The organism is Rhizobium phaseoli, assembly GCF_010668805.1.
Taxonomy (GTDB): Bacteria; Pseudomonadota; Alphaproteobacteria; order Rhizobiales; family Rhizobiaceae; genus Rhizobium; species Rhizobium phaseoli_A.
Genome location: NZ_WUFT01000018.1, coordinates 57672 through 113628 on the forward strand (window position 1 = coordinate 57672; position 55957 = coordinate 113628).

Annotated in this window: 59 protein-coding genes (2 of these 59 only partly in view); 25 read left to right on the forward strand and 34 right to left on the reverse strand. The window is 61.3% G+C overall.

Going from position 1 to position 55957, the window contains the following annotated elements:
- From rpsD to GR197_RS24515, 5 genes are all read left to right on the forward strand, one after another.
- Positions 1 to 524, forward strand: the 3' portion of a protein-coding gene (gene rpsD / locus GR197_RS24495; RefSeq protein ID WP_164014229.1) for a 30S ribosomal protein S4. Its footprint begins 94 nt before the window's first position; the window shows 524 of its 618 coding nt (coding positions 95-618); its start codon lies off the left edge, out of view; it ends in the stop codon at positions 522 to 524.
- Between the two features lie 71 nt (positions 525 to 595).
- Entirely contained in the window at positions 596 to 1525 is a 930-nt protein-coding gene (locus tag GR197_RS24500) for a glutaminase (protein ID WP_164014231.1), read from the forward strand.
- A gap of 57 nt (positions 1526 to 1582) precedes the next feature.
- A complete protein-coding gene (gene ttcA, locus GR197_RS24505) occupies positions 1583 to 2452 on the forward strand; it encodes a tRNA 2-thiocytidine(32) synthetase TtcA (RefSeq protein WP_164014233.1) in 870 nt (289 codons plus the stop codon).
- A gap of 46 nt (positions 2453 to 2498) precedes the next feature.
- The gene (locus tag GR197_RS24510; protein WP_164014235.1) at positions 2499 to 3326 is read left to right on the forward strand and encodes an inositol monophosphatase family protein; all 828 of its coding nucleotides are present in this window, start codon (positions 2499 to 2501) and stop codon (positions 3324 to 3326) included.
- Between the two features lie 41 nt (positions 3327 to 3367).
- Positions 3368 to 4192, forward strand: coding sequence for an inositol monophosphatase family protein (locus tag GR197_RS24515; protein WP_164014237.1), 825 nt, complete (start codon positions 3368 to 3370; stop codon positions 4190 to 4192).
- Positions 4193 to 4237: 45 nt separating this feature from the next.
- Here GR197_RS24515 and GR197_RS24520 read toward each other — a convergent pair whose 3' ends face one another.
- From GR197_RS24520 to GR197_RS24550, 7 genes are all read right to left on the reverse strand, one after another.
- Entirely contained in the window at positions 4238 to 4711 is a 474-nt protein-coding gene (locus GR197_RS24520; RefSeq protein ID WP_164014239.1) for a GNAT family N-acetyltransferase, read from the reverse strand.
- Between the two features lie 27 nt (positions 4712 to 4738).
- Positions 4739 to 5578 (reverse strand): acyl-CoA thioester hydrolase/BAAT C-terminal domain-containing protein, encoded by an 840-nt coding sequence (locus GR197_RS24525; protein ID WP_164014240.1) that lies wholly within the window; start codon positions 5576 to 5578, stop codon positions 4739 to 4741.
- A gap of 20 nt (positions 5579 to 5598) precedes the next feature.
- Entirely contained in the window at positions 5599 to 6879 is a 1281-nt protein-coding gene (locus GR197_RS24530; protein WP_164014242.1) for a multidrug effflux MFS transporter, read from the reverse strand.
- A 34-nt stretch (positions 6880 to 6913) separates the two neighbouring features.
- The gene (locus tag GR197_RS24535) at positions 6914 to 8119 is read right to left on the reverse strand and encodes a multidrug effflux MFS transporter (protein ID WP_164014244.1); all 1206 of its coding nucleotides are present in this window, start codon (positions 8117 to 8119) and stop codon (positions 6914 to 6916) included.
- A gap of 138 nt (positions 8120 to 8257) precedes the next feature.
- A complete protein-coding gene (gene grxD / locus GR197_RS24540; RefSeq protein WP_164014246.1) occupies positions 8258 to 8593 on the reverse strand; it encodes a Grx4 family monothiol glutaredoxin in 336 nt (111 codons plus the stop codon).
- Positions 8594 to 8736: 143 nt separating this feature from the next.
- A complete protein-coding gene (locus GR197_RS24545) occupies positions 8737 to 9558 on the reverse strand; it encodes a c-type cytochrome (protein WP_164014248.1) in 822 nt (273 codons plus the stop codon).
- A 167-nt stretch (positions 9559 to 9725) separates the two neighbouring features.
- Positions 9726 to 9977: a hypothetical protein gene (locus tag GR197_RS24550; protein ID WP_164014250.1), complete on the reverse strand. Its 252-nt coding sequence runs from the start codon at positions 9975 to 9977 to the stop codon at positions 9726 to 9728.
- Positions 9978 to 10140: 163 nt separating this feature from the next.
- Between GR197_RS24550 and GR197_RS24555 the strand changes: the two genes are divergently transcribed.
- Entirely contained in the window at positions 10141 to 11376 is a 1236-nt protein-coding gene (locus tag GR197_RS24555) for a hypothetical protein (protein WP_164014252.1), read from the forward strand.
- A 32-nt stretch (positions 11377 to 11408) separates the two neighbouring features.
- On the opposite strand, the gene GR197_RS24560 is transcribed toward GR197_RS24555, so the two are convergent.
- The 4 genes from GR197_RS24560 to GR197_RS24575 form a co-directional block, all read right to left on the reverse strand.
- A complete protein-coding gene (locus tag GR197_RS24560) occupies positions 11409 to 11642 on the reverse strand; it encodes a BolA/IbaG family iron-sulfur metabolism protein (RefSeq protein ID WP_164014253.1) in 234 nt (77 codons plus the stop codon).
- 19 nt (positions 11643 to 11661) lie between these two features.
- A complete protein-coding gene (gene purL, locus GR197_RS24565) occupies positions 11662 to 13893 on the reverse strand; it encodes a phosphoribosylformylglycinamidine synthase subunit PurL (RefSeq protein WP_164014255.1) in 2232 nt (743 codons plus the stop codon).
- A gap of 169 nt (positions 13894 to 14062) precedes the next feature.
- Positions 14063 to 14641, reverse strand: coding sequence for an acyloxyacyl hydrolase (locus tag GR197_RS24570; protein WP_164014257.1), 579 nt, complete (start codon positions 14639 to 14641; stop codon positions 14063 to 14065).
- A 122-nt stretch (positions 14642 to 14763) separates the two neighbouring features.
- A complete protein-coding gene (locus tag GR197_RS24575) occupies positions 14764 to 16182 on the reverse strand; it encodes a PLP-dependent aminotransferase family protein (protein ID WP_164014259.1) in 1419 nt (472 codons plus the stop codon).
- A gap of 81 nt (positions 16183 to 16263) precedes the next feature.
- On the opposite strand from GR197_RS24575, the gene GR197_RS24580 reads away from it, so the two are divergent.
- The gene (locus GR197_RS24580; protein WP_164014261.1) at positions 16264 to 16521 is read left to right on the forward strand and encodes a DUF1127 domain-containing protein; all 258 of its coding nucleotides are present in this window, start codon (positions 16264 to 16266) and stop codon (positions 16519 to 16521) included.
- Between the two features lie 26 nt (positions 16522 to 16547).
- Here GR197_RS24580 and GR197_RS24585 read toward each other — a convergent pair whose 3' ends face one another.
- From GR197_RS24585 to GR197_RS24615, 7 genes are all read right to left on the reverse strand, one after another.
- Positions 16548 to 16946 carry a hypothetical protein gene (locus GR197_RS24585; protein WP_164014263.1) on the reverse strand — a complete coding sequence of 133 codons (399 nt, stop codon included), beginning with the start codon at positions 16944 to 16946 and terminating at the stop codon, positions 16548 to 16550.
- Positions 16947 to 17037: 91 nt separating this feature from the next.
- On the reverse strand, positions 17038 to 17709 hold the full coding sequence (purQ, locus tag GR197_RS24590; RefSeq protein WP_164014265.1) for a phosphoribosylformylglycinamidine synthase subunit PurQ: 672 nt from the start codon (positions 17707 to 17709) through the stop codon (positions 17038 to 17040).
- The gene (locus GR197_RS24595) at positions 17706 to 18260 is read right to left on the reverse strand and encodes an RNA 2'-phosphotransferase (protein WP_164014266.1); all 555 of its coding nucleotides are present in this window, start codon (positions 18258 to 18260) and stop codon (positions 17706 to 17708) included. Before GR197_RS24595 ends, purQ begins: the two co-directional genes overlap by 4 nt.
- A 44-nt stretch (positions 18261 to 18304) precedes the next feature.
- Entirely contained in the window at positions 18305 to 18547 is a 243-nt protein-coding gene (gene purS / locus GR197_RS24600) for a phosphoribosylformylglycinamidine synthase subunit PurS (RefSeq protein ID WP_164014268.1), read from the reverse strand.
- A 15-nt stretch (positions 18548 to 18562) separates the two neighbouring features.
- Complete coding sequence (gene purC / locus GR197_RS24605) at positions 18563 to 19327, reverse strand: phosphoribosylaminoimidazolesuccinocarboxamide synthase (protein WP_164014372.1); 765 nt, start codon at positions 19325 to 19327, stop codon at positions 18563 to 18565.
- A gap of 272 nt (positions 19328 to 19599) precedes the next feature.
- Positions 19600 to 21897, reverse strand: coding sequence for a putative bifunctional diguanylate cyclase/phosphodiesterase (locus GR197_RS24610; RefSeq protein WP_164014270.1), 2298 nt, complete (start codon positions 21895 to 21897; stop codon positions 19600 to 19602).
- A gap of 96 nt (positions 21898 to 21993) precedes the next feature.
- Positions 21994 to 22548 (reverse strand): RBBP9/YdeN family alpha/beta hydrolase, encoded by a 555-nt coding sequence (locus tag GR197_RS24615; protein ID WP_164014272.1) that lies wholly within the window; start codon positions 22546 to 22548, stop codon positions 21994 to 21996.
- Positions 22549 to 22725: 177 nt separating this feature from the next.
- Here GR197_RS24615 and GR197_RS24620 point away from each other — a divergent pair, with 177 nt between their 5' ends.
- The 3 genes from GR197_RS24620 to GR197_RS24630 all read left to right on the forward strand — a co-directional run bounded on the left by GR197_RS24620 (position 22726) and on the right by GR197_RS24630 (position 24661).
- Positions 22726 to 23529 carry a DUF2189 domain-containing protein gene (locus tag GR197_RS24620; protein WP_164014274.1) on the forward strand — a complete coding sequence of 268 codons (804 nt, stop codon included), beginning with the start codon at positions 22726 to 22728 and terminating at the stop codon, positions 23527 to 23529.
- A gap of 128 nt (positions 23530 to 23657) precedes the next feature.
- Entirely contained in the window at positions 23658 to 24137 is a 480-nt protein-coding gene (locus GR197_RS24625) for a low affinity iron permease family protein (RefSeq protein WP_164014276.1), read from the forward strand.
- Between the two features lie 110 nt (positions 24138 to 24247).
- The gene (locus tag GR197_RS24630) at positions 24248 to 24661 is read left to right on the forward strand and encodes a hypothetical protein (protein ID WP_164014278.1); all 414 of its coding nucleotides are present in this window, start codon (positions 24248 to 24250) and stop codon (positions 24659 to 24661) included.
- Positions 24662 to 24913: 252 nt separating this feature from the next.
- Here the strand turns inward: GR197_RS24630 and purB are convergent, their stop codons facing one another.
- The 5 genes from purB to GR197_RS24655 all read right to left on the reverse strand — a co-directional run bounded on the left by purB (position 24914) and on the right by GR197_RS24655 (position 29430).
- Positions 24914 to 26221, reverse strand: a complete 1308-nt coding sequence (gene purB, locus GR197_RS24635; RefSeq protein ID WP_164014280.1) for an adenylosuccinate lyase — start codon at positions 26219 to 26221, stop codon at positions 24914 to 24916.
- Positions 26222 to 26344: 123 nt separating this feature from the next.
- Positions 26345 to 26875 (reverse strand): hypothetical protein, encoded by a 531-nt coding sequence (locus GR197_RS24640; RefSeq protein ID WP_164014282.1) that lies wholly within the window; start codon positions 26873 to 26875, stop codon positions 26345 to 26347.
- Between the two features lie 17 nt (positions 26876 to 26892).
- On the reverse strand, positions 26893 to 27606 hold the full coding sequence (locus GR197_RS24645) for a DUF2259 domain-containing protein (RefSeq protein ID WP_164014284.1): 714 nt from the start codon (positions 27604 to 27606) through the stop codon (positions 26893 to 26895).
- Positions 27603 to 28280 (reverse strand): ribulose-phosphate 3-epimerase, encoded by a 678-nt coding sequence (gene rpe / locus GR197_RS24650; RefSeq protein ID WP_164014286.1) that lies wholly within the window; start codon positions 28278 to 28280, stop codon positions 27603 to 27605. Before rpe ends, GR197_RS24645 begins: the two co-directional genes overlap by 4 nt.
- 67 nt (positions 28281 to 28347) lie before the next feature.
- Positions 28348 to 29430 (reverse strand): ABC transporter substrate-binding protein, encoded by a 1083-nt coding sequence (locus tag GR197_RS24655; RefSeq protein WP_164014288.1) that lies wholly within the window; start codon positions 29428 to 29430, stop codon positions 28348 to 28350.
- Positions 29431 to 29609: 179 nt separating this feature from the next.
- Here GR197_RS24655 and GR197_RS24660 point away from each other — a divergent pair, with 179 nt between their 5' ends.
- Both GR197_RS24660 and GR197_RS24665 read left to right on the forward strand, forming a co-directional pair.
- A complete protein-coding gene (locus tag GR197_RS24660; RefSeq protein ID WP_164014290.1) occupies positions 29610 to 30104 on the forward strand; it encodes a flavin reductase in 495 nt (164 codons plus the stop codon).
- Positions 30105 to 30137: 33 nt separating this feature from the next.
- Complete coding sequence (locus GR197_RS24665; protein WP_164014291.1) at positions 30138 to 30458, forward strand: TfoX/Sxy family protein; 321 nt, start codon at positions 30138 to 30140, stop codon at positions 30456 to 30458.
- On the opposite strand, the gene GR197_RS24670 is transcribed toward GR197_RS24665, so the two are convergent.
- From GR197_RS24670 to GR197_RS24690, 5 genes are all read right to left on the reverse strand, one after another.
- Positions 30428 to 30877: an NUDIX domain-containing protein gene (locus GR197_RS24670; protein WP_164014293.1), complete on the reverse strand. Its 450-nt coding sequence runs from the start codon at positions 30875 to 30877 to the stop codon at positions 30428 to 30430. The genes GR197_RS24665 and GR197_RS24670 overlap by 31 nt on opposite strands.
- Before the next feature lie 7 nt (positions 30878 to 30884).
- Positions 30885 to 32402 (reverse strand): DEAD/DEAH box helicase, encoded by a 1518-nt coding sequence (locus tag GR197_RS24675; protein WP_164014295.1) that lies wholly within the window; start codon positions 32400 to 32402, stop codon positions 30885 to 30887.
- Positions 32403 to 32559: 157 nt separating this feature from the next.
- Positions 32560 to 33879 carry a peptidoglycan DD-metalloendopeptidase family protein gene (locus GR197_RS24680; protein WP_164014297.1) on the reverse strand — a complete coding sequence of 440 codons (1320 nt, stop codon included), beginning with the start codon at positions 33877 to 33879 and terminating at the stop codon, positions 32560 to 32562.
- Between the two features lie 106 nt (positions 33880 to 33985).
- Positions 33986 to 34813, reverse strand: a complete 828-nt coding sequence (locus GR197_RS24685) for a DUF455 family protein (protein WP_164014299.1) — start codon at positions 34811 to 34813, stop codon at positions 33986 to 33988.
- Entirely contained in the window at positions 34810 to 35283 is a 474-nt protein-coding gene (locus GR197_RS24690) for a peroxiredoxin (RefSeq protein ID WP_164014301.1), read from the reverse strand. Before GR197_RS24690 ends, GR197_RS24685 begins: the two co-directional genes overlap by 4 nt.
- 124 nt (positions 35284 to 35407) lie before the next feature.
- On the opposite strand from GR197_RS24690, the gene GR197_RS24695 reads away from it, so the two are divergent.
- Positions 35408 to 38809, forward strand: a complete 3402-nt coding sequence (locus GR197_RS24695) for a DUF3971 domain-containing protein (RefSeq protein ID WP_164014303.1) — start codon at positions 35408 to 35410, stop codon at positions 38807 to 38809.
- Between the two features lie 15 nt (positions 38810 to 38824).
- On the opposite strand, the gene GR197_RS24700 is transcribed toward GR197_RS24695, so the two are convergent.
- The gene (locus tag GR197_RS24700) at positions 38825 to 40486 is read right to left on the reverse strand and encodes an alpha-amylase family protein (RefSeq protein ID WP_164014305.1); all 1662 of its coding nucleotides are present in this window, start codon (positions 40484 to 40486) and stop codon (positions 38825 to 38827) included.
- A gap of 200 nt (positions 40487 to 40686) precedes the next feature.
- Between GR197_RS24700 and GR197_RS24705 the strand changes: the two genes are divergently transcribed.
- Positions 40687 to 40971: a hypothetical protein gene (locus tag GR197_RS24705; RefSeq protein WP_164014307.1), complete on the forward strand. Its 285-nt coding sequence runs from the start codon at positions 40687 to 40689 to the stop codon at positions 40969 to 40971.
- An 83-nt stretch (positions 40972 to 41054) separates the two neighbouring features.
- On the opposite strand, the gene tyrS is transcribed toward GR197_RS24705, so the two are convergent.
- Positions 41055 to 42311: a tyrosine--tRNA ligase gene (gene tyrS, locus GR197_RS24710; RefSeq protein WP_164014309.1), complete on the reverse strand. Its 1257-nt coding sequence runs from the start codon at positions 42309 to 42311 to the stop codon at positions 41055 to 41057.
- Positions 42312 to 42442: 131 nt separating this feature from the next.
- Between tyrS and GR197_RS24715 the strand changes: the two genes are divergently transcribed.
- A complete protein-coding gene (locus tag GR197_RS24715; protein ID WP_164014311.1) occupies positions 42443 to 43561 on the forward strand; it encodes an anhydro-N-acetylmuramic acid kinase in 1119 nt (372 codons plus the stop codon).
- Positions 43558 to 44082: a GNAT family N-acetyltransferase gene (locus GR197_RS24720; protein WP_164014313.1), complete on the forward strand. Its 525-nt coding sequence runs from the start codon at positions 43558 to 43560 to the stop codon at positions 44080 to 44082. The genes GR197_RS24715 and GR197_RS24720 overlap by 4 nt, the downstream gene beginning before the upstream one ends.
- Here the strand turns inward: GR197_RS24720 and GR197_RS24725 are convergent.
- Together GR197_RS24725 and GR197_RS24730 are read right to left on the reverse strand one after the other, a co-directional pair.
- A complete protein-coding gene (locus GR197_RS24725) occupies positions 44079 to 45254 on the reverse strand; it encodes an acyltransferase family protein (protein WP_164014315.1) in 1176 nt (391 codons plus the stop codon). The two genes, GR197_RS24720 and GR197_RS24725, sit on opposite strands and share 4 nt — an antisense overlap.
- 146 nt (positions 45255 to 45400) lie before the next feature.
- Positions 45401 to 46078, reverse strand: a complete 678-nt coding sequence (locus tag GR197_RS24730) for an alpha/beta hydrolase (protein ID WP_007629230.1) — start codon at positions 46076 to 46078, stop codon at positions 45401 to 45403.
- Between the two features lie 216 nt (positions 46079 to 46294).
- Here GR197_RS24730 and GR197_RS24735 point away from each other — a divergent pair, with 216 nt between their 5' ends.
- The 8 genes from GR197_RS24735 to sufA all read left to right on the forward strand — a co-directional run bounded on the left by GR197_RS24735 (position 46295) and on the right by sufA (position 53837).
- On the forward strand, positions 46295 to 47461 hold the full coding sequence (locus tag GR197_RS24735) for a cysteine desulfurase family protein (RefSeq protein WP_164014317.1): 1167 nt from the start codon (positions 46295 to 46297) through the stop codon (positions 47459 to 47461).
- 214 nt (positions 47462 to 47675) lie between these two features.
- Positions 47676 to 49145, forward strand: coding sequence for a Fe-S cluster assembly protein SufB (gene sufB, locus GR197_RS24740; protein WP_164014319.1), 1470 nt, complete (start codon positions 47676 to 47678; stop codon positions 49143 to 49145).
- 231 nt (positions 49146 to 49376) lie between these two features.
- Positions 49377 to 49544, forward strand: a complete 168-nt coding sequence (locus GR197_RS32500) for an endonuclease (RefSeq protein ID WP_246724679.1) — start codon at positions 49377 to 49379, stop codon at positions 49542 to 49544.
- A gap of 101 nt (positions 49545 to 49645) precedes the next feature.
- Positions 49646 to 50401, forward strand: a complete 756-nt coding sequence (sufC, locus tag GR197_RS24750) for a Fe-S cluster assembly ATPase SufC (protein ID WP_164014321.1) — start codon at positions 49646 to 49648, stop codon at positions 50399 to 50401.
- A 24-nt stretch (positions 50402 to 50425) separates the two neighbouring features.
- Positions 50426 to 51700, forward strand: coding sequence for a Fe-S cluster assembly protein SufD (gene sufD / locus GR197_RS24755; RefSeq protein ID WP_164014323.1), 1275 nt, complete (start codon positions 50426 to 50428; stop codon positions 51698 to 51700).
- A gap of 13 nt (positions 51701 to 51713) precedes the next feature.
- Positions 51714 to 52955, forward strand: coding sequence for a cysteine desulfurase (locus tag GR197_RS24760; protein WP_164014325.1), 1242 nt, complete (start codon positions 51714 to 51716; stop codon positions 52953 to 52955).
- Positions 52956 to 52967: 12 nt separating this feature from the next.
- Positions 52968 to 53348, forward strand: coding sequence for an SUF system Fe-S cluster assembly protein (locus GR197_RS24765; protein WP_164014327.1), 381 nt, complete (start codon positions 52968 to 52970; stop codon positions 53346 to 53348).
- A gap of 96 nt (positions 53349 to 53444) precedes the next feature.
- On the forward strand, positions 53445 to 53837 hold the full coding sequence (gene sufA, locus GR197_RS24770) for a Fe-S cluster assembly scaffold SufA (RefSeq protein ID WP_164014329.1): 393 nt from the start codon (positions 53445 to 53447) through the stop codon (positions 53835 to 53837).
- A gap of 13 nt (positions 53838 to 53850) precedes the next feature.
- Here sufA and GR197_RS24775 read toward each other — a convergent pair whose 3' ends face one another.
- A complete protein-coding gene (locus tag GR197_RS24775; protein WP_246724680.1) occupies positions 53851 to 54495 on the reverse strand; it encodes an alpha/beta hydrolase in 645 nt (214 codons plus the stop codon).
- Positions 54496 to 54563: 68 nt separating this feature from the next.
- Positions 54564 to 54869, reverse strand: coding sequence for a flagellar basal body rod protein FlgC (locus GR197_RS24780; protein WP_164014331.1), 306 nt, complete (start codon positions 54867 to 54869; stop codon positions 54564 to 54566).
- Between the two features lie 270 nt (positions 54870 to 55139).
- Between GR197_RS24780 and GR197_RS24785 the strand changes: the two genes are divergently transcribed.
- A protein-coding gene (locus GR197_RS24785; RefSeq protein ID WP_164014333.1) for an FdhF/YdeP family oxidoreductase crosses the window boundary here: on the forward strand, positions 55140 to 55957 show its beginning. 1468 nt of this gene lie beyond the right edge of the window; 818 of the gene's 2286 nt are visible here — the first part of the coding sequence; its start codon is at positions 55140 to 55142; its stop codon lies off the right edge, out of view.

The following is a 55957-nucleotide window of genomic DNA, read 5'->3' on the forward strand; positions in this document are numbered from 1 at the left end:
ACGGCCCCGGCCAGCACGGCCAGCGCCGCAAGGGCAAGCTTTCGGACTTCGGTGTGCAGCTGCGCGCCAAGCAGAAGCTCAAGGGCTATTACGGTGACCTGCGCGAAAAGCAATTCCGCGCGATCTTCGCCGAAGCCGACCGCCGCAAGGGCGACACCTCTGAAAACCTGATCGGCCTGTTGGAATCGCGTCTCGACGCAATCGTCTATCGCGCCAAGTTCGTTCCGACGGTCTTTGCTGCCCGTCAGTTCGTCAACCACGGCCACGTCACCGTCAACGGTGTGCGCGTCAACATCGGTTCCTACCGCTGCAAGGCCGGCGACGTCATCGAAGTTCGCGAAAAGTCGAAGCAGCTGGTGACCGTTCTGGAAGCCGTGAGCCTCGCCGAGCGCGACGTTCCGGACTATATCGAAGCCGATCACCACAAGATGGTTGCTACCTTCGGCCGCGTCCCGACGCTCAGCGACGTTCCGTTCCCGGTCGTCATGGAACCGCAACTGGTCGTCGAATTTTATTCGCGTTAATAAAACCAGGCGTTTTCGCATATGGAAAAGCCGCTCTTTCGGGCGGCTTTTTTGTTATCCGGAGAGAAGCGATGGCGGATTTGCAGGCGACCCTCGATAGTATCTACAGCGATATCCTGCCGCGCATCGGCGAGGGTAAGGTCGCAGACTATATTCCCGAGCTTGCCAAGGTCGATCCGAAGCAGTTCGGCATGGCGATCGTCACCGTCGACGGCAAGGTCTATCGCGTCGGCGATGCCGATATCGCCTTTTCGATCCAGAGCATATCGAAGGTCTTCATGTTGACGTTGGCGCTCGGCAAAGTCGGCGAGGGACTCTGGAAGCGCGTCGGGCGCGAACCTTCCGGATCGGCTTTCAATTCGATCGTCCAGCTCGAGCACGAGGGCGGCATCCCCCGCAATCCCTTCATCAATGCCGGCGCGATCGCCGTCAGCGACGTCGTCATGGCCGGCCATGCGCCGCGCGAGGCAATCGGCGAGCTGCTGCGCTTCGTGCGCTATCTCGCCGATGACGAGTCGATCAGCATCGATGACAGGGTGGCGCGCTCGGAGACGCAGACGGGATATCGCAATGTCGCGCTTGCCAACTTCATGCGCGCCTACCGCAATCTCGACCATCCTGTCGACCATGTGCTCGGCGTCTATTTCCATCAATGCGCCCTGTCGATGAGCTGCGAGCAGCTGGCCCGCGCCGGCCTGTTCCTGGCGGCGCGCGGCAGCAATCCGATGACCGGCCATTCGGTGGTCTCGCCGAAGCGGGCGCGGCGCATCAATGCGCTGATGTTGACCTGCGGCCATTACGATGGCTCGGGCGACTTTGCCTATCATGTCGGCCTGCCCGGAAAGAGCGGCGTCGGCGGCGGCATCTTCGCGGTGGCGCCGGGCATTGCCTCTATCGCGGTCTGGTCGCCGGGGCTGAACAAAGTCGGCAACTCGCAGCTCGGTGCCGTGGCGCTGGAGATGCTGGCGGCACGCACCGGCTGGTCAGTTTTCGGCGATTGACGCTGTGTTACCGAACTCGTTTCTGCTAAGGCAGATAGATCTCGATAGGACGACGCAATGAATATCGCAGCCAATATCGCCGACGAGTTGGAGAGTGGCGAGGCCGACATTGGCGGCCATGCGCCTTTTGCCGATGCGCCGCGCTCGGTCTCCTTCAACAAGCTGCGCAAGCGGCTGCTCAGGCAGGTGCGCCAGGCCTTCGACGATTTCGACATGCTGAAAGGGCAGAGACGCTGGCTGGTCGGTCTTTCCGGAGGCAAGGACTCTTATGGGCTGTTGGCGCTGCTGCTCGATCTCAAATGGCGCGGGCTGCTGCCGGTCGAGCTCATTGCCTGCAATCTCGACCAGGGGCAGCCGAATTTTCCCAAACATGTGCTGCCGGATTATCTGACGAAGATCGGCGTCCGGCACCGGATCGAATATCGCGACACCTATTCGATCGTGAAGGAGAAGGTGCCGGAAGGGGCGACCTATTGCTCGCTCTGTTCGCGGCTGCGCCGCGGCAATCTTTACCGCGTCGCCCGCGAAGAGGGCTGCGACGCTTTGGTGCTCGGCCACCACCGCGAGGACATTCTCGAAACCTTCTTCATGAACTTTTTCCACGGTGGACGGCTTGCCTCGATGCCGGCGAAGCTTCTGAATGACGAGGGCGACCTGATGGTGCTGCGGCCGCTCGCCTATGCCGCCGAGGACGACCTGGCGAAATTTGCCGCCGCCATGCAGTTTCCGATCATTCCCTGCGATCTCTGCGGCTCGCAGGACGGGCTGCAGCGCAATGCAATGAAAGATATGCTCGCCGATATCGAGCGGCGCATGCCAGGCCGTAAGGATACGATGCTGCGGGCGCTTTCACATGTGAACCCATCGCATCTGCTCGATCCAAAAATTTTCGACTTTTCCGCCCTTGGTGTCACCGATCCTTCATAAAAGTCCGGCTAAGCAGCTGGCTATTATATGAAGAGCAGGATTTCGCATGAGCATTTCAGATCAGGATATTCTCTTTCTCGGCGATTGCCTCAAGGAGGCAGCGCGCGCTGAAATCATGCCGCGTTTCCGCAATCTCGGCACTGCCGATGTTTCGGAGAAGACCTCGGCAATCGATCTGGTGACGCAGGCGGACCTGCTTGCCGAACACAGGATTACCGCGACGCTGAAAGAGCGCTTTCCCGCGGCGCTTATCGTCGGTGAGGAAGCCTATGACGCCGACCGGTCCGTCGTGCCGGCACTTGCCGATGCCGAACTTGCCTTCGTTATCGACCCTGTCGACGGCACCTTCAATTTCGCCGCCGGGCTTCCTGTCTTCGGGACGATCCTTGCGGTGACAGTCAGGGGTGAAACCGTCGCCGGCATCATTCACGATCCCGTTCTCGGCGATACCGTGACAGCGATCAAGGGCGCGGGCGCCTTTCTGACGCGGCAGGATGGGCAGTCGACAAAGTTGAAGGTGGCGGAACCTGCTTCCTTGAACCAGATGGTCGGCGGCATCTCGTGGGGGCATATGGATGATCCGGATCGTTCGCGCATCTCGGCCAACATGGCAAAGATCAAAATGACCTTTGCTTTCAACTGCTCGGCCTATGAATATTGGATGGTCGCCTCCGGCAAGCTGCATTTCATCGGCCATGCCAAGCTGATGCCCTGGGATCACCTGGCCGGCGTGCTCGCGCATCAGGAGGCCGGCGGCCATACGGCGAAATTCGACGGCACGCCCTATCGCCCCGGCGAGACCGCGGGCGGCATCATTTCTGCGCCCGATAAGGAAAGTTGGCAGTTGATCCGGCGCGAGATCATCGGCAACTGATGTAAGGCCTTTCCCAAAAGGCCGGACCGAAAGGATTTGACATGACTGCGATTGTCGACGTGGCCGTTCTTGCCGACCTGCTGCGCCGCGCGGCGAAAGCGGAGATCCTGCCGCGCTTCCGTCGGCTCCGCCAGGATGAGGTGCGCGCCAAGAGCGAGGCGACCGATCTCGTCACCGAGGCCGACGAGCAGGCCGAGCGGATGATCAAGACGGAAGCCGCACAGCTCTGGCCAGGCGCGCTGTTCGTCGGCGAGGAATCGGTCGCGGCCGACCCGGCGCTGCTCGGCAGGCTTGCCGATGCCGATCTGGCGATCGTCGTCGATCCGGTCGACGGCACGTTCAATTTCGCCTCAGGCATCCCGGCGTTCGGCGTCATGGCCGCGGTCATATCAGGCGGCGAGACCATTGCCGGCATCATCTACGATCCGATGGGCGACGACTGGGTGATGGCGGAAAAGGGCGGCGGCGCCTGGCTGCGCCGGCCGGATGGCGAGGCGCAGCGGCTGCGCGTGGCCGAGCCTGTCGCGCTCGAGCAGATGGTCGGCATGGCCTCGACCGGCTACCTGCCGCAGGAGAAGCGGGCCGAGGTGCTCGGCAATCTCGCCAAAGTGCGCTTCCTCACCAATTACCGCTGCGCCGCTCACGAATACCGCACCTTTGCCGGCGGCCATGTGCATTACCTGATGTACAACAAGCTGATGCCCTGGGATCACCTGGCCGGCACGCTGATTTCGCAGGAGGCAGGCGCCCATGCGGCGCGCGTCGACGGTTCGCCCTACCTGCCGCATCATCTCGATGGCGGGCTGCTGATTGCCCCCGACAAGGCCTCGTGGGACGTGCTGCGGCGTGAGGTCTTCACGGTCTGAAGGCATGAAAGGCCCGCTGCGGCATTTGTTCCACTTTGCCGAAAATTATCCGCAGAGCTTCTCCATGAGGAAGTTCTCCAGGCTCTGCCCGCGTTTCTCGACGATCTGCTTCGTAACCACCCGGAAGCCTTTGCGCTCGAAGAACGGTCGGGCCGTTCGGCTGGCTTCCGTATAGATTCGGCCAAAGCCGAGCGTCAGCGCTTCATCCTCGACCCTGCGCAACAGACGGCTTGCGATGCCGAGCCCTTGAAACTCGGGGTGCACGAACATCATGTCCAGGCAGCCGTCGCCAGTCAGATCCGAAAATCCTGCGGGCTTTCCGTCAAATTCCGCCATCCAGGCAGGCCTGCTGATCCTTCGCTCCGCCCATCTGTTCCGATCCTCGACATTTGCCCAGGCATCGATCTCAGTCGCTGAATAGTCCTTCGACGAGATTTCTCGGATGGCCCGCAGGAAAATGTCAATCGTTGCGCCCACGTCGCCTGGCGCGTAGGCCCTGATCAGAATTCTGTCGTTCATCGAGAATGCCTTTCACGCACACTTACGCTACAGGATCGCGAGAATTTGTTCCCACGCTTGCCGCCCTAATTCGGCATCGGCTTCATCACTTCCACCGTGAGCACGCAACGACGATCGGGGCGTGGTTTCGCCTGGTAGCAGAATGCGGTGGCCCGCATTTTTTCCGAGGACAAGCTCCGTAGCTAGGCCTGAGTCCGCGCGCCTTTGTACAATCGATGCGGCAAATCTGTCCGACGGCCAAAGGGCGTCATCGGATCCCGCTACAAGCAGAATTCGAGCATTGGTTCTCTCCAAGGGAATAGCCGCTGCCTCGATCTCGGATTGGTGCACATGGAGACATCGTTCAAACAGGCCGCGATAGGCGACGAGCCCGTCCCTGTATTCGCGCACCCAATCAGGGTCGGACGGTACGAAGGGAAGCGGCCTGCCTTGCAAAGTCCAGGACGAGCGTTCCGGCCAGTTGACGCCATCAGGACCCGGACCGATATTTCCCCATACGACTGAAGACGGGCTCATTGCGACGACTGCGCTGATGCGTGGATCGTGGACCGCCGCAAGCAGCGCGGCTTCGGCGCCTTTCGAGGTTCCGAGCAGGACGATGCGTTTGCAGCCGAGTTCCACGAGATAGTCGATGGCTGAGAAGAAGGTTTCCAGCGGCACCTCGCAAATGCCCGGCACCTGACCTTCGCCGCCGAACCAGCGAAGGGCAATTGCCGTTACGCCTCGGCTGGCAAACAACCTGGCGCGGGCCGTATCGACCCGGCCGCTGGAGCCGGCAAGCACTACGACGCCGGTGCCATTGTCCGGTTCGGAATGAAAGACCTCGCCCTGCAGTTCCGGAGGGAGACGGTGATGTTCTGTATCCAAAACCAAGCCCTCCGCTTAGGTCAGAAGTGGGCGGCACCCGGATCGAGCTGCGGGCTGTCGCCGGGATGGGTGAAGAGCTTGCCGTTCTCCGCCCAGAGTGTGGCCGCGATCGTCACCGCGCCAAAGAGCGCGAAGCCGCCGAAGAGCGGCTGCACCGTGCCGTTGAACATCTGGCCGACCAGGCCGCCGAGGATGGCGCCTGCTGTCGTCGAGACGAAGCCGGTGATGGCGGTGGCGGTGCCGGCGAGATTGCCCATCGGCTCGAGGCTGATGGCGGTGAAATTGGTGGCGATCACGGCAAACATCATCAGCACGATGGTAAAGATGCCATAGGCGATGGCGAAATCCGGCTTGCCGGCCAGCGAATAGAAGAAGCCTGCGGCCGACAGCGCCGTGAAGATCAGCAAAGCGGCGTGCGAGATGCGGCGCATGCCGAATTTGCGGACGAAGAAGCCGTTGGCGAAATTGGCCACAGCGATGCCGCCGGCGGTCGCCGCAAAGGCGATCGGTAGCCAGTCTCCAAGGCCATAGACCTCGCCGAACACCTGCTGCACCGAGATCACGTAAGCGCTGATGACGCCGGTAAACATGGTAAGACCGATCATGTAGCCGCAGGTGATGCGGTTGGTAAGCACGGTCTTGAAGCCGTCGACGACAGAGCCGACCGACAGCGGCAGCCGCTCTTCCGGCGGCAGCGATTCTTTCAGCCGCAGAAAAGCCCAGACGAAGAGGATCATGGCGATGATGCCGAGCAGGATGAAGATCCAGTGCCAGTTGGCATAGAGGATGATGAGTTGGCCGACGGAAGGGGCAACGATCGGTACGATCATGAAGACAATCATCACATAGGACATGACACGGGCCATCTCGCGGCCGCCGAAGCAGTCGCGCACCATGGCCATGGTTGTGATGCGCACGGCCGCACCCCCGATACCCTGGACGAAACGCATGATGAGCAGCATTTCGAAGCTGCCGGTCGCTGCGGCGGCCAGCATTCCAAAGACGTAGCAGGCCAGGCCGCCGAGCAGGATGTTTCGGCGGCCGAACGTATCCGAAAGGCTGCCGAAGAATATCTGCGAGACGCCGAAGCCCAGGAAGAACACGCCGATAATCAGCTGCGCGTCGTTGGGATTGGTGACGCCGAGGGAATGGCCGATATTGGGCAATGCCGGCAGCATGCTGTCGATCGCCATGGCGACGCTGGCAGTCATGAGGGCGATGGTGACGACGAATTCGCCAAAGCCCATGCCGATGCGGCGAGAGCCCTGGTTTTCCTGGTGCGGCTTATGCGGCGGCGTCATGTGGTGAAATCCCGGATGCGGAGGAGGCCGGCCGTCAGACGGCCGGGTTCTGCGGTTGGAAGAGGCGGCCCTTCTCGGCGATGAGCACGAAGACGAGGCCGATGATCGACACAAAGAAATAACCGGCGACCATCGGCAATGCGGTGCCGTCGAAGGCCTGGCCGATGCCGGCACCGATCAGGGCGCCGCCGACCGTGCTCATGAAGCCGAGCACGGAGGAGGCGGTGCCGGCGACGTGGCCGAGCGGCTCCATGGCGAGCGAATTGAAGTTCGAGCCGATCCAGCCGAACTGGAACATGGCAAGGCCGAAGAAGGAGATGAACAGAGCAAACGGCATCGGCTCGGAGCTCGCCATCTGGACGATCAGCCAGATCGTGTTGATGGCGATGAAGCCGAGGAGCGAGCCGTGCGACAGGCGGCGCATGCCGAGCTTGCCGACGAAGCGCGAATTGAAGAAGGACGACAGCGACATGAAGATCGCCACGCCGGCGAAGGCGAAGGGGAAATAGACGCCGAGATCGTAAATGCCGACATAGACCTGTTGGGCCGAATTGATGAAGCCAAACAGTGCGCCGAAGATAAAGGTGCTGGCAATAGTGTAGCAGAGCGCCGTGCGATTGGTCAGCACCAGCTTGAAGGCGCCGAAGATCGAGCGGGCGGTGAAGGGGCGGACATTGGCGGGGTGCAGGGTTTCCGGCAGGCGGAGATAGGCCCAGATGGCGATAGCCGTCGCCATGGCGGCGATGAAAAGGAAGATCAGGTGCCAGTTGCCGAAGAACATAACGATCTGGCCGGTGCCCGGCGCAATCACCGGCACGATCATAAAGACCATCATGATCAGCGACATGACTTCGGCCATCTGCCGGCCGCCATAGATATCGCGGACAATGGAGACGGTGATGACGCGGGTTGCCGCCGAACCGACGCCCTGGACGAAGCGCAGGGCGAGCAGCCCGGCGAAGGTAGGGACGAAGACGATGCTGATGGCGGAGAGAATGTATATGACGAGACCGATCAAAAGCGGCGTGCGGCGGCCGAAACGGTCAGACAGCGGCCCGTAAAACAGCTGGGCACAGCCGAAGCCGAGCAGATAGGTCGAGACGACGAACTGGCGATGGTTCTCGCTCTCGACACCGAGGCTCGCGCCGATCTGCTGCAAGGCCGGCAGCATGATATCGATCGCCAGAGAGTTGACGGCCATCAGGAAGGCGGCGAGCGCGATAAATTCTCGCTTGCCCATGGGCAGACGGCCCGCGGACACGGCTTGTGATGAATCTGTCACAATGAAATTCCCATAAACAGGCTAAGGCGCTGCTAGCCGCAGCGCCTCGGTCTCAAGATTACAGATTTGGAAACCGGGCGGACGCCCGGTGACCGATCAGGCGGCGCCGCGCACGGTGATGCCGTTTTCCTGGAGGTGCTGCTGCAGCTCACCGGCCTGGAACATTTCCCGCACGATGTCACAGCCGCCGACAAACTCACCCTTGATGTAAAGCTGCGGGATTGTCGGCCAGTTGGAATATTCCTTGATCGCTTGGCGGATTTCCGAATCGGCGAGCACGTTGACGCCTTTATAGTCGACGCCGATGTAATCGAGAATCTGCACGACCTGACCGGAGAAACCGCACTGCGGAAACTGCGGCGTGCCCTTCATGAAGAGGACGACGTCGTTGCTCTTGATTTCGTTGGCGATGAATTCGTTAATGCCGCTCATAGATCCAAATCCTTTCAACAGGCGGGTTAAAGGCCCGCCGTTTCAATCGTTGTCTTTAGATAGCATGCGGCAGCAGGAATTCCAGCCGCCGAAACCAAAAAAAGACCAATTATCGCAGGCCTCTCCGGGCTTGTGCCGGCACGTTACGGCTGGTGGATGAGATAAGCCTGAATCTGTTCGATTTCAGTATCGGTGAAATATTTGAAATCCCACTGCGAAACCTGCGTCATCACGCCGAGATCGCGGCCTCCGACACCCTTGCCGGTGCGCAACAGCGTCTTGAAATCGGCAGCCGAATAGGATTGCGCCAGAGGCTTCAGCGCCGGGGCGAGAAAGGCTTCGGACTGTTTCGCCGTATCGAGATTGTGGCAGTGGCTGCAATCGGTCCTGAAGGCATATTCACCGATATCGGCCGGGCGCGCGGCGGCGGGGGTGATGACGGCGGGCACCAGATCGGCCTCGAAGGGGATCTTGTCGAGCGCCAGGCCCACTCGGCCGAGCGGTCCCCATTGCGTTCCTCCCGCCACGGCGTCGGGAAGCTGCTTCAGGGTGCGAAGCCAGGCGATGAGTGCCGCCATGTCGTCATCGGTGATATCGGCGAAATTACCGGCCGGCATGATGAAGACGCCGGTGCCGTCCTTCTTGACGCCGTGGCGAATGAGACGCACGAGCTCGGCGTCGCTGTACATCGGCACGAAGCGGGTCAGGTTCGGTGCGACGATGCGGCCGACGCCGGGCTCGTCGAGCAGCACGTTGCCGGCATCGTGATGGCAGCCGCCGCACATCAGTGTGCGGCCGCGGCGTTCGGCCTCTTCCGGGGACAGCGTCGTCTTGACGGCAAAATCGGCCGCCGCGATGTCGTAAGTCCGGGAAAGGCGCCTCTCCGACAGGGCGTAGACGCCGGCAACGGCGATGAGACAGATCGCGACGACGGCCGCAAGGACAATTTTCAAAATACGTTTCATCGGCTCGGCCCCCCAATGGCCTTCTGGAGACGGACGCGCCGCGCTCCATCGTCACAATCCGTTTGAAATCGGCAGAGGTTAGCGCCGGCTTTTGCGTTGCCGCGCTTATCGAGCCGGCGCGGATATTGGAAATCTGCAAGATCGACGCCCGGCGTGGGCACCACGCATTAGCTGCGGCGCTGGCGGCTGCGGCCGGCGGCGGTGCGGCGCTTGCTCACCTGTTTGCGGGCGGGCTTGCGTGTGGTTGCGGTGGTTTTGCGGGCGGTCGAGGTTGGCTTGCGCGTTGCAGCCGTCGTCGCCGGGCTGCGCGTTTTGCGCTTCTTGCGCTTCGTCGTAACGCGGCCGGTGGTTTTCTTTAGGATTTCCTTCAGCACGCTGTCGACGACGCCTGATATCAATTCTTTGACGAGATCGGCCACAAAACCCCTCCGTTCGTGGTGGAAACGACATGGGTGCTATTGAATTCCGGAAGAGTTCGGTTAGCAAGACGGCTTCGAGACCAAAGCTGCTTTTTTGCCGATATTAGTGGCAGAGCCCGGATTGCAAGCAACATGCCGGCCATTCGCCCGGCCGGAAGGTGGAATGAAACTGATCGAAAAGCGGGTCGTTATACACTTTGCCGGCTTCGAGCCGCTTGACGGCGCTGCCCACAGGGCGCGCTACGAACGTTCTGCCAAGCAAAGCGCTGCCGTCTGGGGCTATTCGATTGAGGTGGGCGCGCCGGCAGCAGCAAGCGATGCCCTCAGTTTCGAGGTCACGGCGGGCGGCGGGGTAACTGCTGACGCGGCGCCCGAGGCAGCCGCTGACGCGGCGCCCGGGGCAGCCGGCACGGCGCCCGAGGCAGGCACCGTTTCTCCTGGCTGGCAGACGAAGAGCCGGATCCACATGGTCGATCACGACGCGCTGGTAAGCCGGCTGCGCGGCGGCAATACGCTAAGCCAGATCATTGCGGGCTTCCGCAGTTGCGGGCAGATCATATTGGAAGGCGGCATGCGGGGATATTTCCGCCATGCGTGGCGTTTCGGCCTGTTCTTCCTCTTTCCGTTCCTGCTGACGGCGCTGGCAATTGCGCTGACGGCGCAAATCACTGTGCTGCCCTATAGCCTCGGCTTTTCCCTTTGGCACATGCTGTGGAGCGGGCCGCTGGCGCTCTGCTTCTTCATCTTCGCCTTCCTGCCGTTTTCCGAACGCTTCCATACACTGCATCTGTTTGCCGATTGGAAAATGGCGGTGGCGCTCGGCCGCATGGACCAGGCCGATTTCAACGCCTGGCTGGAAGACCGGGCCGTGGCCGTGCGCAAGGCGCTGGCGGAGGAGGCGGACGAATATGTGATCTCCTCGCACAGCATGGGGTCGAACGTCGCCGCCCATGTCATCGGCATGTTGCTGGAAAGGGAGCCGGAGATCTTCAAGGGCAAGCGCGTGGCGTTTGCCACCCTCGGCAGCGCCATCCTGCAATGCGCGCTGCTGTCATCGGCAACGCAGCTGCGTGCCCGCGTCGGCTTGATCGCCCGTTGCCCCGAGATTTCCTGGCTCGACGTGCAGTGCCTGACGGATTCAATCAATTTCTACAAGGTGCCGGTCGTCGCCGTTGCCGGCCATGCGGATGCACCTGCGGCAAAGATGATCCTGATCCGCGTCAAGCAGATGCTGACGCGCGAGCGCTACCGCCGGATCCGCAAGGACCAGCTACGCGTTCACCGGCAATATGTGCTAGGCCCCGATCTTAAGGCGCCCTTCGATTTCACGCTGATGACGTCGGGTCCGATGCCGGCCTTGGTGTTTGCCAGCCTCGACGCTGAGAGGATACCCGGCTGAACGCCGGGCATCGTCTTTGAGACAGGCCAGCTTTATTCCGGCGCCGAGGTCTGCAGCGCCAGCGCGTGCAACACGCCGCCCATATTGCCTTTCAGCGCCTCGTAGACCATCTGGTGCTGCTGCACACGGCTCTTGCCGCGGAAAACTTCGGCGACGACTTCGGCGGCGTAGTGGTCGCCATCGCCCGCCAGATCGCGGATCGTTACCCTGGCACCGGGAATCCCAGCCTTGATCATGTCTTCGATATCGCCGGGTTTCATGGCCATGATCGTTACTCCTTGCGCATTATTCCGCGGCGAGTTCGCCGCGGCCTTCCATGAAATCAGGGAACCATGATTCATGGGCATCGCGCAATTGCTGAATCGGCAGCGAGATGAGATCGCCGACGACGAGTGCCGTCCCGCCGACCGTGCCGAGACGGCGGAAAGGAACACCGGCGCCTTCTGCATTGGCGCAGACGAAATTTGCCACGTCGGCAGGCACTGTCAAGATGTAGCGAGCCTGGTCTTCGCCGAAGAGCAGCGCATGCGGCGCGCCCTTGCCTTCGCCGAGATCGATCGTCAGGCCCTTGTTCGATGCCATGGCCATTTCGGCGAGCGCGACGGCAAGGCCGCCCGACGAAATATCGTGGCAGGCGGTCGCCTGGTCGTTGCGGATGACGGAGCGAACGAAATCGCCGTTGCGCCGCTCGGCAAACAGATCCACTTCGGGGGCGGGGCCTTCGCTGCTGGCGAGCACATCGCGGAGATAGACCGACTGGCCGAGATGGCTGCCATCGACGCCGATCATGATCACCTTGTCGCCGTCACTGGCGCTGCCGATGCGGGCCATCTTGCGCCAATCCGGCAGCAGGCCGACGCCTGCGATCGTCGGGGTCGGCAGGATGGCGACGCCGTTGGTCTCATTGTAGAGCGAGACGTTGCCCGAGACGATCGGGAAGTCGAGCGCGCGGCAGGCTTCGCCAATGCCCTTCACCGCTTCGACGAACTGGCCCATGATTTCGGGCTTTTCGGGATTGCCGAAGTTGAGATTGTCGGTGGCGGCGAGCGGCTCGGCGCCCGTCGCGGTGATGTTGCGCCAGCATTCGGCAACCGCCTGCTTGCCGCCTTCGAAAGGATCGGCCTCGACATAACGCGGGGTGACGTCGGAGGAGAAGGCGAGCGCCTTGCTCGGATGGCCATCGACGCGCACGACGCCGGCGTCGCCGCCCGGAAGCTGCAGCGAGTTGCCCTGGATCAGCGTGTCGTATTGCTCGTAGACCCAGCGGCGGCTCGACTGGTTGGCGGAACCGACAAGCTGCAGCAGCGCCTGGGCGTAATCCTGAGGGGCTGCGACGAGATTGGCGGGCAGGGGAGCCTGCTTACCGGATTCGCGCCAGGGGCGGTCATATTCCGGCGCCTGGTCGCCAAGATCCTTGATCGGCAGATTGGCGACTTCCTCGCCCTGATGCACGACGCGGAAGCGCAGATCGTCGGTGGTTTTGCCGACGATGGCAAAGTCGAGGCCCCATTTGACGAAGATCGCCTTGGCTTCGGCTTCCTTCTCCGGCTGCAGCACCATGAGCATGCGCTCCTGGCTTTCCGACAGCATCATCTCGTAGGCGGTCATCATCTCTTCGCGGACCGGCACCTTGTCGAGCTCGAGCAGGATGCCGAGATCGCCCTTGGCGCCCATTTCGACGGCCGAACAGGTGAGGCCGGCCGCACCCATGTCCTGGATGGCGATGACGGCGCCGGTCTGCATCAGCTCAAGGCAGGCTTCGAGCAGGCACTTTTCGGTAAAGGGGTCGCCGACCTGAACCGTCGGGCGCTTTTCCTCGATCGATTCGTCGAATTCGGCCGATGCCATCGTCGCGCCGCCGACGCCGTCACGGCCGGTCTTGGCGCCGAGATAGACGACCGGAAGGCCGACGCCCTTGGCTTCTGACAGGAAGATGGCGTTGGATTTGGCGATGCCGGCGGCAAAAGCGTTAACGAGGATATTGCCGTTGTAGCGGGCGTCGAATTCGACTTCGCCGCCGACCGTCGGCACGCCGAAGGAATTGCCGTAACCGCCGACGCCGGAGACGACGCCGGAAACCAGGTGACGGGTCTTCGGGTGATCCGGCTCGCCGAAACGCAGCGCGTTCATCGCGGCAATCGGGCGTGCACCCATGGTGAAAACGTCGCGCAGGATGCCGCCGACGCCGGTCGCAGCCCCCTGGTAAGGCTCGATATAGGAGGGGTGGTTGTGGCTCTCCATTTTGAAGACGACGCAATCGCCATCATCGATATCGACCACGCCGGCATTTTCGCCCGGGCCCTGGATGACGCGCGGCCCGGCGGTCGGCAGGGTGCGCAGCCATTTCTTCGAGGATTTGTAGGAGCAGTGCTCATTCCACATGGCCGAGAAGATACCGAGCTCGGTAAAACTCGGTTCGCGGCCGATCAGATCGAGAATGCGCTGGTACTCGTCCGGCTTCAGGCCGTGGCTTGCAATGAGTTCCGGCGTGATCGGCATGGTGTTTGGAATGGTCATGAGCGGAAAGTCCCTGGCGCGTTTTGCGCTGTCTTTAGCTTATGTAGCGGCGACGCGCGACAGAAAAAAGCCCGCCGTCAACACAGTGAACTGCCCCCCGGAAAGTTGGACACCCAACTTCGGGGAGTTCACAGGGGCAGGCAGGTTCTTTTCTCAAAGCGGCAATCGGTCAGAACTTGTAGCCGACCTGCAGGCCGGCGCGCGTCATGCCGTCGTTCGGGCCGTCGCAGAGATTGGCATGCGAGGAGTGGGCGATCTGGGCCATCACGTTCCAATGAGGGGTGAAACGGTAGCCGGCGCCTGCATATTCGTGGAACAGAACGCGACAGCCGAGTTCCGGGCCGTCATCATCGCCCTCGAGATTGCCGGTATGGATGACGCCGCCGAAGCCGGCTTCGGCAAACAGCTTTTTGTTGAAATTGACCGTCCAGGTGAAGCCCGTGAAGAATTGGCTCGCCTCGCCTGATGTGCCGATCGAGGTACCGAGATGCAGACGAGGATGCAGCAACTGCTGCTGCCAGCCGACGGCAGTATCGTAGCCGAAAGGATCGAAGAGGGCAGTGATTTCGGGAAAGACGCCATCTTCCCTGGAATGGCCGGATTGCACCGAGGTCGAGAGCCCGAAACGCAGTTCATCGAATATCTGCTCGCCGGCATTTGCCGCGCCTGCCGCCAAGGTGCCGGCGACCGCTGCCAATGACGCCGTACTTAGAAAACGCAACGCGATTCTTCCGAAGTCGACCCTCATCTGCTGTCCTTTGATTCGCGTCAGGCGGGAACAACGAAGAGGTAACATGGAGGTTGAGTCGGTGAAGCGCTCCGAATTGGCTCTGACATTTTTTCTAAATTATGACGTGTATTTGCAACACGTCATATTTCACCATCATAGGCGGAGCCGCCATTTTCCAGCAGCCGGCGCAGGATCATCAGGCCGGAGATCAGTTCCTGTTGCGACTTGGGCGAGGAGAAACCGATGCGAACGCGGTGATAGATTTTCTCGCCGCGCGCCGCCTTGAACTCGTCCTCGTCATCGACCAGCACGCCGTCGCGGTAAGCGGCATTCTTGAACGTGCCGGACATCCATGGCTCCGGCAGTTTCAGCCAGAGGAAAGGCGCGTGCGGGTGCGATTGGAAATCGAAGCCTTGCAGTTGCTCGCGGGCGAGCCGGACGCGCCGGGAGAGTTCTTCGACACTCTGTTTGCGGATTTCGTGCGCCGTGCCGCTTTCGACGAGGCGCGCACAGGTTTCCGCCAGGATGAAGGGCAGGCCACCGGTGATCATCCTGTGCGTCACCCTGATGCGCTGGGCGAAATGCGGCGGGCAGGCGACCCAGCCGCCGCGCACGCCGGCGGCGACGGATTTCGACAGGCCGCTGACGAGGAAGGTGCGATCGGGCGCAAGCGAGGCGATGAGCGGCGTGTCATCGTCGGCCATGCCGCCATAGAGATCGTCCTCGATCAGCCAGACGCCGTGCTTCCTGGCGATTGCAGCAATTGCCGCACGCCGTTCATAGGGCATGATCGTCACCGTCGGATTGTGGATGGTCGGCATGAGAAAGGCGATCTTCGGATGCTGCTGCTGGCAGAGCCGCTCGAAATCGTCGGGGATCACGCCGCTTTCATCGGAATCGACCGTCAGCGTGCGGCGGCCGAGCAGGCGGGCGCTGCGGCTGACCTGGGTGTAGGTCAGATCCTCGAAGACGATCTTGTCGCCCGGCGCCGAGACGGCAGCGATGACGGCAATCGCCGCCGCATGCGCGCCGAGTGTCGGCACGATGTTTTCGGCTTCCGGCGTCCAGCCGCTGCGGGCAAGCCAGCGGCGGCCCGCCTCGAACCAGTTGCCCGGAAAACTTCGGGAATAGGAGGAGATTTCGGCAAGATGCTGCTCGCCGATTTCGGAAAGGATGCCCGCTATGATCTTGCCCTGGCCGAGATCGGGAGCGGCGGTGGTGTCGAAACGAATCTTGTCTGCCGGCGCATCCCGGAGGCGGGTGCTGCCGAGCGAGGCCGTCAACGGGTCGGCCTGTTCGCCGGGTGGTGTCTCCGAGCGGTTCAGCACATAGGTGCCGCGCCCGACTTCGCCGGCGACCAGGCCACGCTCGTGCACCAGTGCATAGGCGCGGCCGATCGTGCCGATTGTCACCCCGATATCGTAAGCGAGATTGCGTTGCGGCGGCAATTTGCTGCCGGCGGGCAGGGCGCCGCTCGATATGGCGGATTCGATGCTATCGGCGAGCCGAAGATAGACCGGCCCGGAGCCGCGGGAAAGATCAGGAAGCCAATTTGTCATGGTGACAATTGTCTATATTGTCACATTGTACCTGTCAAGATTAAGAGTCAATTCCAATGGATAACCGAGAGGATTCCTGGAATGTCTGCCCTGCCTGAGATCAAAATGCCGATTATACCGATTGTCTCGTACGAGGATAGGAGACAGATCGTCCTTCCCGACGCGCCTGCAGAGGCGACGACACGTTTGGGGCGGATCTGGGCGGCGATTCTTCTTTGGAATCAAAAGCGGGAAGGCCGCCAGGCCTTGAGAAATCTGACGGCAAGCGAACTCAAGGATATCGGCGTGTCGCAATCCGACGCCGCGCGCGAAGTCGGCAAGTCGTTCTTCTGGGATTGATCGAGACTGCGAGCTGACCGCAGCGGTCAGCTGCAGGCCTTATTGCCGCCGGACCAGCGATTGACGTCGGCGGCGATACGGCCGGCAACCGGCTCCGACATCATCGGACCGAAGGCCTGGAGGCGCGACGGGCTTCCCTCGGCCTGTACGACGAGCAGCGGCCGGCTTTCCGGGCTGCCCTTGTGGACAAGCAGGATGCGTGGGCGGCCGGAGAAGGAATTGAGCTCCGGCGCAAGCTTGTAAGCGGCAAAAGCCGGATCGCCGGATTTGAACCAGCAGGCATTGGCGGCGAGCGCCACACGTTCCATCGTCGGCAGTGCGGCGCGGTTCGGACCGGTCGTCGGCGCCGGCGTCTGGCAGGCTGCGACCATGGCTGCGAGAGTGGCGAGCAGGGCAGCGTTAGCGACGGAATAGCGAGGGCGCATCGATCTTGCTCCGGATCCGGATGAAAGGATTTTGAGTTCAAAGTGCCACAGCGATGTTCGCACCATCGGAAAAGAGGCGCGGCGCTGCAGATCAGGCGGCGATGACGTCGAGCGCCGAGGCAAAGAGGCCGCGGCCGTCCGAACCGCCATGGGCGGCTTCGATCAGGTTTTCGGGATGCGGCATCATGCCGAGCACGTTGCCCTTTTCGTTCATGACGGCGGCGATGTCGTTCATCGAGCCGTTCGGGTTGGTGCCCTCGGCATAACGGAAGACCACCCGGCCATTGCCTTCAATCTGAGCCAGCGTTGCCTCGTCGGCGAAGTAATTGCCGTCGTGGTGAGCGACCGGGCAGCGGATGACCTGGCCCTGCGCGTAGGCACGGGTGAAATCCGTCTCGGCATTGACGACTTCGAGCTTGATCTCGCGGCAGACGAATTTCAGCGATGCATTGCGCATCAGCGCACCAGGCAGCAGGCCGGCCTCGACGAGGATCTGGAAGCCGTTGCAGACGCCGAGCACCTTCACACCCTTTGCCGCCTTGTCGATGATTGCCTGCATGACCGGCATCCGGGCGGCGATGGCGCCGCAGCGCAGGTAATCGCCATAGGAGAAGCCGCCGGGGATGACGATCAGGTCGACATCGGGGATCTCGGTCTCCGTCTGCCAGATCGTCACCGGCGGCTTGCCGGAAATCTTGGTCAAGGCGGCGATCATATCGCGGTCGCGGTTGAGGCCCGGAAGTTGAACGACGGCTGATTTCATGGGGTCCCCGCGTCTGGCGAAATATATTGAACTGGAACGCTTTCGGCGAGCCATACCCCATTGTCGGAGACAAAGAAAGAATGGCCTTCTGAAAACATGCGGGCCGCATCCACACGCAGGATGACATGGTCACCCCTACGGCGCATTGCGACGATTTTTGCGGTTTCGACATCCACTGAGAGATGAACGTGGTGCCGCTGCATCTTCTTCAAGCCTTCGCGCTCGATCGCCTGCCAGCTCGTCAGTGACGTGCCGTGATAAAGCACTGCCGGCGGTTCCACCTGGTTCAAGGCGAGATCGACCTCGACGCTATGACCCTGATTGGCGCGAATTCTGTTATCGGCGAGAGTGAAGCGCTTCTTCGGATTGTTTTCGATGATCTCGATAATATCGGCGCGGGAAACATCGTATTTCGATGCCACCGCTTTTTCGAGCGCATCGAACGACACCCAGCCCTCGGCATCAAGCGTCAAACCCGCGGTATCAGGCGCATGACGCAAAACATAGCTCATAAATTTCGAGACTTCCGTCTCCAGCTTTGTCTTCGTCATGACGCCAAATCCTCAAAGTCCGCCGGACGACGGGTCTGTGATCGTCAGTCGATCGCGATCGCGTAGTTCTCGATCACCGTGTTGGCGAGCAGTTTTTCGCACATGGCCTTGAGGTCGGCCTCGGCCTTGGACTTGTCGGCGCTTTCCAGCTCCAGGTCGAAGACCTTGCCCTGTCTTATATGGCCGACGCCAGAGAAGCCGAGGGCGCCAAGCGCGCCTTCGATAGCCTTGCCCTGCGGATCGAGAACGCCGTTTTTCAGCGTGACGGTGACACGAGCCTTGATCACTTTGTCTTCCCTGCCTTACTTGACCAGAACCGGGCCGGTGCCGCGCACAGGCTCGTTTTCATTGATGATGCCGAGACGGCGCGCAACTTCGGAATAGGCTTCGAGCAGCCCGCCGAGATCGCGGCGGAAACGATCCTTGTCCATCTTCTCGTGGGTTTCGACATCCCAGAGCCGGCAGCTGTCCGGCGAGATTTCGTCGGCAAGGATGATGCGCATCATATCGCCTTCGAACAGGCGGCCGCATTCGATCTTGAAGTCGACGAGCTGGATGCCGACGCCGAGGAAGAGGCCGGTCATGAAGTCGTTGACGCGGATGGCAAGCGCCATGATGTCGTCGAGCTCGGCGGGATTGGCCCAGCCGAAGGCGGTGATGTGCTCTTCGGAGACCATCGGATCGTCAAGCGCGTCTGATTTGTAGTAGAATTCGATGATCGAGCGCGGCAGTACCACGCCCTCATCGATCCCAAGGCGCTTTGCGAGCGAACCGGCGGCGACGTTGCGCACGACGATCTCCAGCGGGATCATCTCTACTTCCTTGATCAGCTGCTCGCGCATGTTGAGCCGGCGGATGAAATGCGTAGGGATGCCGATCTTGTTCAGATGGCTGAAGATATATTCGCAAATGCGATTATTGAGGACGCCCTTGCCATCGATGACTTCGTGTTTCTTCTTGTTGAAGGCTGTGGCATCGTCCTTGAAGAACTGGATCAAAGTGCCCGGTTCCGGGCCCTCATACAAGATCTTTGCCTTGCCCTCGTAGATACGGCGGCGACGGTTCATCGTGGTCATTCTCTATTGTTGGCGCTCTTGGGATAGCGCGAGTGGATCGATCTCGTGGCGTCCCCTTAAAGGAAAAGAGTGTGTTTCACAATCCGCCTGTCCCTCCTTCGCCGGTTTCGGGATTTCTGGCCGCGGTTTCCGGATTTCGTGGTTCCGGCTTCCGGATTTTACGAAATACCGCCAAGAGAATCGAATGAATTCGCAAGACGAGTCTACCGCCTTTTCCCGTACGGTGAAATGACGGCGAAATGGCGGGTCGCCTGGGCAGGTTTTTATTTGGCGGCTCTGCCTGGCAGCGCGCGACGTAGCTGCGTCTGCAGGGCGCGCGCGGCAGTTTGCCCGTGGCGCCAGCTTCCGGCACGGATGAAGGAAGGGATCTGCAGGGCCGGCATTGGCCGGGCAAGCGCATAACCCTGCAGCGTGTCGCAGTCCAGTTCTTCGAGAATGCGGATATGATCTGAAGTCTCGACGCCCTCGGCGATGACGAGGATGTTCAACGAGCGACCGATATCGATGATCGAGCCGACGAGTTTGCGCTGCTCGGCCGATTGCGGCAGCATGCGGATCAGCTCCCGGTCGATCTTCAGCGTCTTCGGGCTCAAGCGCAGCAGGCTGACGATCGAGGCATGGCCGGTGCCGAAATCGTCGATCTGGATGTCGATGCCGAGCTTGCGCAGCTTTTTCAGGTTGGCCGCCACCGCCTCGTCGCAATCGTCGAGCGAGATCGACTCCAGCAATTCGAAGGCGAACGTGCCGGGCTCGATCTTCAGGGCGCGGAGTTTTTTGCCGAGATCGGGATCGGCGAGCCGCCTGGCGGAAACGTTGACCGATATTTTCGGAACCACCAGCCCGTCCTTGATCCAGACGCGGCGATCTGCCATGGCGCGCTCCAGGATCAGAGCGTCGATGGTCGAGACGACGTCGAGGTCTTCGGCGATATCGAGGAAGCGGTCGGGCGTCAGCAGCCCATGCACCGGGTGCTGCCAGCGGGCAAGTGTTTCAACGCCCGCGACATCTAGCGTGCGGGCATCGAACTGCAACTGATAGAAGGGCACAAATTCATTGCGCTCGAGGCCGATCAGGATCTCGTCGGCGAGGTGCTTGGCGGAGATGATATCGCGGCGGGCAGCAGCCGAGAAAAATTCGAAGCGGTTGCGGCCCAGGCCCTTGGCACGATAGAGCGCGATATCGGCATCGAGCAGCATCTGCTTGGCGTCGAGCGTCGGTCCGCTGTCGATGGCAATGCCGATGCTGGCGCCGAAACGGCAGTCGTGCCCCTCATATCGGACGGGTTTGCGCAGTTCGCGAATGACACGTTCGGCAAGGCCGCCGATCTTCTTCGATGCGGGATCGACGATGCAGAGGATGACGAATTCGTCGCCGCCGATGCGGGCCACAAAATCGGCGGCGCGCACGGAGCTTCTGAGAACGCTTGCGGCATGCCGCAGCATGGCGTCGCCGGCCCGGTGGCCGAGCGTGTCGTTGATCTGCTTGAAGCGGTCGAGATCGATATGCAGGATCGCCAGCGCCAGGCCCTTGGCGCGGCATTCGGCCGAGCGCTCGTCCAGCATCTTGTCGAGATAGCGGCGGTTCGGCAGGCTGGTGAGATAATCGTGCAGCGCCAGGTGCTCGATGCTCTCCTTGGCGGCTTCGAGTTCGCGATTGCGCGCCTCGGCCAGATCCTTGGCGCGCTGCAGCTCGTTTCGCAGCGCGACCTCCTCGGTGACGTCCCAATTGGCGCCGATCAGCTTGCGGTGGCCGTTGCCGTCGACGAAGAAGGCCGAGCGGGCGCGGATGACGCGTTCGGCGCCGTCGCCGCGAATGATGCGGTATTCCTGCTGGAAATCACTTCCGCTTTCGACGCTGCGGTCGGACAGGCCCAGCACGCGCTCGCGGTCGTCGGGATGCAGGCTTTTCGCCCAGACGTCGCCGGCGATCTGACGCGAGACGCCCTTCAGCCCGTAAATGGCGATGAGCCGCTCATCCCATTCGACGATGCCATTCTCGATATCCGCCTCGAAGACGCCGATGCGAGACGTCTCCAGCGCCAGATCGAGCCGGCGCGACAGACGCGACAGCGTCTCTTCGGCCTCCTTGCGGGCGGTGATATCCGTATCGGTGCCGACGATGCGTGTCGGCACGCCGCTCTCGTCCCATTCGACGCAGGCGCCACGGCAGTCGATCCACATCCAGTGGCCGTCCCTGTGGCGCTCGCGATATTGGAAGATCTGGTAATCCGGATCGCCGGCGTTCTGCCGGTCGATGGCGTGGACGACGAAATCGCGGTCATCGGGATGGACGAGCTGCAGCCAGGTGTCGTAATCGCCGGCGGCTTCCTCGTCCGGCGCCATGCCGCGCATGGTCTTCCACGTCTGCGAGTAATATTTGCGATCAAGACGGTAGTTGTGATCCCATACGCCAAGGCCGGAGCCGACGAGCGCATGGTTCCACCGGCTCTCCCGCTCCGCCAGGTCGGAATCATCGTCTGCCCCGTTGCCGCCGCCTGCCTCGGCCGCTACGGCCTCGTCATGCGGATCATCGGCCGCTGGATGGGCTTTCTTCACAGGCATTCTCGCTTAGTTCATCTCGGTGCAGTCTGCTGTCATTCCATTAAGAAAGACTTAGAAAGCACTTGCGCAACAAGCGAGAGGCCGGTTTTCCGGCAATCAGGCGGAGAGCTTACTGAGGAACTGGGCGAAGACCATCGTGCCCTCGGGCCAGGGGCCGTGACCGGAATCGGCATTGATATGGCCCGCCTCGCCGGCATCGACGAGGAAGGAGCCCCAACTGCTGGCGATATCGTCGGCATGTTCGTAGCTGCCGAACGGATCGCTGCGGCTCGCCACCGTGATCGACGGGAAGGGCAGCGGATCACGCGGATAGGGACCGAAGGTCATCAGGTGCTTCGGGCGGATGTCGGGATTGGCGACATCGGGCGGGGCGACGAGGAAGGCGCCAGCCACCGGTTTGCGGAAATGCGGGATGGCATGGATCGCCGAGGCCACGCCAAGCGAATGGGCGACGAGGACGACCGGACGGGTCGAGGCGTTCACTTCCTCGGCGATACGGGCGATCCAGTCCTCGCGGACCGGCTTTGTCCATTCGGCCTGTTCGACGCGCCGCGCCGTGCTGAGTTTTGCTTCCCAGCGGCTTTGCCAGTGGCTTGGGCCGGAGTTGGTGTAGCCGGGGATGATGAGGATATCTGCGTCTGAGGCTTTCATAGTGCCGCCGATGTGAGAAAGCTCGACCAAGATGTCAAGAGGGGACGTGAAGGGAGAGAGCGACACGGGCGTTTTGGTTTGCTATATTGCTCCAGTGCCGGTTGCGGATTTCGTATCGGCTTGCCCGCCGATTGCGTGTCCGCTGCCGACCAGGTCTCGGCTGAGGAGGAGAAAGCCATGGCGGCATTTCATGTCATGACGGGTGCAGGCGAAAGCTTGGCGCGGCCCGTTGTCAATCGCATCAGTATCGCCGACGTCTTCGACGCGCTGAAGCGCGGGTACGACGATTTCATGGAGAAACCGTCGCATTATGTGTTCCTGTGCCTGATGTACCCGATTGCCGGCGTCTTCCTGACGCTGTGGTCATCGGGCGCCAATCTTTTGCCGATGGTCTTTCCGTTGATGGCAGGTTTCGTGCTGATCGGCCCGATCGCAGCGATCGGTCTCTACGAGATCAGCCGCCGGCGCGAAGCCGGCCTCGACACGTCATGGACGCATGCGCTCGACGTACGCCATTCGCCGGCGCTGCCGTCGATCGTCGCAGTCGGGCTGATGCTGTGTGCGCTTTTCGTCGTCTGGCTGGTGACGGCGCAGACGCTCTACAGCAACCTGCTCGGCGAAGTGTTTCCGCGCAGCATGGCGGACTTCTTCCGCCAGGTCTTCGGCACGCCCGAGGGCATGCAGCTGATCATCTGGGGCAATCTGATCGGCTTCGTCTTCGCGCTCGTCGTGCTGTCGATATCCGTCATCACCTTTCCGCTGTTGCTCGACCGCGATGTCGGCGCGGTGGCCGCCGTCCTCGCCTCGATCCGGGCGACGATCGCCAATCCGGTGCCGGTGCTGCTCTGGGGCCTGATCGTCGCAGCACTGCTCGTGATCGGCACGATCCCGGTCTTTGCCGGGCTGGCGCTGGTTATTCCGATCCTTGGCCATGCGACCTGGCATCTTTACCGCAAGCTGATTGCGCGCGAAGGCGTGTAATCGAAGGTTTTCCGGGGATCTCGAACTGTCGTGATCCCCGGAATTCAAAGCTTCGTCCTTTCCCGGAACCTCAAGACCTCTCGCCGCGTTATGTGTGACCGGCTTGTGGGAGGATTTCGGAGGTGACGATGAAGCATCTGTTCGCCCGCTTCTCAACGAAGATATCGGAATGGGCGGGCAAGCCCGTAGTCTTCATCTTGGCGCTCATCGCCGTCATCATCTGGGCGGCCCTCGGGCCCTTCTTCGATTATTCGGAAACCTGGCAGCTGGTCATCAACACCGGCACGACGATCATCACCTTCCTGATGGTTTTCGTGTTGCAGAACGCCCAGACGCGCGACACCAGGGCGATCCAAGCCAAACTCAACGAAATCATCCTGACCAGCCACGCGGAAAACCGCTTCATCGGCATCGAAAATCTCGACGAGGAGGAGCTGAAGCGCCTCGACGAGCTGGTCGCCAAGGCGGCCAAGGGTAGGGGCGAGACGGAAGCTTGCCGGATATCGGAGACCGCGGAAGCTGCTGCGCCGAAAAAGACCGAAGCTCGCAAACGCCTGGGGAGCGCCAAAACCTCGAAGATGAAACAACGGCCGCTTGAGAAGAGCTGAATTATTAAATAGGATTCGTACCTTAGTCGGGCATTTGAAAGTCTTCGCCCTTTGTTTTTTTAAAAGACACACATAGCGCTGTAAATCCAGAGTCATGTTCGGAGAGGAGAATGAGCGAGTCCTTCCTCAGGGAGCCCCAGGTCGAATTGTTTTTTCAGGCCTATTTCGTGGGATTGGCGATTGGGCATCTGCCATTTTTCTTCGAGTTTGGCCTTATTGGGTTGTTCTGGAGGTTTATCTTTTCGCTGCCATTCGTTTTTGTATTGTTTATTTTCTATCGCATTAAGTTTGCCGAAATAAATTCACGGCCAATTTTGTGGTCTTCCATCGTTTTTATGGGAATTTCAGCGTTGATTGCAGTTGCCCTATTTCTGCTGTCGGATATTGGCGTCCAGGATATCACGCTGAGGGAGCTGACCTTATTGTCCTTTTTGTTGGTGATTTCCCTGCCTTCGGTTCTGGTTTCATGCATTTACTTCGTGGTCATGATCACGCTGCAGTCAAGGAAGCGAAGCGTCGGATAGATCGTCAAGGGAGCAGTCACGGTCGCTAGTAGCGATTGAGACTTGTCGGCTTCTGAAAAGCAGAAGAGTTGGCCACAATGAGATGATGGAAATCATCTCAGATTACCGATTTTTTCCGATCGCACAGTAGTCGCCCTAATCTATCGCGACAGCGTCGCTCCAGAAATGATTGCGCATTCATCTACGACAGAGCATGAACGGCAACGTCTTCCCGGCCGCCCGCTTCCATTCTAAGTGACGCCCCCAGACCTCTCACGCCGCCCCAAACACCCGCCGGAAAATCGTATCGACATGCTTGGTATGATACCCAAGGTCGAACTTCTCGCGAATATCCTCCTCGGACAGCGCAGCCCGAACTTCCGCATCGGCGAGCAGCTCTTCCAAGAAGTCCTTGCCCCGTTCCCAGACCTTCATGGCGTTGCGCTGCACCAGGCGGTAGGCGTCCTCGCGGGAGGCGCCGGCCTGGGTCAGGGCCAGGAGAACGCGCTGGGAGTGGACGAGGCCGCGGAATTTGTTGAGGTTCTTCTCCATGTTCTCAGGGTAGACCAGCAGCTTTTCGATGACGCCGGCGAGACGGGAGAGGGCGAAGTCGAGGGTGACTGTGGCATCCGGGCCGATCATGCGTTCGACGGAGGAGTGGGAGATATCGCGCTCGTGCCAGAGGGCGACGTTTTCCATGGCCGGCATGGCGTAGGAGCGGACCATGCGGGCGAGGCCGGTGAGGTTTTCGGTCAGCACCGGATTGCGCTTGTGCGGCATGGCCGAGGAGCCCTTCTGGCCGGGCGAGAAATATTCTTCCACTTCCAGCACTTCGGTGCGCTGCAGGTGGCGGATTTCGGTCGACAGGCGCTCGATGGAGGAGGCGACGACGCCGAGGGTGGCGAAATACATGGCGTGGCGGTCGCGCGGGATGACCTGCGTCGAGACCGGCTCGGCCTTCAGGCCAAGCGCCTCGGCGACATGCTCCTCGACGCGCGGATCGATATTGGCGAAGGTGCCGACGGCGCCCGAGATGGCGCAGGTCGCGACTTCCTCGCGGGCGGCGACGAGGCGCTGGCGGCAGCGCTCGAATTCGGCATAGGCGAGCGCCAGCTTGACGCCGAAGGTGGTGGGCTCGGCGTGAATGCCGTGCGAGCGGCCGATGGTGACGGTGTCCTTATGTTCGAAGGCGCGGGTTTTGAGCGCTGCGAGCAGGCGGTCGATATCGGCAATCAGGATATCGGTGGCGCGCACAAGCTGGACGTTGAAGCAGGTGTCGAGCACGTCTGATGAGGTCATACCCTGGTGGACGAAACGCGCATCCGGGCCGACGATCTCGGCAAGGTGGGTGAGGAAGGCGATGACGTCATGCTTGGTGACGGCCTCAATCTCGTCGATGCGGTCGACGTCGAAGGTGGCCGCGCCGCCCTTTTCCCAGATCGTCTTTGCTGCCGATTGGGGGATGACGCCGAGTTCGGCCAGCGCGTCGCAGGCATGCGCTTCGATCTCGAACCAGATGCGGAATTTGGTTTCGGGAGACCAGATGGCGACCATTTCGGGGCGGGAATAACGCGGGATCATGGGCGGCTGCCTTCACTTCAAGAGATTTGAGCGTTTCGTTTTTACGCAATTCCAGACGGAAAACCGCGGGGCGCTTTTCCTGGAATTGCTTCAGTGCCCCTGTAGCAAAGACGGGCGGCAATCTCAACGCATGCGTTTGGCAAGATGATAGCTGCTGGCGACAAGGCAGACGGGACCAAGCGGCAGGAACAGGCGAAGACCGATCACTAGAAACTGGTAGACGGCGCTGATGCTGGTGAAGACGAATTGAAAAGCCCAGACGACGCTGCCGAAGGGCGCGTGCCAGCGCGAGTAGAAGAGCCGGTATTCCATGGCGAAGAGGAAGGCGGTCATTGCGATCGTGGCGGCCGTCAGCGTCACGAAAAAGGCGGCAAACCGCGCCTCCGCCGGCCTGCCATAGGCAAAGAAGCGGGCGACCGGCAGGGCGAAGGGCCAGGCGAAAAGGCCGCCGGCGAAATAGAGCACGGCGACCTCGGCAAGCCGGCTCGTCTGCAGGCCGTTGCGGAGGTAAAGACCGAGCATGGCGGAGGCGAGCATCTGCGCGCCCCAGAACAATGCGCCGGCAATCAGATCGGGGTAGGGCGGCCACGCAGCTCTGAGACGATCCCTGCTGGGGCGATCTGTCCTTGAGCGATCCGGGCTCGGGCCATCCATCTTTGGGCGATCCTGGTTCAGGGATGAACCGGAACGGCGATCCAGCGTCCGTTCCTGTCGGCGTCGAAGGCGAGGATAAGGGCGATGTGAATCTGGTTTCCGGCTTCCGGCTGATAGACCATCGCGCCGCCGATCCGGTATTCCACAGAACAGGCGCGGTCGGCCGGGACCGCGGTTGCTTGCCGCGCTGCCTGGCGGTTCGGAGCGCCTTGCTTCTCGATCATCTGCAGGCTGAAGCCGAGGACCCGCTTGTCGACCGACGCGCAATCCTTCGGGGTCGGCACCGGCATCTCACCGAGCGAAAGCGTATAGGGCGATTTCGGCGGACCGTCGGTCGCAAGCGTGGTGTAGCGGATGGTCTTCGAGGGAGAGCCGAGTTCGGTCGGCGGATTGAAGGCGGCGATCAGGCCGGGATTGGTCAAGAGATCGTATTTGTCCATCTGGCTGCGCGCCGCCGTCAGGTTCTGCCGCCGCGCCTTGGAGAGATTGGCGTCCTTATCGGTCATCTCGGTGTGGAAGGGCGTGCCCTCGAGATACTGGCCGCTGTCGGTATCGACGAAATAGGTGTTGGAGTAGGGAGCGCCGCCTTCCTCGATGCCGAATTCCTGAAATCCGAACACCTTGCCGTCGGCGGAAAAGCCGATCGGCTGGATATTGGCGATATCGCCGGCCAGTGACAGGCCGGGCAATGCAGCGGCAAGCATGCCGCCGATGAGTAGACGCTTCATCATGCTCGTGCCCCTTCGGCTGCCTGACGCAGATCGGCGACGGTCCGGCGATAATCCTCGACCGTCGCGCCCTTGAAAATCGCCGAGCCGGCGACGAGAACGTTGCCGCCGGCCTGCGCGATTGCCGGCACCGTTTCCACCGTGACGCCGCCGTCGACCTCGAGTTCGATCGGCCGATCACCGATCAGTGACTTCGCAGCTGCGATCTTGGCCGCCATCGCCGGAATGAACTTCTGCCCGCCGAAGCCGGGATTGACCGACATGATCAGGATGAGATCGACATCGTCGAGCACGTTTTCGATGACGCTGAGCGGTGTTGCTGGATTGAGCGTCACCCCGACCTTCTTGCCGAGATTGCGGATGGTCTGCAGCGAGCGATGCAGATGCGGCCCGGCTTCGGCATGGACGGTGATGCGGTCGCAGCCGGCCTTGGCGAAGGCTTCGAGATAGTCGTCGACCGGCGAGATCATCAGATGGCAGTCGAAGGTGGCGGAGGTATAGGAGCGCAGCGACTTGATGACATCGGGGCCGAAAGAGATATTCGGCACGAAATGCCCGTCCATCACGTCGAGATGGATCCAGTCGGCGCCGGCGGCCGTGACGTTGCGCACCTCCTCGCCGAGCCTGGCGAAATCCGCCGCGAGAATCGAGGGGGCAATGCGAATGGGCAGCGTCATCAAATCTCACTCCATATGGGCTGCCATTTGACCGTGGCGCCGGAATTCAAGGCTGGCGCGCCGTCGCTCATTGCGTCGGCGCGGCCGGTGGAAAAAAGCCGTTGCCCCGCCATTCGAGCAGGCGGTAGGGGTTTTGCGAAAGTTCGTGCGCGGCGGTGAAGGCAATAGTGCCGACCGGTGTCTGGAATGTTGTGCCCACCAGTGCGTCCTGGAGAGGCTTGCCGGCCGCAGCGGCGGCTTCCACTGCCTGGCCGGCAATCAGTGCCGCTGCCAGCGACGGCAGGACATAGCCTTCCGGCTCGATGCCTTTGGCGCGCAGCGCGTCGGCCGCAGCAATGCTTTCCGGCAGAACGGCGTATTCGGGCAGGGCGACGGCGCGCACGCCTGCATTGAGCGGCAACGGCTGGTCGGCGGCGCGCATGGCATCGCCGCTGAGAATGGAGAGCGGGATGTTTTCCGCCATGGCGTCATGGGCGACGATGGCGACATCGTTGCGATCGCCGCCGATGAAAACCCTGGTCGCACCGGCCCGTTTCAGGCGGCGCACGAGAGCGATCTGCTGCTCCTGTCCCGGCCGGTAGGTATCGGTAAAGACCGGCTTCAAGCCGTTCTGTTCCAGCGCATTGCGTACCGCTTCCGTCAGTTCGCGGCCATGGATGGTGCCGTCCTCGATCAGCGCGATCGGATCGGCGGCCCAATCCTTCAGGATCACTTCGATGATCTTTGCCGCCTCGGTGCCATCGGCGGGCGCCAGGCGGAACAGCGGCCAGCCGTTCTTCAACGCATCCTCCATCAGAATGCGGGAGCGCGCCGAGACGGTCAGCGCAGGAATGTTGGCATCCTTCAGCTTCGGCAGCGCGCCTTCCAGCGTCTCGCTGCAGAGAAAGCCGACCGCGACCTGCACCTTGGCAGCGACCAGCGCATCGGCAACCGCAGCACCGCTATTGTCCTCGCAGGTCTCGTTGATGGCGACGAGGGTATTGCCGGATTGCTGGATCTCGAAACCGGCGCCTGCGGCAATCTGGGAGCCCAGCAAAGCGAGGGGGCCATTCTGAGGGGCGACGACGCCGATCGTCACGCCGGCCGCATGGCCTTGCGCCGCCGCTCCCAGCAGCGCCAGAAAGGCTGCTATGCCACGCAGGTTGATCATGAAAGGCGGAGATCCCTAAGCCATCGTCCATGCCCTTTTATCCGCAAGGCCGCGATCGTCAAAGAAAAACAAGCGTGAAGCAGTGCTTTTCACCGGTCCTATTGTAGAAAAGGTAACCGATGCTCGCCATATTGGCGCGATAACAAGTCGATCCATGCAGAAACGCACGGGAGAAGCAGGTGTTGAACAGGCAGCATATCGACCCCAGTCTTTATCGAGACGCCATGAGCCGTTATGCCGGCCATGTGCAGCTCGTGACGACGGCGATGGGCGAGTTGCGCCGCGGCGTCACCATCACCGCCGCCTGCTCGGTCTCGGATAATCCAGCCTCGGTGCTGATCTGCCTCAACAACACCAATCCGAAGAACGAGATCTTTTTCCGCAGCGGCGTCTTCGTGCTGAACACGCTCGGCGCCCATCATCAGGGCGTTGCCGACGCCTTTTCCGGGCGGACGTCGCTTGCCGATAGCGAGCGTTTCGCCAGCGCCCGTTTCGAGACGCTGGTCACCGGCGCACCTGTGCTCGCCGATGCGCTCGCAGCCTTCGATTGCCGGGTGACCGACATCAAGGAAATGCCGACGCACAATGTCATCTTCGGCGAGGTCGCGGCTGTGCGCTTCAGTGAAAAGCACCCGGCGCTCATCTATATGAACCGGGATTATCACGCGCTGTGATGGCCGCCACGGCCGGGATTTCGAGGGATTAGAATGGACACTGCCGGCATCGAGGAAATGTTTCAGGGGCTCGGCCCGGTCACGGTCAAGCGCATGTTCGGCGGCAAGGGCATCTATCATCTCGGGCGCATCATCGCGCTCGAAGTACGTGACGAGATGCTGTTGAAGGCGGACGAGACGAGCGCCCCTGAATTTGCTGCCGCCGGCGCTACGCAGTGGAGTTATGAGGGCAAGAAGGGCAAACCGGTGAAGATGCCCTACTGGTCGATCCCCGACGAGGCTTACGACGATCCCGATCTGATGGCGAAATGGGTGCGGCTTGCCTATGAGGCGTCGCTGCGCGCCGATAGCTGACCGCGTTCGGTTGAGGGCAGGGCTGCTATAGCCGCCTTGGTGAAGGCCGACAGCGGTTGCGGCAAATCCGTGAGGGGAAACCAGCCGAAATCCGAGAGCTTGTCCGGTTCGGTCAATTGCGGCTCGCCCTCGACGTCGCAGGCGAGATAGAGAAGCGAAATCCAGTGCTGGCGGTCGGTATCGATGATCTGTTCGGTCATGCCGATCTTCTCGATCCGGCCGATCTTGAGGCCGGTTTCTTCCTCGGCCTCGCGGCGCGCAGCTTGCTCAGCCGGCTCCATGTGATCGACCTTGCCCCCGACGATATTCCAATAGCCGGCTTCCGGTGGGCGCAGGCGTTTATACAGAAGTATCTTGGCGTCGCGCATAATCACCACGCCAACGCCGAAACCCGGAAAATCGAGACCGGGTTTACCCATTGGATGTTCAGAGCTTGGCGCTGCCGGCGATCAGCATGAAGGCGGGGATATCGTCGCCGAAGCCGACCGGGGTCGGGCCGTCATCATGGTCGCGATGGCGGCGGCGGTCGCGGCTGTCGTCATTTGCCGGATAAGGCCGGCTATTGCGCGCATTGTTTTGCGGCTTCTGCTCTGCTTTGCGCTCGTTCTTCACGATGTCGGCCTTTACTGGTGCTGCTTGGATCACGTCTACGCCATTATCCTGGATGTCGTTATCAGATTTATGACCTGTGGCGCTGCGATTGCCGCGTCCGCGCCCACGATCCCTCTCACCGCGTTCGCCCTTTGCGCCACGCTCGCGGCTGTTGCGCCGCGGGCGCTCGCTATCGGCGCCTTCTTCTGCCGGCGGCAGGGAACTCACATCACCGCTCAACCACTCGACCTTTTGGCCGATCAGCTTTTCGATCGCATCGACGAATTTGGTGTCGCGCTTGGTGACCAGCGTGAAGGAGGCACCCGAGCGGCCGGCACGACCGGTGCGGCCAATGCGGTGGACGTAATCCTCGGAATGGATCGGCACGTCGAAATTGAAGACGTGGCTGACATCGGGAATGTCGAGGCCGCGGGCGGCGACGTCGGAGGCGACCAGCAGCTGGAGATTGCCGTCACGGAAGCTCTGCAGCGTCATCGTGCGGGAGCGCTGATCCATGTCGCCATGCAGGGCGCCGACGGAGAAGCCGTGGCGCTCCAGCGACCGGAAGAGATCGGCGACATCCTTCTTGCGGTTGCAGAAGATGATGGCGTTCTTGAGTTCGGTCTGGGCGCGGACGAGTTCGCGCAGAACCGCACGCTTCTCGTAATCCTTGCCGTGCGAGGCGACGAAGCGCTGCGTCACTGTCGCTGCGGCCGATGCCGGCTTTGCCACTTCGATGCGCTCGGGATTTTGCAGGAAACGGTCCGCAAGCTTCTGGATCTCCGCCGGCATGGTTGCCGAGAAGAACAGCGTCTGGCGGGTGAAGGGGATCATCTTGGCGATGCGCTCGATATCGGGAATGAAGCCCATGTCGAGCATGCGGTCGGCCTCGTCGATGACGAGAATCTCGACGCCGCTCATCAAAAGCTTGCCGCGCTCGAAATGGTCGAGCAGGCGGCCTGGCGTGCAGATCAGCACATCGGCGCCGCGCTCGAGCTTGCGATCCTGGTCCTCGAAGGAAACGCCGCCGATCAGCAGGGCGACGTTGAGACGGTGGTTCTTGCCGTATTTTTCAAAATTTTCGGCGACCTGGGCGGCGAGTTCGCGCGTCGGCTCGAGAATCAGCGTACGGGGCATGCGGGCGCGGGCGCGCCCCTTTTCCAGAAGCGACAGCATCGGCAGAACAAAGGATGCCGTCTTGCCAGTGCCCGTCTGCGCGATGCCGCAAATATCGCGGCGCTCGAGCGCAAAGGGAATGGCTCCCGCCTGAATAGGCGTGGGGATCGTGTAGCCCGCGTCGGTAACAGCGGATAGCACTTTTTGGCTCAAGCCAAGGTCAGCGAATGTCGTCAAAGGGAAAACTGTTTCCGTTTCGGTTCGGCCGAGCTCTGAACGAGTCGGCGGGATTGCATGCCGCAATGCAGCGCGACATAGCCCCGAATGGCCGGCAAGTCAAGAAATAGAGAGGCCTCACCCGGTACAGAGTGAAGCGATGGTTACCTCAGCGCTGTTACTTAATATAGGTGGCGAGTTTAAGTCCGGCATTCATGAAATATACTGGATCGACTGCGTGGCCGTCCTGGCGCACCTCATAGTGCAGATGCGTTCCCGTCGAGCGGCCGGTGCTGCCGGCAAGGCCGATGACGTCGTTGCGGTCGACCGTGTCGCCGACCTTGACCAGCACTTGCGACATATGGCCGTAGCGCGTCGAAATGCCGTTGCCGTGATCGACCTCGACCATGTTGCCGTAACCGCCGGTCCAGCCGGCTGATATGACCTTGCCAGGCGCCGAGGGGCGGATCTTCTCGCCAGGCGAGAAGCGGAAATCGATGCCGGAATGCAGCGCGAGGCGGCCGAGGAAAGGGTCGCGGCGATTGCCGAACGGGCTGGTGACGTCCTTGCCGATGGCCGGATTGCGGAAGGGCAGGGATTCGGCGGTGCTGCGCACGGCCTCCAGCCGGGTCAGCGCGCCGTCGAGCGCTGCCAGCGAATTGTTGAAGTCGTCGTTGCTTTCAGGCTCGACATAGGGGCCGCCGACGGCATCGTCGTCTTGCCTTGCCGCAGTCTCCTCCGGCACCGGGATCTTGAAGCGGGTCAGCACGGTGCCGATGGCGTTGGCGGCATTGCCGGCGTCGCTCGTCAACTGCTCGACACGGTTGCGCTGGTCCTGTTCGACACCCTTCAGCGACAGCGTCACGTTGGAGAAGATGCGGTCGGCGCGGTCGCCGACCGTCTCGGCGGCCGGCACATAGGCAAGCGTGGAATTGTCCGGTGTCGCATCGGCCGGGGCGCCGCTCGCCAGCTGTTTCTCGATCGCCTGGATGGCGCCACCGGTCAACGACGCGCGCTTGTCTTTGAGATCAGGGGCATAGGACTGGACGGGCGAAGACGGGGCAGGCAGGGCGCCGTCCTTTTCCGTCAGGCCGGAGCTTTCGGCGCGGTCGAGCAGATTGTCGAGCTTGCCATGGCGTGAGGTCAGCGCCATCTGCTGTTCCATCAGCTTGTCCACCTTGTCCTCGACCACCTGCTGGTCGAGCAGCTGCCGGGAGGTGATGCGATCGACCTGGGCGCGGAGGGCGGCGATGCGGTCTTCGTAGTCGTGCTGCATGCGGGCTTGCCGGGCCATGGTGGCGCCGATCAGATCGTCGCGGAGCACGAGATAGGAGGTGGCGAGGAGATAGCCGATCGAGAAGGCGCCGACGAGGCAGAAGGCAAGGGCTGCCATCCACGGCCGAACCGTCATATGGCGGACCTTATCGCCGCTGGCGAGGATCAGGATATGTTCCTGCTCCCGCCTGCCGAATACCCGGTGCTGATGTCCGCTGTTCACGCAGGCTCTCCCAATTGATGCACTACGCCTCTTTCGGAAAATTAGACACGTTTATGGTTAACGAATGCTTTCTTTGTCGCTGTCCGTGTAGAAAATACCAGCGATTTCAGGCATGGCTGATCGATGCCAGCGAGCGGTAGAAGGACGGCGTCAGCCCGGCCTCGGCGCGGGCGAGATCGTTGAAGGGCGGCTTCAGCGGCCCGCGGAAATTGGCGCGCACCAGCTCCTGGAAGGCCTTTGCCGGATCGCGCTTCTCCCGGGCGCAGAGAAATCGGAACCATTTGGCGCCGACAGCGACATGGCCTTTCTCGTCGTTGTAGATGACGTCGAGAACCGCGGCACTTTCGAGATCGCCGGTCTGGCGCATCTTCGCCTGCAGCGACGGCGTGACGTCGAGGCCGCGGGCTTCGAGAATCAACGGCACCACGGCAAGCCTTGCCGTCAGGTCGTTGCGCGTCGAATGGGCCGCCTGCCAGAGCCCGTCATGGGCGGGGAGATCGCCGTAATCGGCGCCGAGATCGTTGAGGCGGGTGCGCACCATGCGGAAATGCTTGGCCTCCTCGAAGGCAACCTGCATCCAGCCGTCGAAGAAGGAATTCGGCACCTGTTCCGTGGCGAACCGCGCGACGATATCGAGCGCCAGATCGACGGCATTGAGTTCGATATGAGCGATGGCATGGAGCAGGGCGATCCGGCCTTTCAGCGTATGCAGCGAGCGCTTTTCCACCTGGGTCGGCGGCGTCAGCAGCGGCCTGTCGGGACGGCCGGGCCTATCCGGCAATGCTGCATCGAGCGGCGAGCGCAACGACACCCGGCGGGCAAACCAGCGGGTGGCGCTTTCCTGCGCAAGCGCCGTCTTGCGGTGGAGATCGGCGGAGCAGATGGCATCGATGGCGCCGCCGCGCAGTGAGCTTATCGCGAAATTCCCGGTCACGCGGCCAGATTCCGCACCGCCTCGAGCACGGTTTCGGCATGGCCCTGCACTTTCACCTTCTGCCAGATGGTGGCGATCGTGCCGTCCTGGCGGATGAGGAAAGTGGTGCGTTCGACGCCCATGAAGTTGCGGCCGTACATGCTCTTTTCCTTCCAGACGCCATAGGCCTGCAGCGTGGTCTTTTCCTCGTCCGAGGCAAGCGCCACCGAAAGACGGTGCTTTCTGACAAATTTGTCATGGCAGGCGGCCGAATCGGGCGACATGCCGATGACGACCGCACCGGCCGCCTCGAACTCGCCTGCCAGCGCGGTGAAGGCCAGTGATTCGGCGGTGCAGCCTGTCGTATCGTCCTTGGGATAGAAGAACAGGACGAGCGGCCTGCCGTGGAATTCGGCCAACGAGACGCGGCCGCCGCCGTCGCGGGGAAGGTTGAAATCAGGAGCCGTGGCGCCGATGCCTGGAACCGCCATTAGGAAAACCTTTCTTTTGCCGGGTTTGTGGATGACACTTTCTCTCCCCGAATTATATAGTGGACGGAAACCCGTCCAGCATGGCCGGGTTCAATTCTTCACTTAAGGGAGAGCCCGAAGGCGCATGTCAGCCATCCGCGGCGAAAAGGTCACGTTTCGCAAGAAGGATATCGTTGCGCTGGACCGCTTGCCGTCCGCCCAGGCCGAGGATCCGATCATCGTTCATTGCCCGCCGCCGCGTTCGCCGATACGACGCACGGCGAAGCTGAGCTTGGGATTTGTGGGGCTGATCCTCCTTATTTTCGCGGCGATCATCTTTACCGTCGAGAGCGGCATGTTCGACAAGCCGCTGTCGCAGCAGGCGCAGGCGGCGTTGAACGGCGTGGCCGGGCCGCGTTACCACGCGGAGGTCGGCTCCACCGTCATCCGTTTCACCTCGGATTTCCGACTGGCGCTGGAAGCGCGCAACGTCAACATGATCGATGAGCAGAGCGGCCAGCACCTGTCGACGACGGGTTCGGTACGCCTGGGGCTCGATCCGCTGCAGCTCTTCCGCGGACGTATCGCCGTCACCGACATCGAAGCGGACGATATCGCGCTCGATACCGCGCTTCTGCCCTCCGGTAATCCTCTGACGCTCGACGATCTGCGCATCGACGCCATGCCGGCGGCGATGGAAAAGATCTTTTCGCAGTTCGATATGTTCGACAGCGTCGTGACGCGGGGATCGACCAGTTCGGTGCGTATCTCCGGCATAAACATCAAGCTTGCCGATACCGCCAACGGCCCGCTGTCGCTGGTCGTCGACAATCTCGTCTTTGCCCATGCAGGCCCATCTTCGCTGCAATTGAGCGGTGAGGTGGCGCTGAACGGCGAGGTGGCGTCGCTGGATGTGCTGGCCGAAAAGGAAGCCGGCCATATCTCGAAGGTCGTGGCGACGCTCAAGCATGCCGATCTCACGCCGTTTTCGCTGAAACGCAACGATCAAGGCGTGATCCGGCAGGGGCTCAGCGCCTTTGCCGACCTGACGGTGTCGGCCACCCGGGGGCGCGATGGCGTGCAGGCGGCGCTTGCGGCGACGGTCGATATCGATCCCGGCCTGATCTATGCGGATGGCGATCCGCAGGAGCTCTCGGGCGGGCAGATCAACCTCGTTTATGATTTTGACAAGCAGACGCTCGAGATCGCTCGGTCGAACGCCCGGTTCGGCGCCACCACGGTTCCGATCAACGGCGCGCTGATCGATCTCGACAAGCTCGATCCGCAGGCCGGCAAGGGCTTCGGTATCGATCTGCTGGTCAGCGGCGGCATGGCAGCCCCCAGCGGCTCCGGCGAGCAGCCGCTCTCCTTCGATATCCAGGCGACCGGGCGCTACCTCGTCGCCGGGCGCGAATTCCTGTTTCCCAACATGACCGTCTCCAGCCCGCTCGGCGCGCTTTACGGGGCACTGCATATCAGGCTCGGGGGCAAATCGCCGGAGATCAGCTTTGCCGGCCAGTCGGCACAGATGCAGACGACGGCGATCAAGCAGCTCTGGCCGTTCTGGATGGCGCCCAAGGTGCGCACCTGGGTACAGGCCAACCTCTTCGGCGGCACCGTCACAAACGCTGCCATCTCCGTCTTCATTCCCTTCGGCAGACTGGACGAGGCAGCCGGCGGCAAGGGGTTGAAGCTCGACGCCAACCAGATCCGCATCGGCTTCGACATCGCGGACGCGCGGATGAACGTCGCCGGCGACATCCCGCCGGTTCGCGACATGGCGGCCCATTTCGACCTGACCGGCCCGGTTGCGACGATCGCAATCAAGAGCGGCACCTCGTTTTTCCCCTCCGGCCGGTCCGTCGGCCTCGGGCAGGGTACCTTCATCCTACCCGCCACCTACGACAAGCCGCTGATGGCCGATATCGATCTGGTGATTTCCGGGACAGCGGATGCAGTCGGCGAGCTTCTGACCTACAGGCCGATCCGGGTGTTGCAGCGCGCCGGCTTTACGCCCGACGATCTCAAGGGGCGAATCGAGGCGAATGTGAAGGCGCATTTCGGCCTGCTCTCCTCGCAGAACCCGCCGCCGGCCGAATGGACGGCGGCCATGAAGCTCACCGATATCGATCTTGCCAAGCCGTTTTCCGGCCGAACGATCAGCAATCTCAACGGCACGCTGAACGGCAATCCGAAACAGATCACCCTCGATGCCAAGGCCCAGATCGATGGCGTCCCGGCCGATATCGATCTTGCCGAACCGGTCGAAGCATCCGACAGCGCGAAGCGGCAGAGGGTGATCAGCGCGACGCTTTCGGAAGAGCAGCGCAACAAGTTGATCCCCGGCCTTGCCGGCATCGTCGGCGGCAGCGTGAAGATGGTGCTGACGCGGATCGACGACGACCGGCAGGATGTCCAGCTCGAGCTTACCCGGTCGCAACTCGACCTGCCGTGGATCGGCTGGTCGAAGGGCAGTGGCATTGCAGCTTCGGCCGAATTCGAAACCTCCGGCCCGGCCGACAATACCCAGATCAAGAACTTCCGGCTGAAAGGCGATGGTTTCGGCGCCGCCGGATCGCTGAATATCGGCAAAAATGGGCTGATCTCAGCCGATTTCGACAGCGTCAAACTCTCCTCGCTCGACGATTTCGCCCTGTCGGTGAAGCGCAGCAAGGGCAATTTCGACGTCTCGGTCTCCGGCGACAGCGCAGATGCGCGGCCAGTCATCGCGCGGCTGAAATCCGGCTCTGGCGATGGCGACGGTGGCGGGGATGCCGGCGACGCCGGCGTATCGGTGCGCGCCAGGCTGAAAAACGTCATCGGCTTCAACGATGAGAAGATCGGCAATTTCCAGGCGCAGGTGTCACTGCGCGGCGACAAGCTGCAGGCGCTGAATTTTTCCGCCGTGACCGACAGCGGCGAGGCCGTGGTCAGCCAGATGAAGGACGGTGGCGTCATCAACATCACCAGCGGCGATGCCGGCGCGGTCTCGCGTTTTGCCGATCTCTACAAGCATATGCAGGGCGGCCTGCTCAATCTGGCAATCAGGCTTTCGGCACAGGGCGGCTGGGACGGTTCGCTCGACGTGCGCCGGTTCTCGATCGTCAACGAACAACGGCTGCAGTCGATCGTCTCGACGCCTGTGGGCAATGAGCAGCGTAGCCTCAACGAGGCCGTCAAGCGCGACATCGATACCTCGTCGCAACGCTTTCAGCGCGGCTTTGCCCGCGTCGTCTCGCGCGATGGCATGGTCGGCATCGAGAATGGCGTGCTGCGCGGCGACCAGATCGGCGCGACCTTCCAGGGCGTGGTGCGAGACCGCAAGGGCAATATGGACATGACCGGCACTTTCATGCCGGCCTACGGCCTCAACCGGCTGTTTGCCGAACTGCCGCTGATCGGCGTCATCCTTGGCAATGGCAGCGACCGTGGCCTGATCGGCATCACCTTCAAACTCACCGGCAAATTCGACCAGCCGAACCTGCAAATTAACCCGCTGTCGATCATCGCGCCGGGTGTATTCCGGCAAATCTTCGAATTTCAGTGAGGCGGGGCCGAGAACCTAAATCTCCTTGCGCCTGAGGAGATAGTCGAGGCCGCCGACGCGGTACCAGCGATAGCCATAGGCGTCGAGCACGACGGTATGAAAGCCTTTCTCGTCCGCCTCGCTGCTCCCGCCATCGGCAATATCGATCAGCTGTCGCCCGTCTTCGCCTCTGTCCGGATCGAAGGTGACTTCCGCCGGCTGCGCATGCAGATTGTGCAGGATCAACACGGAATTGCCGCGCCAGTCGTAACGAAGCGCCAGCACGCCGTCGTCACCCGTGTCGACCACGGAGAAATCGCCCCAGCCGATCTCCGGGGCTTCCTTGCGCATCCGGATCATCCGTTCGGTCCAGTTCAGCAACGAATTGGGATCGCGCCGCTGTACGGCAACATTGACATGCTGGAAACCGTAGGGGCCGTCCTTGATGACAGGCGAGACAGGCTTTCGACTTTTGGTGAAACCGCCTTCCGGTTCCGTCGACCACTGCATCGGCGTGCGGGCGCAATTGCGCTCCGGCAAGGCGAGATTGTCGCCCATGCCGATCTCGTCGCCGTAGCGGATGACCGGCGTTCCGGGCAGCGAGAACAGCAGACTGTAGGCCATCTCGATCCTGCGACGATCGCCGCCAAGCATCGGCGCCAGGCGACGGCGAATGCCCCGGTCATAAAGCTGCATGTCTTTTTCTGGCCCGAAGGCGGCAAAGACCGCGTCGCGCTGTTTTTCCGACAGCCGGCCGAGATCCAGTTCATCATGGTTGCGCAGAAACAGCCCCCATTGGGCGGTTGCCGGGCGCGGTTTCGTCGTCTCCATCGCCTTCTTCAGCGGTCGCGTATCGGCACTGGCCAGAGCATAAAACAGCGCCTGATTAACCTGGAAGTTGAACATCATCTGCATGCGGTCGCCATCATCGCCGAAATATTCGAAATTGTCCTTCGGCAGGATGTTGGCCTCGGCGAGGATGATGGAATCGCCGAGCCGCCACTGCAGGAATTCGCGAAATTTTCTCAACATGTCGAATTGTTCGACCGGCTTGCTGACATCGGCGCCTTTCCTAGCGATGATGAAGGGGGCGGCATCCATCCGGAAGCCGGAGACGCCGAGCTGAATCCAGAAGCCCATGATCTTGAGGATTTCTGCCTGCACCTCGGGATTGGACGTGTTGAGATCGGGCTGATGATCGTAGAAGCGGTGAAAATAATAGGCCTTGGCCTTCTCGTCATGGGTCCATGTGGTTTTCTGAACGCCAGGGAAGACCATGCCCTGATCGGCATTTGCAGGCTTTTTCTCAGACCAGACGTACCAGTCGCGATAGCGTGACTGCGGATCGCTCCTGGCCTCCTGAAACCAGGTATGGTCCTTGGATGTATGGTTAATCACCAGATCGATCAGTACGCGGATACCGCGCTGCTTGGCGCCGTGGGTGAATTCGACGAAGTCGCCAAGCGTGCCATAACGCGGATCGACATTGTAATAATCCGAGACGTCATAACCGTCGTCGCGACCGGGCGAAGCCTGGAAGGGCATCAGCCAGATTGCCGTGACGCCAAGGCCGGAGAGATAGTCGAGGCGGCGCATCAGCCCCTGAAAATCGCCGACACCGTCACCGTTCGCATCCATGAAGGTCTCGACCGAGAGGCAGTAGATGACAGCGTTCTTATACCAGAGGTCGTTAATCATGCCGGCGCTCCAATCCAATCTGGTCGCAAATCCCGGCGGGCGGAAAAGGTTCCGAGAAAGCGCTGATTGTCGTGCGGCTGGTTCGCTAATTCCGACTTATACTGACAAGTCCGACATTGATGCTTTGCCTATTTTAGGTAACTCTGATGTAATGTGGATGCCGGCCCGCAAAACGGTCGGCGTAAATGTCGGAGGATGCCATGCCATGCGCTCGGACAGTCTCTTTCCTATCGGTCGCAGTGATTGCTGCCGCAGCCGGCCAACAGGCTTCACATTCCGCAGAAAAGAGCGAGCGGTTGAGGTCGCCGGAGCTCGTCCGTTCCGCCCATGTGCTGACGGTTCCTCTCGACGCGACGGTGACGCCGCCGACCTTCTCGATCAGCTGGTGGTCACGCGTGACGCGCACGCCAGACGTCAATCCGCCTCCCTATGTCTTCCAGGAGGCTCAACGAACGGACGTGATATCTCGGCCTGGAATTGAGTGAGGGTTGCGCGCCAACTCAGGAATTGGGCAAAGAAAAAGCCGGAGCGGACGCCGGCTTTGATATCCGTTCGAAACTGAATCCGCTTACGCCGCGCGGCGGATCAGGATGTGCTTCTTCTTGCCGAGCGAGAGTTTGATGACGCCGTCGGCGGTGATTTCGCTGCTGCCGATCAGACGGCGCTCGTCGCTGACGGCCTCGTCGTTGATGCGCACCGCGCCACCCTGGATGTGACGGCGAGCCTCGCCGTTCGAGCCGGCAAGACCAGCACGGACCATCAGCGACAGCAGGCCGATGCCGCCGTCGAGTTCGGTGCCAGGGATGTCCACGGAAGGCAGGTTTTCGGCGACGAGGCCTTCCTCGAAGGTCTTGCGCGCCGTTTCGGCGGCCTGATCGGCGGATTCTCGACCGTGCAGGATCGCGGTCACTTCGGTCGCGAGGATCTTCTTGACCTCGTTGATCTCCGAACCGCCAAGCGCCGAGAGACGGGCGATTTCATCCATCGGCAGTGTCGTGTAGAGCTTCAGGAAGCGCGAGACGTCAGCGTCCTCGGTGTTGCGCCAGTATTGCCAGAAATCGTAGGCCGAGAGCATGTCGGCGTTCAGCCAGATAGCGCCCGTCGCAGACTTGCCCATCTTGGCGCCAGACGACGTCGTCAGCAGCGGCGATGTCAGTGCATAAAGCTGCGGCGTCCCCATGCGGTGACCGAGGTCGATACCGTTGACGATGTTGCCCCACTGGTCCGAACCGCCCATCTGCAGACGGCAGTCATAACGCTTGGCGATCTCGACGAAGTCGTAGGCCTGGAGGATCATGTAGTTGAATTCCAGGAAGGACAGCGACTGTTCGCGGTCGAGGCGCGTCTTCACGCTGTCGAAGGACAGCATGCGATTGACGGAGAAGTGCTTGCCGACATCGCGCAGGAATTCAAGATAGTTCAGCGAGCGCAGCCACTCGGCATTGTTGATCATCAGCGCGTCCTTCGGACCGTCGCCGTAGTTCAGGTAATTGGAGAAGGCGCGCTTGATCGAGGCGATGTTGCCTTCGATCGTATCCACGGTCATGAGCTGGCGCGCCTCTTCTTTGAAGGAGGGGTCGCCGACCATGCCGGTGCCGCCACCCATCAGCGAGATGGCCCGATGACCGGTCTTCTGCATCCAATGCAGCATCATGATCTGGATCAGCGAGCCGGCGTGCAGGCTGGGCGCCGTCGGATCGAAGCCAATATAAGCCGTCACGGTTTCCTTGGCGAACAGGTCGTCGAGGCCGCGTTCATCGGAGACCTGATGAATGAAGCCGCGCTCTTTCAGCGTGCGGAGGAAATCGGACTTGAACTCGGACATGGCTTTCGTCTCTTGGTGTCTGCGCTTGACCTATATGGCTTCACGCAAGTTCGTTGTTGTTGATCTGTCGCGGCGCGTTTAGCACTGTTTTTATAAAAGTGCATCCGGGAATCGCATGGGAGGCAAGCCGCATGGATGTCATCAGAACCGCGATCGGCCTGATGAGCGGCACGTCGATGGACGGAATCGACGTTGCGCTGCTCAGAACCGACGGTCGCGGCTTCATCGAGCATGGGCCGTTCATGGGGGTGCCCTATGACGCCGATTTTCGTGAGCGGCTGAAACGGGCGCTGGAACTGGCGCGGCCGCTGACCGACAGGAACGAGCGGCCCACTGAGCTTGGCGAGATCGAGCATGAGCTTACCCAACGGCATGCAGTTGCCGTGACGGCATTCCTGGAGCGTTTCGGGTTGACCGCCGGTGATATCGACGTTCTTGGCTTCCATGGCCAGACGGTGCTTCACCGACCCGACGAGGGGCTGACGATCCAGATCGGCGACGGCGAGGAATTGGCGCGCCGAACCGGCATATCGGTGGTTTATGACATGCGGGCCAACGATATGGTTCACGGCGGCCAGGGCGCGCCGCTGGTGCCTGCCTATCACGCAGCGCTCGCGGGGAAATTCCAGCCGGCGGGACAGGCGGTGTGTTTCGTCAATATCGGCGGCATCTCCAATCTGACCTTCATCGGTACGGACGGCCGGATATCGGCCTTCGACAGCGGTCCGGGCAATACGCTAATCGACCAGTGGGTGGAGATGCAGGCCGGCAAAACCTATGATCCTGGCGGCGAGATCGGCGGACGCGGCAGGGTGGCCGCCGCTCTCGCGGACCGATATCTGGAAAGCCCGTTTTTTCGCGGCAATATCCGCCGTTCGCTCGATCGCGGCGATTTCGCGCCGCTGCGGGTTGGGGAGGCGAGCCTTGAGGACGGCGCCCGGACGCTGGCGCATGTCGCCGCCGCGTCGATCGTCAAATCCGCCGGTTTTCTGCCCGAAACGCCGTCGACCTATATCGTCTGCGGCGGCGGGCGGCTGAACGGCACCTTGATGGCGGAGTTTTCGGCGATGGCCGAAGCGCTGGGGTCGAAGGTATTGACCGCCGAAGAGGCCGGCTTCGACGGCGACGCGATGGAGGCCGAGGCCTGGGCCTATCTCGCCGTCCGCTCGCTGGACGGGCTGCCATTGACATTTCCCGGCACGACGGGGGTCGGCGCTCCCGTCAGCGGCGGGGTGCTGGCAAGGCCATGAGCGAGAGGGTCATCCTGAAGACGCCGCGGCTCCGCTTCGTCATGTGGGATGAAGGCGATGCGATGCTGGTGCAGCAGCTGCATTCAACGATGGCGACGACCCGATACCTTCCAGGCAATGCGCCGTGGAGCCGCGAGAAGGCCGAGGAGCGGCTGCGGGGCTGGTTCGAGGAGCAGGCACGCGATGGCACGACCAAATACAAGCTTCTTGCCGAAGACGGCAGCTTCGTCGGCCGCGCCGGCATTTCGCGTTTCAGGAGCGAAGAATTCGAACTCGGTTATTCCCTGTGCGAGGCGGCGTGGGGCAAGGGCCTGGCAACGGAAGCCGCAAGCGCGCTGGCCGCCTGGTTCTTGGAGAGGCGGTTTGCATCAGGCTTCATCGCCTTCACGCATCCCGAAAACCTCGCTTCGCAGCGCGTCCTTGCAAAGATCGGCATGCGCGAACGCGGGCCGATCCTTATCGATGGCGTGCTTGACACGGCTTTCGAACTCACCGCCGATATGCGGACGGTAAAGATCTAACTCTTTACGGCGACCGGCCGGACATTGGACCCGCGCCCAGCCTGGTTGCCATCCTCGACGCCCCTGACCTGGGCGATGAACGAGAACTTCTTGCGAAGGCCGAGGATCGGCTTCTCGATGAAATGCCAGGACAAGACTGCGACGGCGAGGGCCGAGGGCAGGCCGACGAGATAGAGCGCCAGCGCACCATATTTCGGATAGAGAAACACCGAGGGAAACGCGCTGATCCAGATCTGCAGGAACGGATCATGGTAGAGGTAGACGCCGTAGGAATAATCGCCTTTCCTGAAAAAGGCTGGAATAGGCACCTCCGACAGACCGATGAAGACGGTGATATAGACAAGGGAAGTGATGACGATCGGCCGGTTGATCACCGATTCCACAGCCCGGCTGTCGAGGGTGAGAATGGCGACGAGGCAAACCAGGCAGGCGGCGGCGAATAGCCAGCGGGAATACGGAATGACCGCTTTGAACTGAAAGACGACGATGCCCATCATGAACGCCGTTATCAGCTGAGAGCCTCGGCTCATGAACAGGAAGCGCGCGATCGGCTTGATCGAGCCAGGGAACAGATAGGGCATCTTCTGCACGATGAGGCCGATGACGATATAGGCGGCCGTGACGGCGAGCAGCTTATAGCGGGTCTTGACGATGGCGGTGACCATCAGGACCGACATGATGATGTAGCAGAAAATCTCCCAGGGAACCGTCCAGAGCGCGCCGTTGACACGCTGGCTCGGATTATCCTGGAAAACACCCGGCAACTCGTAATGGATCCAGCCGAGGATATTCAGGAAGTATTTGAAAAATCGCGGGTCGGTAAAATATTCGGAGTGATAGACGATCGTTATGATCGGCCCGATGATCAGCGAACAAACGACGATATCGACGGCAAGCGCCGGGACGATGCGCAAGCCGCGATTGATCAGGAAATTCCGCAGGCTCAGTCGCTGGGCGCTGCCGGCGATCAGAAATCCGCTCAAGGCGAAAAACATCGGAACAAGAGCGTATTCGGTAAACCAGAATACCGACCCCCTGATGAAGGCATCACTCCTCGTCAGCAAAAAGGAATGGGTCAATACGATAGAAAAGGCGAGCCCAATTCGAAGAAAGTCGAACCCCGGACCGATACCCCTATACTTATCCAGGACTTCCCCGAACGACTTGGTCATTGCGGACCTCGCTTTAGTTAGGATCGCGAGGAACCTACCGCACTGCAATATAGATTGCAACACGGTAGGTGATCTGTTCCGGCACAAAGGGGCCTGTGGTGTCCCGGACCGGTTCCGCTTGGGGACGACCGGCTCTGCTTGCGGCGTTAGCGGATCCGCTTGGCCGCCGGCTCCGGCACCAGTTCGCCGTTGAGGCGGCGGTCGAGGTAATCCTCGCATTCGCCCATCAGCGTTTCCACCTGGCCGTTGAAGAAGTGGTTGGCGTTGGAAACGGTGCGATGGGTAATCAGAATTCCCTTCTGAGTCTTCAGCTTCTCCACAAGGCCGTTGACGTCTTTTTCCGGCGCGACCTTGTCGGCCTCGCCGTTGATGATCAGGCCGGAGGAGGGGCAGGGCGCCAGGAAGGAGAAGTCGTAGGTATTCGGCTGCGGCGAAATCGACATGAAGCCTTCGATCTCCGGCCGACGCATCAGCAACTGCATGCCGATCCAGGAGCCGAAGGAATAGCCGGCGACCCAACAGGTCTTAGAATCGGGGTGCAGGCTCTGCACCCAATCGAGCGCCGAGGCGGCATCCGAGAGTTCGCCAGCGCCGTGGTCGAATTCGCCCTGGCTGCGGCCGATGCCCCGGAAATTGAAGCGCAGCGTCGTGAATCCGCGCTTCTGGAACATGTAGAAGAGCTGATAGACGATCTGATTGTTCATCGTGCCGCCGAACTGCGGATGCGGATGGAGAATCAGGGCGATGGGCGCGCTTTTTTCCTTGGAGGGCTGGTAGCGGCCTTCAAGACGGCCGGCTGGGCCGTTGAAAATAACTTCGGGCATTGGTACTCCGGGTTTTATTTCGCGTTCGCGCGGCGTCGGACGACAACATGACTTGACTAGTGTTGTCAGCTTTTCTAAAACGCAGTTTAGAACAATTCGAAACTTGCATGGCGATCCACGCATCGTGAATGTGTCATAAGGCAAGCCCGGCGGAAATTTCAAGAAAAATGAACCGCGGCTGCTAAAGCAAGCTCGTCAAGCGCAGGACTGAAGATCATGGCGCCGCCACGCCTTTATCTCGACTGGAATGCCACAGCGCCTCTGCACCCGGCAGCACGCGCGGCGATCATGCGCGCCATCGACATATTCGGCAATCCGAATTCCGTTCACGGCGAAGGCCGTGCCGCCCGCGCCGCAATCGAATGTGCGCGGCGCAAAGTGGCGGCAATGGTCGGCACCGACGCCGGCAATGTGGTCTTTACCAGCGGCGCCACCGAGGCCGCCAATCTGGTGCTGACACTGGATTTCCGCATGGGCCGCACGCCGATTCAGCTCGGCCGCCTCTATTTTTCGGCAATCGAGCATCCGGCGGTGCGCGAAGGCGGCCGCTTCGCCAAGGAGAAGATGACCGAGATCCCGGTCACTTCAGCTGGCATCGTCGATCTCGATGCGCTCGGCGCGCTGCTCAATGCGCATGACAAGGCCGCCGGCCTGCCGATGGTCGCGGTCATGCTCGTCAACAACGAGACCGGCATCGTCCAGCCGGTGGAGGCGGCGGCAAAGATCGTCCACGCCCATGGCGGGCTCTTCGTCGTCGACGCCGTTCAGGCGGCCGGCCGCATCGGGCTTGATATCGGCAAGATCGGCGCCGATTTCATGATCGTTTCCTCGCATAAGATCGGCGGGCCGAAGGGCGCTGGTGCGTTGATTGCCCGTGGCGAGGCGCTGATGCCGCGGCCGCTGATCCAAGGCGGCGGGCAGGAGCGTGGTCACCGCTCAGGGACACAGAACTCACTGGCGCTGATCGGCTTCGGCGCGGCGGCGGAAGCCGCGGCCGACGAACTCGAGGCGCGCAATGCGGAAATCGGCGCTCTGCGCGAACGGCTTGAAGCCGGCATGCGCGATGCGGCATCCGATGTGATGATCCATGGCGAGGGCGGCGAGCGTGTCGTCAATACGATCTTTTTCACTCTGCCAGGGCTGAAGGCCGAGACCGGGCAGATCGCCTTCGATCTCGAGGGCGTGGCGCTTTCGGCAGGCTCGGCTTGCTCATCCGGTCGGCTCGGCGAAAGCCATGTGCTGACGGCGATGGGCCGCGACGCCAAGCTCGGGGGCTTACGCATTTCTCTCGGCTTTTCGACGACGGAAGAGGATGTCGACAGGGCGATTGCGGCTTTCGCGAAGATCGCCTGCCGGCGAAGGTCGGCGGGCGAGGCGGCCTGACCGCGTCATAAACTTGCGGAAACGCAAATTTCCGCTTGCCAATCGGGCTGAAAAGTCCCTTTTGGCCACCTACATCAGGGTAAGAGGTTGCTCTGCATCAGGGCAACGGATTGCCCTCATATCAGGGCAACGAATTGCCCGACATCAGGGGCAAGAGAATTGCCCATGCGTTACAAGCTGCCGGACCTTGTATCCGGCGAGATTGGAGAACGAAATGGCTGCCGTGCAGGAAACGATCGACCAGGTCCGCCTGATCGATGTCGACCAGTACAAATACGGTTTCGAGACCGTCATCGAAATGGATAAGGCGCCGAAAGGCCTGTCCGAGGATATCATTCGCTTCATTTCGGCCAAGAAGCAGGAGCCGGAGTGGATGCTGGAATGGCGCCTCGAGGCTTATCGCCGCTGGCTGACGCTGGAAGAGCCGAACTGGGCGCGCGTCGACTATCCGAAGATCGATTTCAACGACATCTATTATTACGCCGCGCCGAAGAGCACGCCGGGTCCGAAATCGCTCGACGAGGTCGATCCGGAGCTGTTGAAGGTCTATGAGAAGCTCGGCATCCCGTTGCGTGAGCAGGAGATCCTGGCCGGTGTCGAGAGGCCGAAGATCGCCGTCGACGCGGTTTTCGACAGCGTCTCGGTCGTCACCACCTTCAAGGCAGAGCTGAAGAAGGCCGGCGTGATCTTCATGTCGATCTCGGAAGCCATCCGCGAATATCCCGATCTCGTCCGGAAATATCTCGGTTCGGTCGTGCCGACGACGGACAATTATTACGCGACGCTGAATTCGGCGGTCTTTACCGACGGTTCCTTCGTTTTCGTGCCGAAGGGCGTTCGCTGCCCGATGGAGCTTTCCACCTATTTCCGCATCAACGAGAAGGGCACCGGCCAGTTCGAGCGCACGCTGATCATTGCGGAAGAGGGCGCCTACGTCTCCTATCTCGAAGGCTGCACGGCGCCGCAGCGCGACGAAAACCAGCTGCATGCAGCCGTGGTCGAACTCGTGGCGCTCGACGATGCCGAAATCAAGTATTCGACGGTGCAGAACTGGTATCCCGGCGACAAGAACGGCAAGGGCGGCATCTACAACTTCGTCACCAAGCGCGGCGATTGCCGCGGCGACCGCTCGAAGATCTCCTGGACGCAGGTCGAAACCGGCTCGGCGATCACCTGGAAATATCCGTCTTGCATTCTGCGCGGCGATGACTCCAGAGGCGAGTTCTATTCGATCGCGGTCTCCAACGGCCATCAGCAGATCGACAGCGGCACCAAGATGATCCATCTCGGCAAGAACACGTCGAGCCGCATCGTCTCCAAGGGCATCGCCGCCGGCGTGTCTAACAACACCTATCGCGGCCAGGTTTCGGCTCACCGCAAGGCGTCGAACGCGCGCAATTTTACCCAGTGCGATTCGCTGCTGATCGGCGACAAGTGCGGCGCCCATACGGTGCCTTACATCGAGGCGAAGAATTCGACGGCGCAGTTCGAGCATGAAGCGACGACCTCGAAGATCTCCGAGGACCAGCTGTTCTACTGCCTGCAGCGCGGCATCCCCACAGAAGCGGCGATCGCGCTGATCGTCAACGGTTTCGTCAAGGAAGTGCTGCAGGAACTGCCGATGGAATTCGCGGTCGAGGCGCAGAAACTGATCAGCATTTCGCTGGAAGGTAGCGTCGGCTAAACACGGTCTCCGTCATCCTCGGGCTTGTCCCGAGGATCTGCTGCGGCCAGAGGACAAGGATGACTGGTTTCGTCTATATGATGTCCGACAAGCCACGGGGCGTGATCTACACGCGTTACCAGTGATTTGCACGGTCGCATATGGGAGCACCGCAACGAAATCCAGAAGGGTTTCACGCAGAGGTACAGCGCAAAAAATCTCGTCTGGTTTGAGTACCATCCGAATATCGTGTTGGCGATCCAGCGAGAGAAATCTCTGAAGCGCTACCTGCGTGAATGGAAAATCAAGCTCGTCGAGGAGCTCAATCCGACCTGGATCGACCTTTACGAGCGGATCGATGAAATTGAGAATGTCTATCGACCGCATCCCAATACGCGGGAGTGGAGCGATTATAATTGAAGGCTTAGATCCTCGGGACAAGCCCGAGGATGACGGATCGAGACCGGTGCGAACGGTCAATCGGGCGGCCCTTGAAACCGCTGTATGAATAGGAACCAAAGATGCTTGAAATCAGAAACCTCCATGCCCGCATTGCCGAAGACGGCACCGAGATCATCCGTGGCCTGAACCTGACGGTGAAGGCGGGCGAAGTTGCCGCGATCATGGGGCCGAACGGCTCCGGCAAGTCGACGCTCTCCTACGTGCTGTCCGGCCGCAGCGACTATGAAGTCACCGAGGGCGACATTCTCTACAATGGCGAGAGCATTCTCGAACTCAATCCGGCCGAACGCGCCACCAAGGGCATCTTTCTCGCCTTCCAGTATCCTGTGGAAATTCCGGGTGTCGCCACCATGCAGTTCCTGAAGGTGGCGATGAACGAGCAGCGCAAGGCGCGCGGCGAGGACGAGCTGACGACGCCGGATTTCATGCGCCGGGTCAAGGATGCGGCTGGAAAGCTGCAGATCAATACCGAGATGCTGAAGCGGCCGCTCAACGTCGGCTTCTCCGGCGGCGAGAAGAAGCGCGCTGAGATCCTGCAGATGGCGCTGCTGGAGCCGAAGCTCTGCGTACTCGACGAAACCGATTCCGGCCTCGACATCGACGCGCTGAAGATCGTCGCCGACGGCGTCAACGCGCTGCGCTCGCCGGACCGCGCCGTCGTGGTCATCACCCACTACCAGCGGCTGCTCGACTATATCGTGCCGGACACCGTCCACGTGCTCTACAAGGGCCAGGTGATCAAGTCGGGCGACAAGACGCTGGCGCATGAGCTTGAGGCCAACGGCTATGCCGACATCATCGGCGCGGCGGCCTGAGTTCGGGTGGAAAGGACGACGTCCATGAACATGCAGACGACGAGCCGCCTGACCGTGGCTGAAACCGCGCTGATCGAAGCATTCAACCATCAGATCGGCGATCTGCCGGGCAATGGCGCGGTGACCGCGCTGCGCGACCGGCTTCTCGACGATCTGAAGAAGGCCGGCCTGCCGACGCGGCGCATCGAAGCCTGGCATTACACCGATCTGAAAAACCTGCTGCGGGCCTTGCCGCCGCAGGTCGGCGACGCCGGCTCCGACGCGCTTGAGCCGCTGGTTGCCGGCTCGACGGTGCTGGCGGTGATCCAGGGCCATGCCAACCAGAAGGCTGCCGCCGACGGTCTTGGCGTTTCAGCCTATAGCGAACATCTGCTCGACGGCTCTGCCGCGGACGGGCTCGACGCACTTGACAGCGACGACGCGGTTGGGCGCATCAATGGCAGCTTCGTGCGCGATGGTTATGTCGTCGACGTGCCTGCCGATACCGAGTTTGAAGCTCCGCTCGAAATCCAGTTCGTCCATGCCGGCGGGCAGGTGCATACACGCCTTCCCGTTGCCTTCGGTGCCGGTACCAAGGCAACCGTCATCGAGCGTCACCTTGCGGTGACCGGCGATGCGGCACTGGTGTCCCACGTCAGTGACATCACGATCGGCGAGGGCGCCGAACTGACCTGGATCATCCTGCAGCAGCAGGGAGCCGAGGATACGCATCTCGGCCAGATCCGCATCGATCTCGGCGCCGACGCCAAGCTGCGCCTGTTCGTCATCAACGCCGGCGGCAAATTGGTGCGCCAGGAGCTGCATATCAAGGTAACCGGCGAGGGCGCCGATCTGACGTTGCGCGGCATCAACCTGCTCGGCGGTGAGAGCCATACCGACGTAACGATGGTGCTCGGCCACGACGTTCCGCACACCGGCTCGACCGAAGTGATCCGCAACGTCGTCTTCGACCGCGCCAAGGGTGTTTTCCAGGGCATGATCCGGGTGGCGCCGGATGCGCAGAAGACCGACGCCAAGATGGCCTGCAACACGTTGCTGATGTCGGACGATGCCGAATTCTCGGTCAAGCCCGAGCTCGAGATCTTCGCCGACGACGTGCAGTGCGGCCATGGAGCGACGGTGACCGATATCGACGCCAACCATCTCTACTATCTGATGGCGCGCGGCATTCCGGAGAACAAGGCGCGGGCGATGCTCGTCAACGCTTTCGTCGCCGAGATCGTCGAGGAACTGGAAGACGAGGCCCTGGTCGAAGCGCTGGAAGGCGTGATTTCGGCCTGGCTCGAAAAGCACGCCTGATCGGATAATAGCAATGGATAAGATCGTGCCGGCCACGCCATACGACGTCGAAGCCATCCGCCGGGATTTTCCGATCCTGGCGGAGAAGGTGCACGGCAAGCCGCTGGTCTATCTCGACAATGGCGCCTCGGCGCAGAAGCCGCAGGTGGTGATCGACGCCATATCGCATGCCTACAGCCACGAATATGCCAATGTGCATCGCGGCCTGCACTATCTCTCCAATGCCGCCACCGATGCCTATGAGGCAGCGCGCGAGAAGGTGCGCCGCTTCCTCAATGCCCCTTCGGTCAACGACATCGTTTTCACCAAGAATTCGACTGAGGCGATCAACACCGTCGCCTATGGCTGGGGCATGCCTGAGATCGGCGAAGGCGACGAAATCGTCCTGACGATCATGGAGCACCATTCCAACATCGTGCCCTGGCACTTCATCCGCGAGCGGCAGGGCGCCAAGCTGGTCTGGGTGCCGGTCGACGACGAGGGCGCCTTCCATATCGAGGATTTCGAAAAGAGCCTGACGGAGCGCACCAAGCTCGTCGCCATCACCCATATGTCGAATGCGCTCGGCACCATCGTTCCCGTTAAGGAAGTCTGCCGGATTGCGCATGAGCGCGGCATTCCCGTGCTGATCGACGGCAGCCAGGGTGCCGTGCATCTGCCGGTGGATGTGCAGGATATCGATTGCGACTGGTACGTTATGACCGGCCACAAGCTCTACGGGCCATCCGGCATCGGCGTGCTCTACGGCAAGAAGGAGCGGCTTTTGCAGATGCGCCCGTTCCAGGGCGGCGGCGAGATGATTTTCGAAGTTGCCGAGGATGCTGTCACCTACAATGATCCGCCGCATCGCTTCGAGGCCGGCACGCCGCCGATCGTCCAGGCGATCGGGCTCGGCTATGCGCTCGACTATATGGAGAAGGTCGGCCGCGAGGCGATCGCCCGCCATGAGGCCGATCTTGCCTCTTATGCTGTGGAACGGCTGAAATCGGTCAATTCGCTGCGGGTGTTCGGAACGGCGCCCGACAAGGGCAGTATCTTTTCCTTCGAACTTGCCGGCATCCATGCCCATGACGTCTCGATGGTGATCGACCGGCAGGGCGTTGCTGTGCGGGCCGGCACGCATTGCGCCATGCCGCTCTTGAAACGCTTCGGCGTCACCTCCACATGCCGTGCATCCTTCGGCATGTACAATACCCGCGCCGAGGTCGATGCCCTGGCCGATGCGCTTGAATATGCGCGCAAGTTCTTTGCTTGAGGAGTGTCCGTGATGAGCCTGGACGAAAGCGAACAGAAGATCGACGTGCGCGAAGGCATCGTGCATTCCAGCATTCCGGCCGATGAGCTGGCGCGGCTCAGCGACGACGTCATCAGCGCGCTGAAGACCGTCTACGATCCGGAAATTCCGGCCGACATTTTCGAACTCGGTCTGATCTACAAGATCGACATCGAGGACGACCGGATGGTGAAAATCATGATGACGCTGACCGCCCCAGGCTGCCCGGTTGCCGGCGAGATGCCGGGCTGGGTCGAAAATGCCGTCGGCGCCGTCGAAGGCGTATCGGGTGTCGAAGTGGCAATGACCTTCGATCCGCCGTGGACGCCGGAGCGCATGTCCGAAGAGGCGCAGGTCGCGGTCGGCTGGTACTGATACAGTACCGTGGTATTGATCCGTTTACTTGCGACGACTACATTTGAATCACGAAGCGCCGGATCTTGACCCCGGTTGCGGAAGGAGATGAGGCCCATGGGCTTTGCAATTATGAGCATGACGGATGGGGCTGCGGCCCGCGTCAAGGCGATCGTCGAGAACTCGGGGCCGGAGGCCAAGGGGGTGCGTGTCGGCATCAAGAAGGGCGGCTGCGCCGGGATGGAATATACCATCGACCTGGTGACCGAGCCCAATGCCAAGGACGATTTGATCGAACGCGACGGCGCCAGGGTCTGGGTCGAACCATCAGCCGTGCTCTATCTGCTCGGAACCGAAATGGGCTTCGAGCAGACGACGCTGCGCTCCGGCTTCACCTTCACCAATCCGAACCAGACATCGGCCTGCGGCTGCGGCGAATCCGTCGAACTGAAGCCCGCCGATCTCGCGGCCCTTGCCGGACAGCGCCAAAACGAACCGGCGCATTCCTGACACCTGCGGTCTTTCAGTCTGGCGGGAAATTCTCCGCCAGCCAATTCCTGATGAAATCCGGCTCGTCGTCGCCGAGATCATGGCTGGTCGGGACCAGTCTGGTTGTGACGCCGGCACCGCTTTTTTCAATCTGATCCCTGATGAGCACAACGTCCTCAGGCGCGCGCCGCTTGTCGCGTTCGCCTGCCAGAATGAGGATGAGATGGTTTCTGAGGTCCGGAAAATCGGCGGCTGGTGCCGGGGATAGTGGCCGCAGCAGGATGGCCCCGGCTACGGTTTCCTGGCGATGCAGCAGGATCGAGGCGGCGATGATCGCGCCGTTCGAAAAGCCGAGCAGCACAGGCGGCCGCTTCAGGAGCCCGGTTGTCGCGGCCTTCGCAAGAAAATCGGCGAGGTGATGGGTCTCGTTGAAGAGGTCGGCGTAGTCAAGCGTCCGGTCGGGGTTCCGCCGGAAGAACGCAAAACCTTCTTCCCATTCGACCGCGCCCCTTAGCGCCAGATAGGGACGATCCGGCCCGACCCTGTCGGCAAGGGCGATGAGATTGCGTTCATGCATGCCGCTTCCATGCAGCAGCACCAGTGGGGCCGAACCGAGTTCAGCTCTTCCTCTGATAAAAACGAAATCCTGACATTCCGGCATGGCATCGATCCGCGTCATTGGCGCGGATCGGCATAGGTTTGATTCAAGACGGGATTATAACAGCATCGCGACTTTTCGGCTCGGACTCAGTCGCGCTTGATGCTCATCAGCATTTCCCACATGTCGGCGCCGGTGTCGAAAACCACGGCGTTGGCCTTGTAGCTCTGCTCGGCTCCGATCAGGTCGGTCAGTTCGGTGGCCGGATCGACATCCGATGTTGTGGGGATGACGACGGCCTGGACACCGCTCGGTTCGACGGATGTGAGGCTGGTGTTCAGCCTGGCATAATCCGGTGTACTGGTGTTTGCGATGTTGTTGGCGATCGCGCCGATCCGCGTCGCCTGCGCCCGCATTCCCGAAAGAGCAGTGTTCGCAATGCCCGATATGCTCATCAGCGTTTCCCCAGAACTGGATGATCGTTTTTTACCGGCAAGGGCTTAGGGAATGCTGAAGGCGTAGCGTTAGCGAAGACCTTCAGGTCGGAGGTTGTGTGGCCATATCTGTTCCGGATTGGAACGGGATGATAGTGAGGGCGGCGGCGGTAGAGCCGGCGGCATGTGCCGATCGATTTCAGCATGTCCACCACCTATCCCGATGTATGGCAGTGCCATACATTGCTGGATGACAGGCTGCGGCCTTCGCGTGGATTTGTGGAGCAGGTGATGACCAAGAAGCGGCCGGAAGGCATCGAGACATATACGGCCCCTGCCGGTGGCTGGGGTGCACTCAAAGCCGTTGCCGAAACCCTTGCACGCCAGCAGGTCATCGCCCAGGGTGCTGCGACGCTGCTGAAAGCCAATCAGCCCGAGGGTTTCGATTGCCCCGGCTGCGCTTGGCCCGATCCCAAACATACGAGCTCATTCGAATTCTGCGAAAACGGTGCCAAGGCGATCACCTGGGAATCGACGGCAAAGCGCGCTGGACCCGACTTTTTCGCGACGCACGGCGTTGCCGAACTCTGGCAATGGAACGACCACCAGCTGGAAGACCAGGGCCGCCTGACGCATCCGCTGATCTATGACCATGTCAGCGACCACTACCTGCCGATCGGCTGGGACGAGGCCTTTGCGCTGATCGGCGACGAACTGCGCAAACTGCCCGACCCTGACATGGCCGAATTCTACACGTCGGGACGCGCCTCGAACGAGGCGGCATTTCTGTTCCAGCTGTTCGTCAGGGCTTACGGCACCAACAATTTTCCCGACTGCTCAAACATGTGCCATGAGGCGACCAGCGTCGGGCTGCCCGACTCGATCGGGGTCGGCAAGGGCACGGTGACGCTCGAGGATTTCGATCATGCCGATGCCATCTTTAGCTTCGGTCACAATCCGGGCACCAACCATCCCCGGATGATGACCACGCTGCACGATGCCGCGAGGCGCGGCGTTCCGATCGTGGTCTTCAATCCCTTGAAAGAACGGGCTCTCGAAAAATTCGCAGCACCGCAGAACCCGGTAGAAATGGCGATGATGTCGTCGAC

Bases quoted from the DNA above. Each gene is read 5' to 3' on its own strand.
- GR197_RS24705 (WP_164014307.1), top strand. From the start codon at position 40,687: ATGCCATGCGCTCGGACAGTCTCTTTCCTATCGGTCGCAGTGATTGCT.
- GR197_RS24715 (WP_164014311.1), top strand. From the start codon at position 42,443: ATGGATGTCATCAGAACCGCGATCGGCCTGATGAGCGGCACGTCGATG.
- GR197_RS24530 (WP_164014242.1), bottom strand. From the start codon at position 6,879: ATGACGCCGCCGCATAAGCCGCACCAGGAAAACCAGGGCTCTCGCCGC.
- GR197_RS24595 (WP_164014266.1), bottom strand. From the start codon at position 18,260: ATGACGAAGACAAAGCTGGAGACGGAAGTCTCGAAATTTATGAGCTAT.
- sufC (WP_164014321.1), top strand. From the start codon at position 49,646: ATGCTTGAAATCAGAAACCTCCATGCCCGCATTGCCGAAGACGGCACC.
- GR197_RS24655 (WP_164014288.1), bottom strand. From the start codon at position 29,430: ATGATCAACCTGCGTGGCATAGCAGCCTTTCTGGCGCTGCTGGGAGCG.
- GR197_RS24535 (WP_164014244.1), bottom strand. From the start codon at position 8,119: ATGGGCAAGCGAGAATTTATCGCGCTCGCCGCCTTCCTGATGGCCGTC.
- GR197_RS24640 (WP_164014282.1), bottom strand. From the start codon at position 26,875: ATGGATGGCCCGAGCCCGGATCGCTCAAGGACAGATCGCCCCAGCAGG.
- GR197_RS24645 (WP_164014284.1), bottom strand. From the start codon at position 27,606: ATGATGAAGCGTCTACTCATCGGCGGCATGCTTGCCGCTGCATTGCCC.
- rpe (WP_164014286.1), bottom strand. From the start codon at position 28,280: ATGACGCTGCCCATTCGCATTGCCCCCTCGATTCTCGCGGCGGATTTC.
- GR197_RS24615 (WP_164014272.1), bottom strand. From the start codon at position 22,548: ATGAAAGCCTCAGACGCAGATATCCTCATCATCCCCGGCTACACCAAC.
- GR197_RS24610 (WP_164014270.1), bottom strand. From the start codon at position 21,897: ATGCCTGTGAAGAAAGCCCATCCAGCGGCCGATGATCCGCATGACGAG.
- GR197_RS24560 (WP_164014253.1), bottom strand. From the start codon at position 11,642: ATGGCCATGAAACCCGGCGATATCGAAGACATGATCAAGGCTGGGATT.
- ttcA (WP_164014233.1), top strand. From the start codon at position 1,583: ATGAATATCGCAGCCAATATCGCCGACGAGTTGGAGAGTGGCGAGGCC.
- purC (WP_164014372.1), bottom strand. From the start codon at position 19,327: ATGAACCGTCGCCGCCGTATCTACGAGGGCAAGGCAAAGATCTTGTAT.
- purB (WP_164014280.1), bottom strand. From the start codon at position 26,221: ATGATCCCGCGTTATTCCCGCCCCGAAATGGTCGCCATCTGGTCTCCC.
- GR197_RS24500 (WP_164014231.1), top strand. From the start codon at position 596: ATGGCGGATTTGCAGGCGACCCTCGATAGTATCTACAGCGATATCCTG.
- tyrS (WP_164014309.1), bottom strand. From the start codon at position 42,311: ATGTCCGAGTTCAAGTCCGATTTCCTCCGCACGCTGAAAGAGCGCGGC.
- GR197_RS24670 (WP_164014293.1), bottom strand. From the start codon at position 30,877: ATGGGTAAACCCGGTCTCGATTTTCCGGGTTTCGGCGTTGGCGTGGTG.
- GR197_RS24725 (WP_164014315.1), bottom strand. From the start codon at position 45,254: ATGACCAAGTCGTTCGGGGAAGTCCTGGATAAGTATAGGGGTATCGGT.
- GR197_RS24765 (WP_164014327.1), top strand. From the start codon at position 52,968: ATGAGCCTGGACGAAAGCGAACAGAAGATCGACGTGCGCGAAGGCATC.
- sufD (WP_164014323.1), top strand. From the start codon at position 50,426: ATGAACATGCAGACGACGAGCCGCCTGACCGTGGCTGAAACCGCGCTG.
- GR197_RS24630 (WP_164014278.1), top strand. From the start codon at position 24,248: ATGAGCGAGTCCTTCCTCAGGGAGCCCCAGGTCGAATTGTTTTTTCAG.
- GR197_RS24575 (WP_164014259.1), bottom strand. From the start codon at position 16,182: ATGACAAATTGGCTTCCTGATCTTTCCCGCGGCTCCGGGCCGGTCTAT.
- purQ (WP_164014265.1), bottom strand. From the start codon at position 17,709: ATGAAATCAGCCGTCGTTCAACTTCCGGGCCTCAACCGCGACCGCGAT.
- GR197_RS24695 (WP_164014303.1), top strand. From the start codon at position 35,408: ATGTCAGCCATCCGCGGCGAAAAGGTCACGTTTCGCAAGAAGGATATC.
- GR197_RS24735 (WP_164014317.1), top strand. From the start codon at position 46,295: ATGGCGCCGCCACGCCTTTATCTCGACTGGAATGCCACAGCGCCTCTG.
- GR197_RS24515 (WP_164014237.1), top strand. From the start codon at position 3,368: ATGACTGCGATTGTCGACGTGGCCGTTCTTGCCGACCTGCTGCGCCGC.
- GR197_RS24570 (WP_164014257.1), bottom strand. From the start codon at position 14,641: ATGAGGGTCGACTTCGGAAGAATCGCGTTGCGTTTTCTAAGTACGGCG.
- GR197_RS24780 (WP_164014331.1), bottom strand. From the start codon at position 54,869: ATGAGCATATCGGGCATTGCGAACACTGCTCTTTCGGGAATGCGGGCG.
- sufB (WP_164014319.1), top strand. From the start codon at position 47,676: ATGGCTGCCGTGCAGGAAACGATCGACCAGGTCCGCCTGATCGATGTC.
- GR197_RS24520 (WP_164014239.1), bottom strand. From the start codon at position 4,711: ATGAACGACAGAATTCTGATCAGGGCCTACGCGCCAGGCGACGTGGGC.
- GR197_RS24545 (WP_164014248.1), bottom strand. From the start codon at position 9,558: ATGAAACGTATTTTGAAAATTGTCCTTGCGGCCGTCGTCGCGATCTGT.
- sufA (WP_164014329.1), top strand. From the start codon at position 53,445: ATGGGCTTTGCAATTATGAGCATGACGGATGGGGCTGCGGCCCGCGTC.
- GR197_RS24720 (WP_164014313.1), top strand. From the start codon at position 43,558: ATGAGCGAGAGGGTCATCCTGAAGACGCCGCGGCTCCGCTTCGTCATG.
- GR197_RS24665 (WP_164014291.1), top strand. From the start codon at position 30,138: ATGGACACTGCCGGCATCGAGGAAATGTTTCAGGGGCTCGGCCCGGTC.
- GR197_RS24555 (WP_164014252.1), top strand. From the start codon at position 10,141: ATGAAACTGATCGAAAAGCGGGTCGTTATACACTTTGCCGGCTTCGAG.
- GR197_RS24585 (WP_164014263.1), bottom strand. From the start codon at position 16,946: ATGCGCCCTCGCTATTCCGTCGCTAACGCTGCCCTGCTCGCCACTCTC.
- GR197_RS24625 (WP_164014276.1), top strand. From the start codon at position 23,658: ATGAAGCATCTGTTCGCCCGCTTCTCAACGAAGATATCGGAATGGGCG.
- purL (WP_164014255.1), bottom strand. From the start codon at position 13,893: ATGACCATTCCAAACACCATGCCGATCACGCCGGAACTCATTGCAAGC.
- GR197_RS24510 (WP_164014235.1), top strand. From the start codon at position 2,499: ATGAGCATTTCAGATCAGGATATTCTCTTTCTCGGCGATTGCCTCAAG.
- GR197_RS24760 (WP_164014325.1), top strand. From the start codon at position 51,714: ATGGATAAGATCGTGCCGGCCACGCCATACGACGTCGAAGCCATCCGC.
- grxD (WP_164014246.1), bottom strand. From the start codon at position 8,593: ATGAGCGGCATTAACGAATTCATCGCCAACGAAATCAAGAGCAACGAC.
- GR197_RS24775 (WP_246724680.1), bottom strand. From the start codon at position 54,495: ATGACGCGGATCGATGCCATGCCGGAATGTCAGGATTTCGTTTTTATC.
- GR197_RS24580 (WP_164014261.1), top strand. From the start codon at position 16,264: ATGTCTGCCCTGCCTGAGATCAAAATGCCGATTATACCGATTGTCTCG.
- GR197_RS24690 (WP_164014301.1), bottom strand. From the start codon at position 35,283: ATGGCGGTTCCAGGCATCGGCGCCACGGCTCCTGATTTCAACCTTCCC.
- GR197_RS24700 (WP_164014305.1), bottom strand. From the start codon at position 40,486: ATGATTAACGACCTCTGGTATAAGAACGCTGTCATCTACTGCCTCTCG.
- GR197_RS24730 (WP_007629230.1), bottom strand. From the start codon at position 46,078: ATGCCCGAAGTTATTTTCAACGGCCCAGCCGGCCGTCTTGAAGGCCGC.
- GR197_RS24620 (WP_164014274.1), top strand. From the start codon at position 22,726: ATGGCGGCATTTCATGTCATGACGGGTGCAGGCGAAAGCTTGGCGCGG.